Here is a 57,671-nt window from a genome sequence, read left to right on the forward strand (position 1 = left end):
GAGAACTGGCGCAACTCCACAGAAAGAGAGATGCGAGAAGCAGGGTCAGAATCGTCTTCAGCGCGTTTCGGATTCTTTTTGGAGAACCTCGTTCCATTTTTGTTTCAGCTTGTTGTATTTATCGTAATAGGGCTGGGCCTTTTCCTTGTCACCCATCAATTCATAGGTGAAACCCAGACTGTAGATCGCATCGACATAGGTAGGGTCGATCTTCAATGCGATTTTAAATTCCTGCTCGGCTTCCGGCAAGCGGTTCATCAGATTGTATATCCCACCCAGACTGTAATGCGCCTTCGGGTTGCCCGGTTCCTTGGCGACCGCCTGCTGAAACGCATCCAGGGCCCGCAGGTATTGCCGATCCTCGGTGAATTTTATTCCATCGGCCAGATTTTCCTCAACGCTCTTGTCAGCGCATTGCGTTACAATCATAGACAACAGGATAAAAAACAAACAACGACTGAATTGGGATAAGGAAGGCATGGAAGCTTTCAAAAGACAGTTTGAATAACGACTCTAGTATCATGCGCCTGAGCGCGCTATAACTCAAGAATCAAATCGCGTATGAATGAAATATTCGTCCTGTTGCTGACGGGAGCCGGAGGCTTTCTTGCCCTCTTCGCAGGTCTTGCCGGAGCGACGCTCTGGTGGACCCGACGCGCGGGCGCGGGAGAACTGAAAGCTCTGATCGCTCGTCGAGACGCCTCGCACAGCGACGCCGACCGACGCGCCCTGCAAATCGTGATCGATCGCGCGCAAACCATTCAACGCAAGTTCATACTCGACGCTGAAGACCTCGACGCGCCCGCTGGCGCTTTGCGGCTGGCGCATGAAATCGCGGCGGTCTACCGCCCCAAATCCCGCGCCCCTGAAGATGAAGTCAAACTCGGCCGACTGCTCGACGCCCTGATCGACTTGAACAAGCAGACCTTGTCGTGGAAACAAACTCCGGGAGCGCGTTTTCTTTTCGATATGCGACTGCGTCGCTTGACCGCCATTTCATCCGCCTGGGAAAAAAAGAAACAATGGGATCGCACGCCCGTCGGAATTGCCGTCTACAAATACAAACTGCCTTCGGTCCTCAGCTGGGCCTACACCCTGGCGCGCTGTCTCGATCTGGGATTCTGGATCATCAAAATGTCCCTGCATCTGGCCCGCGGTCTGGCCCTCAAGCAATTTCTGGTGCGTTGGACCTTGCTGGTGGGGAAAAAAGCCGTTCAACTCTACCGCGAATCAGAAGACGACCCTTCCCTTCAATACGAGGAGGAGACCTGGCGTCAGTTCGCGACGCCGCCGCCAGAACCCGCATTGCCCGCAGATTTTCCGGCGCCTCTCAAAGCCCAGGTGGAGCGTTCGCGAAAAGAATTACTGTTTGAACCGCGCGCTCTGGAAAAATCCAAAGCGCTTGAAGTCTATCGCCAATTGATCGACGTGATCGCCCGCTACCATCACCCCGACTCCAAAGACCCGGTTCAGGAAGCGCGACTGGGCGACCTGCTGGTTTCCGTCGGAAGTTTTCTGGATCGAATCGCGTCGCTGCGCGAACGCTCCGTGATGGGACGATTGTTCGATCTGCGCGCCTCGCATGTTCTCATGGCCAAGAACGTCGCCGATCAATGGAACAGTAGCGAGTTCAAAAGCTGGATCGACCGTTACCATCTGCAAAAAGCCGTCAAGATTTCTTCGCTGGTGTACAAGACGCTGAAACGACGCCACCCCGGCGCCTTGATCCAGGAAACCGCGCTCGCCATGTTCAAGGAAGGCGGCAAGCGCTGGTTTTATATCTACATTCACGGCAAACTCGCGGAAGAAAGTCACCGGCTCTATCGGGCTTCGTCCAGCCTGCCGCCGGACGCTCCCCTTCTGAACGCCGAGTCAGCCGCGAAGTCGTAAGCGGTAGGCCACGCGCATTCCGCTGGCGTAAACATCCGCCCAATGCGACGCGCGCTTCTGTTCGGGACTTTCCAGATCGCTAAAATGACAGGGGCGCAGGATATGATCCGACCAGTCCAGTCGCTCCCAGTCCAGCTCCAGCGCTTCGAACCAAAGTTCCAGCAAGGCGCAGGTGGGGAATGAAGTGACGCTCAATTCGCGCTGATCCTGAACAAAGGTTTCGGGCAGACGGTAATCCTTTTTTTGCGGACGCGTCAGCGCGTACAGCATGAGCGGTTGTTCCAAGGCCGCATCGCTGATCGAATCGTAGAGTCGCCCCGCTTCTTTTCCCTGCACCATCGCATAGGACGCCGTGAAGGTGTCGAGCAGAATGGTCTCGCGCACAGCGCGTTTGAGCGCCTTCAAGATCGCAAAGGGTTCGCTCACATAATAGAGAACGCCAAAACACAGAGCCGTGTCGAAACTCTTTTCCGAAACCCTCTCCAGCCAGTCCGCCAGATTCGCCGCCTCAAAGCGATAACGCCAGGATTCCACGCCCACTTCGGAAAATAATTTCAAACCGCGCTCCACCGTCGCCTCCTCCACATCCACCGCATGAACGAAGCGCGCGCCTTTTTGCAGGGCCGCATAGGCCATCGTCCCCATATGCGCGCCCGCGTCCAGAACCGTCTTGTCTGAAAGCGCATCGTCGTTGCGCCCCAGTAAAATTTCTGCGCGGGCGTTGAGGCATTCATGATCGTAGGGAATCGCCCAGCGCGTCTTGCGCGTTTCTTCTCTGAGAAACGGCGAGTCCTCAGCAAACAACTCTTTCATCTATCGCCTTTCTTAAAATTTGGCCCTAAATTCGGCCAACTCAACCTGTAAAACCGGCTCCAGAAGACTGAACATTTCAATCGCCTCGAACACCTTAGATACGGCTAGATAGAGCCTTTTTGTCATCCAGATTATAGAAAATATAAGTTAATTGGTTGATTTTATTGAAGAATTTTTAAATAAAATTGTATATAATTGTTTTTATTAGGCTTATGCAATTCCAGCGTTTGAGGGTTAAAAAAGAATGCCCGTAAAGCTCAAGAAATCATCGTTTTATATCGAAACTAATTGAACAACCGTTTTTTGGAGAGTCCTTATGTTTGCGCTCAGCCCCGTAGCGTCTCCCGAGTCGGAAGAGCTGGAAAAACAACGTCAAACCCTGTCCACTCTGGAGCAGGAGTTGATGGAGAAAGAACTCGAAATCACCACCTCGCGTCGCGACCTGAAATTTTTCGAAAAACGCTACCAGAAAGTCGTGGGAGTTAAATACGCCGAACTCGACGCCTTGAAAGCCGAGGTTCTCGACTTCGCCTCCAAGTTATATCCCAAATCAGATTCTTTCAAGGAAGAAGCGGAGTCCGCGCGCGAATCTTCCCAGCAGGCGGAGGACGACGCCGAACTGATGGAAGAAGACGCTCTCTCTGAAAGCGCCTTCCGTCCCTCGGACGATCTCAAAAAATTATTTCGTCAAGTCGCAAAAAAAATTCACCCCGACCTCGCCTCCGACGGAGAGGAACGCAAGCGACGCCACGAATTGATGGCCCGACTGAATCGCGCTTACGACCGACTCGACGACGAAGGCATCCGCGCCATCCTGATTGAATGGGAAGCCGGCGATCACTCCAGCGAACTCAGCCCCGGCGCGCGTCTGGCGCGCACCATGCGGCAGGTGGCGCAAGTGCGCAAACGCATTCACGCCATCAACGACGAACTCGATGCGCTCTTCAACTCCGCCATGCACAAATTGAAGGAAAAAGTTGAATTTGGCGACCGCCTCGGCAAGGACCTTCTGCAGGAAATGGCAGGCAATGTCGACGAGAAAATCTCCCGCATCAAGGCGCGCGTCCGCGATCTGGCGGACGATTTGATCTAGAAAATCTCATCGACAAAATAAACGCCTCTTGAACATGGAAACTTCATGCGACCTGACGAATTGAATCGACCCGCAACCAGGGAACTCGAACATCGAACCGAAAAGGCTTCGCTCGCCTTGCCGGCGAAGCTGACGCGTCGCAGTCTGGAATTCCTCGCAGACAGCGCTCCCGGCCCCGCGCAGTCTTTACATTACAAGCGTAGCGACGGCGCGCGTCGTTCGCTCAGTCTCAAGGAAGTCGCGCGCTGGGCGCGTGAAGCCGAGCGCGGCAAAGCCTTCGCGCAATACAACCTCGGCGTCATGTACTTCAAAGGCGTGGGCGTCGAACAAAATCCCGAAGAAGCCTTCAAATGGTTCAAGCAAGCGGCCCTGCAAGGCTCCCCCAAAGCGCAGGGGTTCCTCGGCGTGTTTTACGAAAACGGTCTGGGCGTTGCCAAAGACATCGAAGAGGCGGCGCGCTGGTACAAGGACGCCGCCGAACAGGGCAACCCGGAAGCGCAATACAACCTCGGTCGTTTGTATTATCAGGGAAACGGCGTTTCAGCGGACTGTTCTCTCGCCGCTCAATGGTTCGAGAAGGTCGCCCGGCAAGGCAATCCCCAAGCGCAGAATCACCTGGGCCTGTTATTCGAAAACGGAGAGGGCGTCGATCGCGATTATGAAAAAGCTCACGAATGGTATCTGAAATCCGCCAAGCAGGGGGACCCCGAAGCACTGTACAATCTCGCCACTCTCTACGAATGGGGCAAGGGCGTACCGCAACATCTCGAAGCCGCTTTCGATCTGTACCAACGCGCCGCAGACAAGGGACTGGCGAAAGCTCAGTTTAAGATCGCGACCTTTCACTATGTTGGCGACGCCGTCCCGCAATCGTCGAAAGACGCCGTGCAATGGCTCTGCAAGGCGGCGGAGCAAGACGATGAACCTGCGCAGTTTTTTCTCGAAACGACGGGCAATAATTTCGTGCCGAACGGCGACGAACTTTTTGCCAAGGCGAATTATTTCTTTCAGCGACGCGAAACCGACGACGCCTTTCAGTGGTACCGCAAGGCCGCGCAACTCCTTCATATTGAATCGCAATACCGCACCGGAGCATTTCTTGATAACGGGCGCTGGATGGAACCGCAATCAGCCGAAGCCGTGCGCTGGTATCAAAAGGCCGGAGAAAGCGGACACGACCGCGCGCGCTTCCAACTCGGCCTTCTGTATTTACTCGGAGAAGGCGTCAGGCAAAACGGCGAACGCGCCTTTTTCTGGATCAGTCAGGCCGCGCAAAACAATACGGCGGAAGCCCAACTCTTTCTCGGCGTTCTCTACGAGCAGGGACAAGGCGTCGAAGCGGATGAAGGGCAGGCGCTGGAATGGTATCGCAAAGCCGCAGAACACGGAGACAGTTTCGCGCAATACCATGTCGCGCGTATGCATTATCACGGCAAGGGCGGGCTGATTAAAAATTTCAAGGAAGCGCTGAGATGGTACCGCAAGGCCGCCGAACAAGGTCTGGATCTGGCGCAATACAATCTCGGGCGCATGCACCTGAACGGAGAAGGCGTGGAACCCGACCGCTCGACCGCCGCCGACTTCTTCCAGCAAGCCGCCGAGCAGGGTCACGATTACGCGCAATACGCCCTGGCAAAAACGCTCTATCACGCCTCCACAAACCCGGAACGATTCGCCCTCGCCCGACTCTGGGCCGAACGCGCCGCGCAACAGGGCAACGCGCTTGCGCAAAACCTGCTCGGCGTTTTATATGAAAATTCCGAGTGTGAATTTCATGACTATCAGGAAGCCGCGCGCTGGTATCGCAAAGCCGCAGACCAGGGATGCGCCCAGGCTCAGAACAATCTCGGCATCCTGTATTTCACCGGCAAGGGCGTGCAACAAAATTATGAGACCGCCGCTGACTGGTATCGTCGCGCCGGAAAATCCCGCAGACAGGAAGAGGACTCGACTTCTACGCCACAACGTCTCGCCTGGCTGATTCAGGCCGCGGGGGACGGTTCCGTCCGCGCGCAATGGCAACTCGCAAAACATTTCGAGCAACAAGCGCCCGGTTCGGCGAAAAGTCGACTCTGGCATCGCCGCGCCGCAGAACAGGGGCAGGATGAAGCGCAATTTGTTCTGGCGCAATGGATCCGCAACGAACAAGGAGCGGATGCCCCTCAGGCCCTGCACTGGCTCAACCTGTCCGCGCAACAAGGCAACGCCGACGCGCAAAGAGAACTGGGTCTGTTTCACGCCTCCAAAATTTCTTCGCAATGCGACGTTGCTCAAGCGCAGAACTACTTGCGCCTTTCAGCCGAACAGGGAGACCCGATCGCCCAGCTCGAACTGGGCAAGCTGTATCTGTACGGTCAAACCGGATCACGTCAAACCGAAGAAGCCCTGCGCTGGTTTCGCCGCTCGGCGGAACAAAACTGCCTGACCTCCTGGGTCTATCTGAACAAACTGACCCGCCCCGCTTCCTTTTAACCCCGCTCCAACTTTCATTAGCTTCCGTCAAATCTGGTCGACTGACTATCCGGTTGATTTTCGTTTTATTTTCGCCTATCCTTAATGCAATACGCAAGCGACCGGAGACGCGGCATGCATTTGACCAAACGACAGCGGGAGATCTACGAATTCCTCAAGGAACATATTCGCGCGCAGGGCTACGCGCCGAGCATCGCCGAGATCGGCAAACGCTTCCAACTCAATTCCCCCGCCACCGTCCACAAACACATTGCGCATTTATGCGACAAGGGATTGATCCGCAAACACGACAACCTCAGTCGCGCCATAGAGATCATGGAAATCGAAGACGAAGCGCCGTCCCGTCTTCCCAGCTATCCCCTGCTCGGCTCTATCGCCGCAGGCAAGCCCATCGAAACCTTTGAGACCCGCGATATGGCCGCGCTGTTTCCCGACCCTATGGACCGAAACATCTATCTCCTGCAGGTGAAGGGAGATTCCATGATCGACGATCACATTCAGGACGGCGACTACGTCATCGTCGAAAAAAAAGAGAGCGCAGAAAACGGCGAGACGGTGGTCGCTTTGCTGGACAACGAACGCGCCACGCTCAAACGCTTCTATCGGGAAAAGGGAAGGATTCGACTGCAACCCGCCAACGAAACCATGGAACCGATCTTTGTTGATGAAGGCGAGTTCAAAATTCAGGGCGTCGTCGTCGGCGTGATGCGCAAATTCAAGTAGGCAATCATGATGCCACAACAGGGCGCTCGCGAGCGCATCATACTTCATATCGACATGGACGCCTTTTTCGTTTCCGTGGAAGAGGCGCTCGACCCCTCCCTGCGCGGCAAGCCGGTGGTGGTCGGCGGCGATCCCGACGGGCGCGGCGTGGTCGCGGCGGCGTCTTACGAGGCTCGCGCCTTTGGCATCCATTCCGCCATGCCCATCGCGCGAGCGCGTCGATTGTGCCCGGAAACCATTTTCCTGCGCGGCTCCTACTCGCAATACTCCGAGTTTTCGCAACGTATCTTTGCCATTCTCAAACGCTATTCGCCCAGCGTCGAGCCGATGTCTCTCGACGAAGCCTACGTTGACTTGACGGGATGCCAGAAACTCTTCGGCCCCCTGCTCCCGATGGCCGAAGGCATCCGCAAGGAAATCTGGGACGAGGTCGGCGTTCCCGCGTCCCTCGGCATCGCTTCCAACAAACTGATCGCCAAGATTGCATCGGCCTTTTGCAAACCGCGCGGCATGTTGTGGATCGCCCCCGGAATGGAGGGACGTTTCATTCAGGCCATGCCGGTGCGACGCATCCCCGGCGTGGGCGCCAAGGGCGAAGCGGAACTGCGACATCTGGGCGTCCGCACCGTGAACGATCTGCGCCGACTTTCCGAATCAGTTCTTGAAAATCATTTCGGCAAATGGGGACTCTCCCTATACCGCAAGTCGCGTGGGATCTGCGAACGACCCGTGCAGAACGAATCGACCCTCGCGCGTTCGATCAGCCGGGAAACCACTTTCGACGTCGACTCCAACGACCTTGAGTTCCTGCGCTCGCAACTCAGTTACCTGACGGAAAAAGTCGCGTCTCAATTGCGCGCCGCCGGACTGTTTGCGGCTTGCGTCAGCGTCAAACTGCGCGACTCAAAATTCAAAACGGAAAGCCGAAGCAAAACCCTTGCGGAAGCGACCAGCGAAGACCGCATCCTGTTCCGCACTGCCAGCGACCTGCTCAAAAAACTTTTCAATGATCGACCGCTCCGGGCGCGCCTCATCGGCGTTGCCCTGTCTTCGCTGACGGAGCATCGCGATCAGCAATTCAATTTATTTGAAACCGCAGCACCGGGGCAGAACGACCGGCTCTATGAGGGCCTCGACCGTATCCGGCAGAAATACGGCTTTCGCTCGATCCTGCGCGGCGAAAGCTCCCGGGATTAAATGACGCGCACAAACCAAAGGAGATTGATACCCTTATGCTGAACACCACCGACTCCCATGCGCGTTTTCCCGTCACGCGCAACCGGATTTTTTTTGATCACGCGCGCGTCGCGCCCTTGCCGCAATGCGTGCGCGACGCCATTCATGAATTCACGCAGGACGCCTGCGAACACGGCAACGCGCATTATCTGGACTGGATGGCGGGCGTGGCGCAGACCCGCAACCGATTCGCAAAACTGATAAACGCCAGACTGGATGAAGTGGCTTTCGTGAAAAACACGTCTGAAGGCATCTCTATCGTCGCCAATGGACTGGACTGGAAGCCGGGCGATAACGTAGTCATCCCAGACATCGAATTCCCCGCCAACGTCTATCCCTGGCAGAATCTGAAACGCCACGGCGTCGAAACCCGTTTCGTGCGCGCTGTCGAAGGCAGGGTGCTGTTCGACGACATCGTCGCGCAAACCGATTCGCGCACCCGCATCATTTCCATCAGTTCAGTCGAATGCAATTCCGGTTTTCGCAACGACCTGCATCGTATCGGCATGTTCTGCAAGGAAAGCGGCATCCTCTTCTGCGTCGACGCAATCCAGAGCCTCGGCATCCTTCCCATGGACGTGAAGCGCGACGGCATCGATTTTCTTTCGGCAGACGGACACAAATGGCTGTTGGGTCTTGAAGGGCTCGGCGGATTTTATATTTCCAAAGAGGCGCTTGAACGGGTGTATCCCGTGACGGTGGGATGGGGTAGCGTCGTCGATTCGCAAAATTTCATGCACTATGATTTTACCTTCCGACCCGACGCGCAACGTTTCGAGGAGGGCAGCGCCAACACGCTGAGCATTCACGCGCTGGGCGCGGCTCTGGAACTGTTTGAACAGGAGGGAATCGAAAGAATTGAAAAGCGGATTATGGAACTTGGCGATATCGCGATTCGGCACCTGCAAAAACGCGACATCAAAATCGCCAGCTCCACAATTCCCGAAGAACGTTCAGGGATTATCTCTTTCGTTCCCGACGTCGATTTGAATCCATTGCTGAAATTCATGATGAGTCATTCCGTGTCGATGACCGCGCGCGACGGGCTGGCGCGCATCTCTCCGCATTTTTACAACTCAGAGGATGAGATCGATCATTTCTTCGACCTGCTCGACCGATTCAAAGCCTAGCCCCGCTTAGAGAATGGATTCACTCAGCGAAACTTCGCGTCATGTTGTCGATTCGGTCCTGGATCGCCCGCGCTTCTTCCTCCCTGCCGCTTTTTTTATAAAGCGCCTCGAGGCTCACCAGGGACGGCATGTATCGGGGAACGATCTCCAGCGCTTTCAGATAGGATTCCTCCGCCTTTTGCAAATCGCCAGTCGCCTCATAGACCATGCCCAGATCGTTGTAAGCGGCGAAATACAAGTTACTCAGGGACAGCGCTTTTTTAATGGACTTTTTAGCCTCGTCAAAGCGCTGTCTCTTCAGGAAAACCCGACCCATCGCATTGAAGGCTCGATAGGCCAAAGGATCAATTTCAATAGCCCGATTGAGGAATTCTTCCGCCTCGTCCAGACGGTCAAGGTTCATATACAGTTCGCCCAGATTGCCCATAGCCAGAGTGAACTCAGGCTGAAACTTGATGGCCTGCAAATAATTTTGTTCCGCTTCTGCCATCCGCCCCCAATTGGAATACAAGCGGCCCAGCGCATTATAAGCCGATGAAAAGCCGCCGTCGTGTACCAGCGCCTGTTTGTATGCCGACTCGGCCTGAGGATATTCCCCTTTCAAAGTCATAGCCGTTCCCAGATTGAGGTAGAGAATTTTATTATTTGAATAGATTCGCAAGGCAAAGCGTATCTTTTCGATCGCCTCGTCAACCTTGCCGCTCACCAGCAGAGCCGAGGACTGTCCCACCATGGCGCGCGCGTCTTGATGCGGATAATGCTTCACCACCTCCGACCATAAGCTCAACGAGCCGCCCCAGACCTCGATCTGGCGAACCGTTAAAATGCTGAACATCGCCAATCCCAGGCAGAGCAAAGTTTTTGCAATCGAGAACAGGCGCATTCGAAATAGCGAATAGCTCGAGTCAGCCAAAAGGTATAAACCTGAAGCGACCAGAACGCTGAAAGCCAGAGACGGGAAATAGGTGTAGCGGTCCGCCGCCGCCTGGGAACCGACCTGCACGATGCCGATCACCGGAGACAGGGTGATGATGTAATAAAGCCAGGCCATTGCGAAGATCATCCAGCCGCGTCGCCAGGCGCGATAGCATGCGATAGAAACCCCCACAAAGATCAGCGCTGGCAATAGAAACAAGTCCCAGACCAGTCTCAAATCCTGCATCAAAGGGTAAAGCGGAGTCAGGCCCACGGGGAGCAGGGTCTTTCCCAGATAGACCAGGCACAAGCTGTTCAGAGCATTGGCGATGCGCAACTGCACGGGGAATTGCTCCAGCGTCGTGATGGCTCCGATATGTTTTTGAGCAAGAACTGTGATGGCGGCGCTAGCCAGAGATAAAACAAAGAACCATTTTTTTTCGAACAGCAAAGCAAAAAAATCGCGCCGCGTTTTCCATCGTCCCAAGGGAAAATAATCCAGCAGGAGCAGGATCACAGGCAGAGTCAGGGGCATCGGCTTGGCGGTCAGAGAAAGAAAAAATAAAATCAGCGCGGTTGCGAACCAGAATTTCTTTTTCCCTTCCTCTTTCGCCGCAACATATTTGAAATAGGCGAGGTAAACGGGAAAGGCGAAAAAGGCGCTCAATACGTCTTTTCGTTCCGACACCCAGGCCACCGATTCGACGCGCAGGGGATGAAGCCCGAACACCAGCGCTCCCAGCATCGCCGACCACCAGAGCGCGCGCCGGTCCAACCTTCTGCCAAACCCCAACCGCAACAATTCCCTCACCAGCAGAAACACCCAGAAGCTGTTCATGCAATGCAGTAACACGCTGGTCAAATGATGCCCCATGGGATTCAAACCAAAAAAATGATAATCAATCGCGTGAGAGAACCAGGACAGCGGCTGCCAGTTGGAATAATGAAAAGCCGTTGCCATGATTTTTATGTTTTCCCAACTTAGCGAGGTGATGAAGGGATTCATATAGATGAAACCCGTGTCGTCCCACATGAGAAATTCATTGTCCAGAGAATTGATGAAAACAAACAAGGTGAGGAGAAACAAAAACAGAAAGGTCAGGGCCAGCGAAGGATCATGCCCTTCACCGGCAGGCTTTCCGGTCTTTTCTACGGAATGTTGCGTCAATGGCTTCATGGACGACCGAGGGCCTCCGCCCTGTAAATTTCCAGCGCATGGCGCGCGTCCGGCTTGGCAAAGGACATCGTTTTTTTAAACTCAGGATTCTTCTTTACGAACGATTCTGCCGGGTAGCTGATATAGGGATACACAAAAAATATCGGCGCATCGCTGTGCAGACGTTTCAAAGCAAACGGCTCCTTCTGGTATTTATGCGCGTGGTCGGGCGCCTCCCCTTTCGGAATCAAGCGTTCATGCAGGGGCCACCAGGGAACATGCAGGATTTCTATATTGGCCTGCTTTCTCAAATAAATCAAAACGCCGTCTGTCGGATTTCCCGGCTTGCTGGAAACCGCCAGCACGATCGGCCCCCGGTTCGCCTGATCCTGTAAATAGGCCACCGCTTCCTTGACGCCATAACCCGAGTTCATGCCTTCGAGAAACATCGTTCTATCGAGAGAGGACAAAGGCGCCTTCAAAGGATCGTCTGCGAGTTTCTGGGCAAAAAAAAAGCGTCCTGCAAGCTGACCAGCATGAGCGCGGCAAGGATCGCCGGTTGCGCCCACATTCGCCGGGCGCCATCGGGCGATCTTCGCTCCAAAGCATCCTGAACGAATTGGCTGATGCGAAGCAGAGCCATCGAAACGAGCAGAATCAGGGGAGGCACAAACATCAAAAGATAGCGGGAATAAAAGCCTTTGGACACGAGGACGATGAGCAGAGGCGGCGCGAACGCCCAAACCAGCAGGGCCAGCTCAAACTTCCGCTTCTCCTTGAGGACAAGGACGACAGACAAAATAAGAATCAAACACAGCGGCAGGGTCAGGTAAGAAATATAAAATCCGCACATCGCCAGAAAATTTTCTTTCCACTGTTCCAAAGGAACGCTTGCGATCTCCTCCAGCGTTAAAAAAACTTCCGGCCAGCGCAGAGCCGCCCCGGCATGGTAAAAACTGATCTCCTTGCCCCATAGATACAGGGGAAGCGTCCACAGTAAAACGCCCGCCGCGATGAGGGATCCCCAGCGGAGAAATTCGTGCAAGGTCGGTCTGTTCATCAAGAACAAGAAAACAAGAGGGACAGGAAAGAACAGAATCGCATTGCCTTTGGTGAAAAAAGCCGCGCCCAATAGCAAACCGATTCCAAAGGAACGCGCAGTCGCTCTGCCGGGATCATCCGCAAGCGACAGCGCAAGGACGACGCTCCAGACCGCCAGAGCGCACATGAGGCTGTCCACCATGGCGAGCCGGTCATGAAACAGAAAGAACGGGCACAGGATAACGAGGAGCGCGCAGACCCAAGCCTCTTTTGGGGAAAACTCGCGCCGGGCGATCTGATACATTCCGACAAGGGTCGCGAATCCGGCGAGGATTGAAACCGCCCGCCCCGCCAGCAGAGGATCGTTAAAAAAATTTAAAGCGAGTACGACGAACCACATATACAGAGGGTGCTTGCCCTCCATGCGGAACAGCGCCATGTCGAATCCATTTTCGGAAACGATCTGGGCGATATTGATATAAATTGCTTCGTCGGAGAACACGGGAAATGAGTCCAGCCCCCAGTAACGCGAGACCACATAGGTTAGAGTTAAAACAAGGAAGGGAAACAATACTTGAGGAAAGCTGAGAAATCGCGATTGAGGCATCGAGTCGGGGAGCAAAATCCTCCCCGCCGCCACCAAAAATGAAGGGCGAAACCTTGTGCATGCGGAAGGGGGATGAGAGAATTTACAGCCTCTGGCGCTATAAGAGCGCCAGAGGCTGATTTAATCCTGTATATCAGGTACAGCCCGTTCCAGTTGCCGATCCCACAGAGCCTGCGCCTGCGGTACCGGTAACTTCCGTATAAGACCAGGTGCAGGTCGTGCTACTACCCACATCCGCTGTAAATCCGGAAGCATCCGTTCCAAGCGAAACGTCGGTGCCGTCCACCTGAGCAAGCACGCTAGCAATGTCGTAGGTGCTGGCCGAATTCAAAATGTATTGCGCATGTAACATGGTGACCGCTCCCTTGAGAGCGCCCGTCACGCCAGAAGCCACCGAACCCGTAGCGTTTGATTTCAAATCGATAAACCTGGGAATCGCCACTGCGGCAAGGATGCCGAGGATCACGATAACCATGATCAGTTCAATCAGCGTAAAACCTTTTTCACTTCCTAATATTTTTTTCTTCATACCCGCTCCTTCGGTTAATTTCTGGCATCAATGCTACACATAAGCTATTGAAAAGTCAAACCTTATATAATTCCCAACGAGCTTCTATCTATAATTAAAGCAATATATGCGCCAAACTATCATCAACAAAACTATTAAAATGACATAGGGGAATAAAACACGATTTTAGAACAGATTTACACTTCATAAAATATGGCTCTTTCGGCAAAAAGGCAAGCCCTCGAATTCAAAAAACCTAAAAAAGGTGCAAGGGATTACCCAATTTGTTACCCGAATTGCAGACTAGCCTCTTTTTTCCGCTTCTAAATGGTTCAGCAAGGCGTCCAGATTGGGAAGAATGGCGTCCGCTTCTGGAAAATGGATTTCCTGATTGAGCGGGTTGCGGATGATGACGCAGGGCATTTGAGCGCCCTTCGCCGCCGTCAGTCCCTTGAGCGCATCTTCGATGACGATGCATTTCTGCGGTGGGCAATCCAGCGCGCGCGCCGCTTCGAGAAAAATATCAGGGTGCGGTTTTTCACGCAAAGCCTCGCCCTTCCCTAAAATTACGGGAAACAAGGTTCTGGCGTCGGCATTGTCCAGAATCGCTTCGATATCGTGTTTCCAGGAACCGGATGCGATGGCGAGCTTGCGTTTTTCTCCCAGCAAGCGAACCAGTTGTTTCGCGCTGGGGAAGAGCTTGATGTCGCCGCTCTGGCAATACACGGAGTAGAGTTTGAATTTTTCCAGTCGAAGCGCTTTAGGGTCGACGTCCAGGTCCAGCTGATGACGCTCGATCTCACCCTGAATGCCTTTTCCCTTAGAGGTCCACTCTACCCAGTACTCGTCCGGGTCCAATGTATGCCCGTAGCGTTCGAAGACCTCGTTGTAGGCGCGGTAATGGTAAGGCTCGGAGTCGGCCAGCAAACCGTCGAAGTCAAAGATCACCGCTTCGCAATCATTGAGGATGGGCGCCAACGAGGATGTGTCTTTCATTTTGGAATCATTCATATGCTCAATCGATGGATTTGCCGAATCGGTCGAAGCGCACCCAGCCGTCGAAGAAGCCCGCTTCTTTCGCGGTGGCGTCCCAGGACCAATAGATGATCTGAGCGCGGCCTTTCACTTTGGCGACGTCGAGCAATCCCCAGAAACGGCTGTCCTGACTGTTTTCGCGATTGTCGCCCATCATGAAGAGATGACCCGGCGGCACCAGAATGGGCGCCAGGTTGTCCCGCCTCGGATCGGTTGAAATCATACCGTCGGGGTCCTGGTGCCATACGTAAGGCTCGTCCAGTAATTTGTTATTGATATAAACCTGCTGGTCGCGTATTTCCAGCAAATCCCCCGGCACGCCGACCACGCGCTTGATGAAATCCTTGCTTTCGTTTTTGGGGAATTTGAAGACGATCACGTCGCCGCGTTCCGGCGTATCCGAAAACAACACGATATCGTCAAACAGTTTGATGTCGAGAAACGGGATTTCGTTGGGAATGTGAATCCCGTAGGAAAATTTTGAAACCAGAATATGATCTCCGATGAGCAGGGTGTTCATCATCGAGCCTGAAGGAATTTTAAAGGCCTGCACAATGAAAGTGCGGATGAACAGAGCGAGCAGGAGAGCGATGAAAATCGCCTCGGCAGTTTCTCTCGCTACGCTTTTCGGTTTTGCATTCGTCGTGTCGTCCGCTGAGCGGTCGTTCTTCGCCTTATTTGCCATCGGTCCTCAAAACGGCGAGGAAGGCTTCCTGTGGAATTTCGACGCTTCCAATTTGTTTCATTTTTTTCTTTCCAGCCTTTTGCTTTTCAAGCAATTTTCTTTTACGGGTGATGTCGCCGCCGTAACACTTGGCCAAAACGTTTTTCCTGAGCGCTTTCACGGTTTCCCGCGCCACCACCTTACTGCCAATGGTCGCCTGGATGATGACCTCGAACATCTGGCGGGGAATTTGCTCCTTGAGTTTTTTAGCCAGATCGCGCCCCTGAAAATAGGATTTATCCTTGTGGACGATCAGCGACAACGCGTCGACAAGCTCTCCATTCAACAGGATGTCCAATTTTACCAGATTGGAAGGCCTGAAATCCAAAAATTCATAATCAAAGGACGCATAGCCGCGCGTGCTGGATTTCAAACGATCGTAAAAATCCAGAACGATTTCATTGAAGGGCAGGTCGTATTCCAGCAAAACCGTTTGCGTGTTGAGGTATTCCATTTTTGTCTGCATGCCGCGTCGATCGCGCACCAGAGTCATGATCGCTCCAATGTATTCCTCCGGCGCCACGATGGTGCCTTTCACGAAAGGTTCCTCAAGATGCTCGATGCTGGAAAATTCCCTCAGCTTCGCCGGGTTGTCGATCAATTCCACCTGTCCGTCGGTGGTGATGATCTTGTAGACAACGGTGGGCGCGGTGGTCAGCAACTCCACATTGTATTCGCGCTCCAGACGCTCGCGAATGATTTCCATATGCAATAAACCCAGAAACCCGCAACGAAAACCAAAGCCCAGCGCCGTGGAGGTTTCCGCCTCGTAGGTGAAGGACGCGTCGTTCAGTTTCAATTTTTTGAGCGAATCGCGCAACATCTCGTATTGCTCGCCGCTGATGGGATACAAACCGCTGAACACCATCGGGTTGACTTCCTTGTAACCCGGCAGGGGCTTGGCGGCGGGGCTTTTCAAATGCGTTACGGTATCGCCAATCGCGATCTGGTCCAGTTCCTTGACTCCGGCGACGACATAGCCGACTTCGCCCGCGCGCAACTCCTCTTTCTTCACAGACGCCGGGGTGAAGACTCCCAGCTCCTCCACCTCGCAGGATTTTCCGGCCGCCATCATCAGAATCTTGTCGCCAACGCGCAAGGTTCCGTCCACCACTTTCACCAGGGTGACGACGCCGCGATAAGAATCGTACCAGGCGTCGAACAAAAGAGCCTTCAGACGCTCGTCGGGATTGCCCTGCGGCGCAGGAATCTTTTTGGAGACCGCATCCAGCAGTTCGTCGATACCGATCCCTTCCTTGGCGCTGGTGAGCACCGCGCCCGCGGATTCGATCTGCAAGACGTCCTCCAACTGTTCCATGACCGCTTCCGGGTTGGCGCTGGGCAGATCGATCTTGTTGATGACGGGAATGATCTCCAAGTTGTTCTTCATCGCCAGATTCAGATTGGCGATGGTTTGCGCCTGAATTCCCTGGGTCGCGTCGATGATGAGGAGCGCGCCCTCGCAAGCCGCCAGAGAGCGCGACACTTCGTAAGTGAAATCCACATGGCCCGGCGTGTCGATCATGTTGAAAATAAACTCCTGACCATCGGGTCTTTTATAGAGCAGACGCACCGTTTGCGCCTTGATCGTGATGCCGCGCTCGCGTTCGAGGTCCATGTTGTCGAGGACCTGGTTTTTCATTTCGCGCATCTGCAAGGCCCCGGTCGAGATGATCAGCTTGTCGGCGAGCGTGGACTTGCCGTGATCGATATGGGCGATGATTGAAAAATTTCTAATGTTCTTTTGATCCATTAAGGAACCTTGTATTTACCTGTTGATAACCAGAGCAGACCTGCGACACAGCGAACCGCCTCGCGCAAACCGCCTGGAAAATGTCGGTTGAGTCGTCAAAAACCCGCGCTATGAATTAATCGGAGCCGGGCGCAGAACCGGGCTGGAAAGCTGGTCGCGCCATTCATCGAAGCGCGCGATCATGGCTTCATAATCCTTATGATTGTCAATGTCAAGCGCGGCGCCGGGATAGGGAACTTCCATTGAGGTGAAACGGGTTTTCAAAATCGTGGAAATGCATCCTTCCAGTTCTTTTTTCGGAATCCATTTGCGAAAATAATTCACCATCGAGTCCATGTGCAAGGCCGAGAAAAAAAGGCACAATTCCAACCCGATATAATAGGGGTAATGCTGAAATTTGTCTTTGCCAAACAGCGACAATCCAAACAAAATAAAATTTTTGAAATTTCTTTGGTAACGGTACTGGTACATTTTCTGGATATAGGCCCGGTTAGCGATCCGCAAGGGTTTCACAAGATGCAGGTTGTTGATTCGGTAGCTCTTTTCCTTGAGATGCAAATACGCCATCTTGATGCCGGGCTTGCCCTCCTGAGGATAAAAGGGCTGTAGAGCTTCTTCGGGAGTCAAGCCCAGTATATGATCGAAGTTGTCCACGTCGGCCCGACTGATAAAATGCTCCACCTCGTGAGGCGTCAACAAGGGAGAATCGCAAGGCACGATCAAAACCGCCTTGTCCTTGATTTCGGGCTGTTCCAGTTCTTCCGGCGATCCTCCATTCGGGAGAGTCTGCAAAAAAGTGCTCCAGATATTTTCGTACAGGTTGCGCTTTTGTTCCACCACCCGGACGGTCTTCGGGTAATTGAGATCGATCTCGTCCTTTTCGAAGGTTCCGCTCAAGCGCGTTTTCGAACCCACGACAAAAATATCCTGGACCGATTCCACCTGTTGCAAAGACTCCACCACATAGCTGATGATGCTCTTAGCTTGTATTGGGAGAAAGGCCTTGTGCTGGCGGTAAATCTTGTAGCTGGATTCACCCTCCCCAGCAACCAGAACGACGTCGTATTTATTCCCGTCCATTTTTACTTTCATATCCATATGCTTAAACAGCTTGATTTTAAAATGTTATAACATAAAACGCATACAAATCGCGGCTTAACTGAAAGCGCGCCCCGCTTTTCAAACTTGCGCTTTTAGATGAAATTGGTTATACAGGCATATTGTCCAACGGCTCCCTGAAACGATGACACCCGAATCTGATTCCTCTTTAAAAATAACGCCTCTGCACGAAATCCACAAGGAACTGGGCGCAAAACTTGTCCCCTTCGCCGGCTGGCATATGCCGATTCAGTATGCAGGCGTTATGGAAGAACATTTATGCGTCCGCCAAGCGGTTGGCGTTTTTGACGTCAGCCATATGGGAGAAATTGACGTTAAAGGGCCGGAAGCAAAAGCCTTTCTGCAATACCTGACGACCAATGACCTGAACAAGATGTCGGACGGCTCGGTTCTTTATGCCCTCATGTGCTATGAAAATGGCGGCGTCGTGGACGATTTGTTAATCTATCGTTACTCGAACGAGCATTATTTTTTGTGCGTGAATGCGTCGAATACGGAAAAAGATTTCCGCTGGATCAGCGAACAAGCCGGACAATTCAAGGTCGAAATTGCCGATATCAGCGCCGCTACGGCGCAGTTGGCGGTTCAGGGTCGAAACGCCGAAGCCCTGCTACAAACGTTGAGCGATATCTCCCTGAGTCAAATCGAATATTATCATTTTAAAAAAGGGAAAATCCATAACATTGAGTGTATAATTTCCCGGACCGGCTACACAGGAGAAGATGGCTTTGAATTATACATGGATTCCGATTCCGCCGCCGGTCTATTTAAGAAAATTCTTGCAGACGGAGCCGCTCAGGGTTTACAACCGATCGGCCTGGGCGCGCGCGATACGCTGAGACTGGAAATGGCTTATTCGCTGTACGGTAATGAAATCGACGCAGACTGCAACCCCTTCGAAGCAGGTCTTGGCTGGGTGATTCGCCTGGACAAAGAAGAAGATTTCATCGGTAAAAAGACGTTGAATGAATTAAAGGTCAATGGGCCAAAGCGGCGAATCGTCGGTTTGAAACTGCAGACCCGGGGCGTCCCGCGATCCCATTATAAGGTATTGAACCAGGGCGAAACGGCAGGCGAGGTGACCAGCGGGGGATTTTCACCCTCGTTAAACGCCGGCATCGCGCTGGCTTATGTTGATCCTTCGCAGGCCAAAGTTGGGAACACGCTGGACATAGAGATCAGGAACCGCCCTTTTCCCGCCCAGATCGTCAAAATGCCGTTCGTGCCTTCATCGGTAAAAAAATAAACAGGTCCTGCCACAAGGTCGGCGCCTGATAACATTAAACATTTGCAACTGGAGGTACTATGGAGACTCCTCAGGATCTTTTATACACCATTGAACATGAATGGATTCGCGTCAACGGAAACAAGGGCGTGATTGGCATTTCCGCATTTGCACAGGATCAATTGGGAGACGTCGTTTTCGTTGAAATGCCTGCGGTCGGCGCCGAATTGACGCAAGGAGAAACGTTCGGTGTCGTCGAGTCGGTTAAAACCGTGTCCGACCTGTACGCGCCCGTCAACGGCAAAGTCACCGCTGTCAACAAAGCGCTGGAAGAAAATCCAGAGTTGGTGAATTCCAGTCCCTATGGAGACGGCTGGATTCTGGAGATCGAACTCTTTGTGCCGGAAAAAACCGACCACCTGTTAAAACCCGCGCAATACGAAGAACAATGCGGCAAAGAAGGCGCCTGATTCGGCCGCTACACAATTTTTAAAATGCCATACATTCCACATACAGAAAACGATATCAGGGAAATGCTTGCGGCCGTCGGCGTGCAAACCGTCGATGAACTGTTCGACTGCATTCCAGAACCATTGCGCCTCGAAGACGGCGCCTTGGAACTGCCCACCGGAATGGCGGAGAGCGACCTGACCGGTCATTTTCGCGAGTTGGGAAAACGGAACCGCAACGCGTCTGTTTTCCTCGGCGCCGGAGCCTATCGTCATTATGTGCCCGCAATCGTCGGGGCGCTGGCTTTGCGCGGAGAATTTTCGACCAGCTACACGCCGTATCAACCCGAAGTCAGCCAGGGAACCCTGCAGGCCATTTTCGAGTTCCAGACCATGGTGTCCATGTTAACGGGAATGGAGATCGCCAACGCATCCGTCTACGACGGCGCGTCGAGCATGGCGGAAGCGGTTCTCATGGCCAACCGCATCAATCGAAAAAACAAGGTTCTGATTTCGCGCGCAGTTCACCCCGAATACCGCGAAGTCGCCAGAACGTATTGTCGAGGCGGACAGGTCGAGTTTCAGGAAATACCTTACGATGAGGAAACCGGGCAGACCGACCTTGAAAAACTCTACGAGGCGCTCAGCCCCGAAGTCAGCCCCGAAGTCAGCGCCGTGGTCATTCAAACTCCCAATTTTTTTGGCGTTGTCGAAGAATTCAAAGACTTGAGAGAACGGCTCGATGAAATCGACGCCCTCCTGATCGTAAATGTCACCGAAGCCTTGTCGATGGCGCTGTTGAAATCGCCCGGCGAGCGCGGCGCAGATATCGTTTCAGCGGAAGGTCAATCCTTTGGTCTCCCCGTTTCGTTCGGCGGCCCTTACGTCGGCTTGTTTTCAACCCGCGAAAAATTTCTCCGCCAGATGCCCGGTCGCTTGTGCGGTGAAACCGTGGACCGACGAGGTCGACGCTCCTACGCGCTGACCCTCTCCACCCGCGAACAACATATCCGTCGTGAAAAAGCCACATCCAACATCTGTACCAACCAGGGCCTGTGCGCTTTGTCGGCGACCATCTACCTCGCCTACATGGGCAAACAAGGCCTGAGAGATCTGGCAATCCTCAATTTAAAAAAAGCAGACTACCTGAAAAACAAACTCGCTAAAGTGAGCGGTTTTGAAATTGCGTTTTCGTCTGACACCTTCAATGAATTTGTTTTGCGATGCCCTCGTCCCGCCATAGAGATTCGCGACAATTTACTCCAGGAAAAAATCATCGCAGGATTTCCTCTGGCAGAAGACTATCCTGAACTGAAAAACTCTCTTCTCCTTTGCGCCACCGAGGCCAACTCCCGCGAGGAAATGGATCGACTGGTCGACAAGCTTGCCAGCATGCGCTGATCTGTTATTATCAACGTGCATGCGGGTTGCGATCAATGACAAGTTCGCTCGCTATCCAAAATTCCCAGAAGCATTCAATCCTATAGACGTCTCATGCCCTTAACTTCGTTGTCTGACGCACACTTATTCAGGATGAAAGAATATGAATGAGACCAATCTGATTCTGGATCGAATCATCATGGGAAGTTTGTTTGGTTTTGTAGCATTTTCCCTGTTTTCGATCAGCTTGACTCAGATAGCCTGCGGACTGGGAGGTCTGGCATGGATAACCAAAGTCATCATCAATCACTCCCACAAAGAGCTTCATCTTCCTTTAAAATATCCATTGCTTGCGTTTAGTCTCGCCTGTATTTTAGCCGTCGCAACCGCCATCGACCCGGAGAACAGCTTCCCCTCTCTCAAACGACTGCTCGAAATCCTTATTTTCTTCTGGGCGGTCAATACAATAGGCAACGAAACGCTACGAAATCGACTGATACTGGTTTTGATCCTTGCAGGAGCCTTGTCCACGTTCAGCGGTTTTTATCAAGTCTCGCAATTGGGCTTTGGCACCAATTCCCGTGCGGAAGGTTCCATGAGTGTTTACATGACTTTCGCAGGGCTGTTGATGATGGTTGGATTGCTTGCATTGAGCCGCCTGTTATTCATCGAACCCGTCAACAAATGGGTGGCGCTTGGTTTTTTTCTCATTACCCTTTGCCTGGTTCTGACTTACGCACGGCAAGCCTGGCTCGGTTTTTTAGCCGGGACGATTCTTTTAGTCTGGTTTCGTAAAAAAATACTATTGGCGGCGATTCCCGTTTTAATAGGTCTGATATTTGTGCTATCGCCTTGGGAGCTTCAAGATCGCTACAAAAGTATGCTTGATCTAAAAGATCGTAACCTGACCATCCGACTGGCTCTATGGGATAGCGGCTTGCGAGCCTTTGCCGATTACCCTGTGACCGGGTGTGGATTCAAGTGTATGGACAAAATATACTCAAGGTACCCGGACCCCACCGGTTTTTTAGAAAGAATGAGAGGATTGCACAATAACTTCATTCAGCTTGCTGTTGATACAGGCATCCTCGGCGTCGGATCGTGGATCGCCATATGGGTCGCATACTTCATGGCCCTGTATAAAAAAATAAGCGCATCTAATCGGGATCAACCTGAGTACGCTGTGGCCATGGGCAGTCTCGCCGCAATGTCGGGATTTCTCGTGGGCGGAATTTTTGAGGTAAATTTTTATGATTCCGAGGTGAGCATGTTGATGTATTTCATCATGGCGTTACCCTTTGCATCAGAACCAAACAAAATGAAAGAAACCATCAAGCGCTAATTCTATCCGGCTTTATCTGCCTTTTCGCAAGCTCTCCATCATTGGGTTATCCGTAACGATTTCAGGCAATACATTATTCCTTAAAACCTTTCTAAGCGAGGTGTAGCCCCCTGCAAGCGGCGGCGTTTCAGACAACGAAAACCATTCCTTAAATCTCCAGATCAGATATTCTTTCGTTAAACCCAACGAAACGTTCAAAGGATACTTACGAAAACCGTTTAAAATAAATAAGACGACCATAAAGCGGCGAACTCGCCAGAAAATAATCGGATAAAACATCGCTATATGACCAATTTTCGCGCGTTTCTTTATAAGGGAGAAAAAGGAAGGCAAATGCCGCCTCAACTCCGCCAAGGATTCCTCCTGGCCTTCCGTTTCTAAAAGATTTGCAGAATCCATGTACATATTCTGCTCTTTAGCTCTGGCAGGGTCGGCAAAATAGCCGGAATCTTCCGAAACCTTCCCTGTTTTTTGTTGAATCAAATACTTCAGACGCGTGGAATCCATCAGCTTTTTGTAATACGCTTTCATTCCCCATTTTTTGATATAAGTCACAACCGTGGCATTTTGAATTTCAAAGCGCCACTTTTCCAGCATGATCTTTGGATAGTCCGTGTAATTGATATAAGCCTCGCCATCTCTGGCGTCACGGTCAGAAATTTGCAAAAGATATTTTTCCTCATCGTCAAAGGACTGCCCGATAAAGCCCTTCCGCCGACCAACCTCATACAAGGGCGTTCCCGGCAAAGCCTGAGCAAAATTGATGCTCAAGTCGTTCGGGTCCGTCTCTCTAGCCAGCTCTGCCGCGTAGGAAGTGAACGCTGCGGTCTCCTTGACAGTTTCGGGCGACTCGCCAGGCATACCTAAAACCATTTGCATGGTTGTGTGCAAGTTGTTCTCAGCCATCAAACGAACGGCCCTCATATTTTCCTCGACCGTCGTTTTTTTCTCCATGACGTCCAATATGCGCTGGCTTCCGCTTTCCATGCCATATTGAATCTCAACACAACCGGCTTCCTTCATATCCCCAATCCATTTTGAGGTGATGTCATGCACCCTCATCCCACCCACTTTCCACAATAAATCCCGTTTTTTCATTTCTTTGATAAATTCGCTTAAATACCTTTTGTTGGTACCGAAGTTTTCATCGGCGACGTTAATGAAACCGGTATTATATTTTTCGATGAAATAATCAATTCGCTCCATTAACGTGGCTAAGGGAATATAACGAATCGCTCTATCCCATCGATGACAGAAAGTGCATCGCGCTACACACCCCTTTGAAACCGGAATTGTCAAAATGGTTTTTCCGTATCTATGCGGTTCGTAGACCCTGGCATCATGCCCAAAAGCGGTTCCAGACAGCATCTCCGGAGTCGTGACTGGAACAAAAATCTCCATTTGCCCCAAATCTTCCAGAATCGACCAGTCTATTTCATACATTCTTTCAGGTTCAATCGGGTCTGAAAAAGGAGTGACAACAAAGTTTGATTCGTCATCAAGATAGGAAACCCCTTTAACGTCGGCAAAATCACCTTTACCTTTTGCCTGAACCCAGCAGTTAACAAAATCCACCGCCATCTGTTCCCCTTCCCCCGTGCACACAAAATCAACCCCTGTTTTTTTTAATAAAATTTCAGCAGAGGCCCCCATGTTCCCGCCCAATAAAATTGTCGTGTCGGGAAACATCTTCTTAACGTCTAGTGTCAGTTTTTTTGTGTAATCATAAGCTGTGGAGACAACCGCGCTGACGCCTAGAATGTCAGGCTGTTCCTTCTTTATAAATTCTAAAACCTCTGAATAGGACGGGCGAAGCCGGTCAATATTATAAAAGATAGTATTTTCATATCCCGCTTGATGCAATGCCGTAAGCACCGACAAACTGCCTATTGGAGGGAAATTGGTCGGTACCGGTCTTATCGGCGTTGTCACCATCAGTATTTTAGGATTACTTTTGTCGGACATCCTTTATCTCCGCAAAGGAAAAAACTATTTTCCTATTTAATATTAATAAGATAGGGCTATCTTCTCACATTGGAAAAAATACGAAAAGAAAAATCAATTCAGTATCTGCCCGGAACATAATCGACTGTAAAGGCCTGAACCTTGGCTCAAACTCTCATGACGCCCCTCCTCGACCACTTTCCCCTGGTCTAGCACATAGATATGGTCGGCGTTGAATACCGCAGATAACCGATGCGCAATCACAATGATCGTGCGTTTTCCATGAAGGTTATTGATTGATTCCTGGATCTTTTTTTCAGACAAGGTATCGAGCGAACTCGTCGCCTCGTCAAATATCAAAATAGGCGGGTTCAGATAAAGCGCCCTGGCAATCGCAAGCCGTTGCCTTTGTCCGCCGGATAATTTCATCCCGCGCTCACCCACCCGGGTATTGTAGCCTTCGGGCAATTGCATAATAAATTCATCAGCGTATGCGGTGCGAGCGGCTTCATACATAAGCTCCTTATTCCGGCCCAACTCATCAACGCCAAAGCATATGTTATCTGCGACAGATCCGCTGAAAATAAACGTGTCCTGACTGATAACCCCTAGCATTGATAACCACGAACGGCTATTCAATGTCTTGAGATCTACGCCGTCTACGGTCACCTGCCCCGATTGTGGATAATAAAATCCGCTTAAAAGGTCCACAATGGTTGATTTTCCGCTTCCCGAAGCGCCAACAATTCCATAAAATTGGTTGGGTTGAAATCGCATGGTCACGCCGCTTAAAACCGGAGACTTGCCATAGGAAAATGAAATGTTGTTCAGAACCAGCTCTTTCTCAAAATTCTCGACAGACTTCGATGGGATATCTGGCTCCTCTTGCGACAACAAATCTACCACAAGATTTGCCGCAGGCATCATACCTGCCACATTCATCGCCTGATTGCTTGCGCCGGAAAATAATGGCAACATCCGATACAGTGCGGCTGCAAAAACAGCAAGAACGGGAACAATTTCTTTGGTATATTTCTCTTCGTTCATGAAAAAAAAAGCGCCAAAAAGCCCCATCACCACCACTATGGATTCCAGAGAGGGGCGCGGCAATGACGACAGAACTGATGTGTGAACGTGGTGTCGCGCAAACTCATCCCAGAGTTTTTTCAGATAACTTGAAAAATACTTTTCGGCGCTGAATATTTTTACCTGGCGAATACCTGTGAGAACTTCTGTCGTTAGAGAAAAACCCTGGCGTTGGATTTCTACGATCCTCTCTCCTTTTCTAAAAATGGGTCCCCTGGAAATCATAGACGTGAAATAATAAACCGGAATGATTACAAGCGTCAGAATTAACGTGGCCTCGAAAGCCACGATCAACATCACAATATAAAGCGCTATGATCGTGGTCAAACTCCCCAGAAGACGTATCAATTCCCTCAAAACTGCCGCCGCTTTTTCAGTCTGCATCAATTGCTTTTGGACAAGGTCTCCTGTCTTATGCTCAACAAAAAATTGATACGGCTGTTTCAGGTAATAATCAAATATCCGGTTGATCCAGTCGCAATGCAAACCGGCAATTACCTTGGAAGTTCCATAACCAGCTAATACCAAAAACAGATTCTTAAACACAAAGAGAAAACCAATGAGGACTAAAGCGAAAGGGAGAAAGTTTGAACCCGATGCAATTGACTCCAGAAAGGGGAAATAGTAAAGGAGTTGGCTTTCATAAAAAGCTAATTTTTTAACGTCCTGAAAACTATCTATGATTGGATACAATGAGGCGATTCCAAAAGATTCTAAAATGGTACACATGAGAGCAACGCAGTACAAAACCAGCAACACTGCTCGTTTTCCTTCAATTAGAACCCACAGTCGAGACAAGTTACTCTTCATCAAAAAATCCATTGGGATAGTATTCCGCTAAAGCATTTTCAATCATCGGGTTTAATTATTCATAATCTTTAAATTAATTGCAAACGATTGCCTTGCTCCAATATTCTCGAAGTCCACCCTAAAAGCGAAAAAGCACATGGATTTTTCAAAGACGTTTTTCACGAAAACGATTCGTCACTGCTTGACCAGATAACAAAAAACATTTTACCCAAGTAATAAGCGTCAGTCGTTTATTTGCCCTCGAGGCAATATTCTTCGCAATGCTAGCGTGTAGGATAAAAAATTCGGAGGCGCGCGCCATCTAATAAGTGTTTTTGTGGGCCGCTCTTCTGCACCCAAAATACTCAGGATTCAAATTATGACCCAACCTGGAAAGCGCGGCTGACTATACGCCAGATCGGCTCTACAATTCAATGGTCTGAAAGTCCAAATCAGGGCCCATGAACCATTCTACCGGGCCGACTCAACAACATAGTCTGCAGACCCAATGATTCGAAATATGCGGCTTGCTTTTGTAATTGAAAAACCTGTACCGGGCTAAATAGGTTCAACTGGTTTCAGTGAATGAATCATGCCGGGAAAGGAGATCCTCCAATGCATGCCCAGCCTATTTAGAAAAGTCGGATTATTGCGATGTTGACCCTAGGACCCAATTGGAGTTTTTCATAATAATTGAGAAATCCGATCCAGCCCGTCACTCCTAACGCAGAGCCTTACAGATTATTGCTTGATCGAGATGAATAATAATTGATCAGCTCACAATACTCTTCAACTTCCACTCCCCATTCACTCTCTCCCAAACATTGGACTGGCTACGATAAAAATCCATCACCTGCCAGAAAAATTCTTCTGTTAATTGCAGGTAATCCAGCATCCATCGGAAATGTTTCCGGGGAAATTCATGGTCGTAGCGATTCACCAATATCACACCTTCTTCTCGGGTAATATGGTGCCTGCGGATATCCTGCTGAGCGTCTCTCGAAGCTCGTCCCAAGCCAAATTTCATATATCCCAAATAAAAATGAAAACCGTCGAGCTTGTCGTCAAGACTGGAGTATTTTGTATAAGTACTTTCAGTCCGCCCTTCATCATTTAACTGAAAACCAGTGTGTTTCACCGCGTAGTAAAAATTCTCCTGAGGAGTCCATTTTTCATAATAAGAAAACCAATGCATTTCCAAGCCCAAATCCTCGATCACTTCCGGGGCAGGCGCCTTATACCATTTCAAATCGGGGGAAATGGACTCTTCTTTGCTAAGAATTCCTTTATCCAACCCCACCCTTACGAGGTCGTCGACATGGCTTCCTTTATAATATTGTCGGAGCCAGTCTTCCGGTCGTTCTTTTGGGGCGTCTTTGTATTGAGTGGACCCTCCATATTCCAATTCGCCGTTCTCGCCGTAGAATATCAGCTTGATTCCAAAAGCCTGGGCCATATGATAGGCCCATGCTTTTTGTCCATAAGCGAAAGGTTCCCAGGCATCGCCCTTCACCTCGAAAGCAAGTCTCGCCAGCTTCCGATGCAATATCCCATTGGGGTGTCCCACGATATTAAAAAACCCGGATTTGATAAAATTGGTGAGATTGGTCCATCCAATGTTCGTCCATTCAAAGGGAGCCCAAGTGACACAGAGTGGATTCATCTTGAATCGATGTTTTAACTGGTGGGCGACAAAAGCGCTATCCTTGCCTCCGCTTCCGGGAACGATCACATCGTAGCTTCCATCTTTACTTCTAAAGCGATCGCACAGCTCCTTCAATTCTTTTTGTCGAAGCTCCCAGTCAACCACATGATCCTTTTCCCAAGCCCACTGGCAAGCCGAACAAACTCCTTCTGCGTTAAAAATAGTTCTCGGTCGTTGATTGGAAACCACGCAATTGGCGCAGAATTGAACTTCTTGAGGCAACTCATCAAATTGTTTGTCTAATGTGAAAAAAGTTGACTTTTTATCGTTCACAAATTTCCCTGAAAAAAAACTCATTGTTATCCGTTAACAAAATTATTCAAAATCTGCAGTCCCTGCTCTCCGCTCCGTTCCGGGTGAAATTGGCAACCCGCTACATTATCTTTTTGAACGACGGATGCAAAGTGATCAACGCCGTAAGATGTTTTCGCCAGCAAATCATTGTTCCCTGTAATCTCCACATAGTATGAATGCGCAAAATACATAAAGGCGCCCCCTGGAATACCCGACAGTACACTGCGACTCCATGTGTCTTCAGCCTCGTCAGGACGTTGGATCGAATTCCAGCAAATATGGGGTATTTTGTACCTTTCATCGGGATTGATGCAGGGCGTAAACCGAACCACTCTTCCGGTGAGAAAATCCAAACCCGAGTGCAATCCATTCTCTTCCGACTCGCTCATCAAAAGCTGCATCCCCAGACAAATACCAAGAATTGGTTTTCCCATCACTTTAACCGCAATCAAGGCTTCCATGAGTCCGTTTTTTCGGAGGCGACACATACCCTCCTCAAACGCTCCCACGCCAGGCAAAACGATTTTGTCTGCCGCGGTCAGTTCTTCCGGTTTTTCAGTAATACAAGAGTTCGCGCCGAGTGAATCAAAGGCGCGTTGAATACTAAACAAATTACCTAATCCATAATCGACTATAGCTACATTAACAATGGCCATTATCTACTATCAGCTCCGGATATTTACAGAATTCGCTTTCAAATGCGACTTCACATTCATGATATCGCAAGGGTCTACGGTAATACTTCTGATCCCTCCATAACCGTAATTTAAAAAATCGATATTGCCGGAATCAATATGTTCTCCCATACGTAATCGGTCTCCCTGGAATTGCATGGTCTTCTGACCTACCTTGGGAAGAGCATAATGGTAATGAAAAATGGAAGCGGCAGAAACAGCATCGGCCCCCGCTTTAAGGGTCGCATCTACAAAATGATCCAGCTTGCCGGCGCCGCCGCAAGCAATGACTGGAATGCTGGCTCGAGAAGAAATTTTCTCTATCAATTCCAAGTCGTAGCCTACACCCATTCCGTCGTTATTGATCGAAGTTAATAAAATTTCCCCAACACCCAGGTCTTCCACCTGCGCCGCCCAATCGATCGCGTTCAGGTTCGTTCTTTCTCTGCCATAATCGACCCAAACCTCATACTTACCATTATCCAGACGAAACGCTTCAATAGAGCTAACAATGCATTGCGAACCAAATAATCTGGCCGCTTCAGAAAGTAAATTTGGATTTTCAGTCGCCGCGGTATTAATGGCCACCTTGTCGGCGCCTGCCCTGAGCATTTGTCTTATGTCATTGCAACTACGAATACCACCCGCTACCGTTAATGGAATAAAAATATCACGGGCTGTTTTGCTTACGATTTCCAGCAAACTGTTCCGACGATATAAACTGGCTACCGTATCCTGATAAATTAATTCATCAGCGCCATACTGATAATAAATTTTTGCAAATTCTTCCGCAGTTCCAAGCACACGATGACCATCCAATTGAATTCCCTTAACCAGATTGGGGCCTTTGATATCAAGACGCGGAATCACTCTAATCGTTTTAGGCATAAGTCTCAGAAACGCACTTCAATAACATTAACTATCGTATATGCTTATAAAGCGCCTTTCATTCTCAAGGCGCCGTTCTTCAGAATCAATTCATGCGATGCTTCCACGCTCTTTGGGTGAAATCCTATTCGAGAGCGATTAAACCGTCGACGTTCTCACAACAAACGCTTGATTTCCGAATCAATGTCCAGAAACAGATTGCGTTGTAATTTGCAAGAATTCACCCTGATTTCACCCGACCGCACATTTTTCCGAAATTTGTACGCCATGAATTTCGATTAACAACCCCCGTTCAATAAAGTGGGAACGGCTGGGTTTAAACCTGAAAACAAAAACGCAACCATGGCTTCCAGATAACGGATCAGAAATGATTAAACATAAGGAGATATGAACGTGGAGCACTGCAATTTCAGCAAAAAATTATAACTTAAACACTCCGTTTATGCCAGCCAAATTCCAAGACCCCGACTTTATCACTCACGCTTTCAAGAGATTGCATCCCAGGCGCTCCGACTTGCACGAGGGTTTTGAAGGCAAACTATCTAAATCATTGCTCCTCCTCAGCAAATTCGCTGGACCTAAGGAACAGTCATTCCACATTTTCAACTCTTATCTAGTAGTCCTTTGTTTTGATTCTTCATTCATTTTTGATTATCTTATTTCTGGGGATTTCAGCACAGGAACAATATCCCCCTTCAACCTCTTGTTAGACTCGTTGGAGGAAACGACTAGGCTGAATTGCCCAAATTTCGAGTTTACAAGACCCTGCAGAAGAAATAAGATCCTGAAAGGGTAGTCACAAAGCCGCTTCCGGCGCCAATAAGCACAGTTAAAATCATTTTATTATTTACGATTTATTTCGGCAATTGCCGCCTGATGCCTTGAAAGATCCATTCGAAACCATTAAAACGATACCTATTTGTTTCCAGATTGCCATCGGGCACTGTGGAAACGACTGGCTCCACAGTCTATTTGATTCTCATAAACAGATACTCACCATTCCCCTGTTTAATTTCCATGATGTCTGGCGGCTAAACCATTGTCATCAATTTATAGAACCTGAAGAAATGTTTTCTTCATGGAAAAATTATTTTGAAGGCCAACCGGATCGCCACGCCATTCGAAAGAAATTTCTCAAATCAGAATCAGAAAAAGAAACATTTTATAGGCGCTTTTATGAGCTTTTGAAACTTCACGGCGTCTCTCCGAACGCTGTCTATTGGGCTATACACAGCGCGTACGCACATGCCAAAAATATTGACCTCCAAAGGATACGGCTCATTTTTTCCCAAGAACATTTTCCCTTCGAAGTCGAACAAATAATGGAGAGCTTCCCAGACTCATTTTTTCTTACACTTGTTCGAGATCCGAGAGCGGCTCTCGCGGGCGGATTCAAGGCGGCCAAAAATCAACACGGGCACCTTCCTGACTATCATTTCAATGCAAACATTGAGCGCTGGATGTTTGTGTGGAACTTTCATCAACGTTTTCGCGACCGACTGAGAGACCGGTATATCATCGCTCAAAATGAGAGTTTGAACTCGGACTTGAAAACCGGAATGGAGCGCATTGCCAGTGCGCTCAATATAGATTTCTCAGAGTCCCTGCTAATGCCCTCTTTGTTGGGGGAACCCTGGGGCATGGAAGGAGAGAGCGCATACGTCAAAGCGGAGAGCAACCCTATAAAGGAACAAAAAGATTTTTATTCTCCCCGGAAAGCCCAGCTACGCTGGAAGGCCAATTTGCGACTAAATGAAGTTGCTATGATTGAATTTCTATTCTCTGATTTTATGAACCATTTTCAATACAAGCGAACCACAGGCAAGGGAATCTTCTGGACGACATTGGGCTTTTTTACTTTCTTATTACCCAGCAAAACTCTACTTAAACATTGGATGAATACATACCCCGAAGTTCAAGAGTTTAAAACAGTCTCGAAAAAACTGACCTCCTCCACACGGATCGTTTGGAGGACGATGCCAAACCCGATCAAATTTATCTGCATTCTTCTCCACTCCATGGGAGTGAGACTCCGCTATTATTTTATTCCTAAATATTTGGGAATTCGATATGATTAATCTTTAGCCACGATCTGCAACCTTCGCTTTTGATGCATGAATAATTCATCTACTATAGGCGCCGTATACTGGTTCACAGGCTTGTCCGGCGCAGGAAAAACCACCCTTGGGGAAAGTTTTTTTAAAGAATTAAAAAAACAGGGAGCGCATGTGATTTTTCTTGATGGAGACGCCATAAGAGACATCCTTGGAAATCCCTGGGGGCATTCGATCGAGGATCGTAAAAAATATGCTCGTTCTTATGGAAAACTCTGCCAGTTCTTTTCTAATCAAGGGGTGGATGTGGTCTGCGCAACCATTTCCATGTTTCATGAAATTCGTCACTGGAACCGCAACAACATCGCCCGCTACCAGGAAATCTACGTCAAAGTTCCCCTGGATATCCTCAAACAAAGAGATTCTAAGGGCATCTACTCTAAAGCCCGCGAAGGAGAAATCAATCAGGTCATGGGAATGGATCTGGAATTTGAGGAACCACTAACTCCAGATTGCGTCATTGTAAACGACGGAACCAGGAGCATTGACGACATTACGCATTCACTCATCGAGTCACTTGGATAATATGGCAACCGCGCGTGTTACTTTTGGAACAAAAGCCGAAACGCTGGATAAACTGGCTCCCATCGTTAAAAATGCACTGGTGTTGCCACAACTTCGCTTCACCACACAACAATGGCTTTCCGATCCCGACTACTGGACGCGCAAAATAAAGCTCGCCTTCTGTGACACCGCTCACTTTCTCATCATCCGATCATCGGCATTAGCGGAAGATACTTATGGAGCCTCCAATGCCGGACACTTTGAAAGCATAGGAAAAGTTCCCTGCAATGACAGCGAAGCAATCGGGACCACAATCCGGAAAGTCATTCACTCGTTTGGCTCCGACGCCTCGCCAGACAATCAAGTATTCGTCCAACCCTATCTGAAAAATACTCAGATCAGCGGCGTGGCGTTCACTCGAGATATGGAAACGCTTGCGCCTTATTACATTATCAATTTTGACGAGCATCCTTCGCAGACCGATGCTGTCACATCGGGAGTTTCTAACGATTCAAAAACGCACATCCAGTTTAAAGGCCATCCTGTAGTTGATAAAAAATTTGAAAAACTATTCAAACTAATGAATGAGCTGGAAAACCTTTTCAAATGCGATTCTCTTGATATAGAATTTTCGGTTTCTGAAACCGGAGAATTGTATTTATTTCAGGTGCGCCCCTTGGCGCGATCAGGGCAAACGCCCAAGTCGACGGAAGATATGGAAAGCTATTTGACAAAAATTCATAAGAAGTTGACTAAATTGAACAAGCCCCACCCTTATTTATACGGCGACAAAACCGTTTTTGGAGTCATGCCCGACTGGAATCCCGCAGAGATGATAGGACTCAGGCCGCGACCGCTGTCGCTTTCTTTATACAAGGATCTGATAACAGACAGAACCTGGGCATATCAAAGAGACAATTATGGTTACCAAAACCTGCGCTCTTTTCCACTGATGATCTCCCTGATGGGCCTTCCCTACATAGACGTTCGCATCAGCCTGAACTCTTTTATTCCAAAATCTGTCAACGCAGCGCTGGCCGAGAAACTTTGCAATTATTACATAGATCGTTTGATTCAAACTCCCAGTCACCACGATAAAATTGAATTCGAGATTGTTTTCTCCTGCTTCAATTTCAGTTGCGATCAAAAATTCCAATCACTCCTGTCTACGGGCTTCACGCAAGATGAGATTGATTCCTTGAAAGCATCTCTCCTCGAACTGACGAACGATATTTTTTCGAATGAGACCTCTGTGTTCAGGAAGGATCTGGAAAAAATTCCTCGGCTCAAGGAAAGACAAAACAGAATTGACGATTCGAAACTCACCGACCTGGAAAAAATCTATTGGTTCATGGAGGATTGCCGACGCTACGGAACCTTGCCTTTTGCAGGGCTAGCCAGGGCCGCTTTCATCGCCACGCAAATGCTACAATCCTTGCTCGACGTCGACTTGTTGACCCAACGCGAGCATGAAGAATTTATGTCCTCATTGCACACAATCTCCTTCGAAATGTACCGCGACCGAAGCGCGATCTCCGGCGCTGAGTTTAAGAATAAATACGGTCATCTGCGTCCAGGGACCTACGACATACTTTCTCCGCGTTACGACGAGGCGTACGAATTATATTTTAACAACCCGCCTGGAAGCGCGAACCATCAAGACGCGCCGTTGCAGACATTCCAGTTGATCCGCGAAAGATATGACCGAATTTCCTCTGCCATGACGCATGCGGGACTTTCAGGAAACGCTGAAAGTTTGTTTGCATTTTGCAGAGACGCTATAAGAGGACGAGAACAAGCCAAGTTTGATTTTTCACGAAGCGTGAGCGACGTTCTGAATCTTGTTAGACGAATTGGAGAGAAGTACGATATCAGCAGAGAGGATATGTCTTTCATCAACATCCAGACGCTTCTCAATCTTTACGCAACCTTGGACCACAGAGACCTCGAACACATTCTTAAAGAAGATATCAAACGAAACAAATACTACTATGAATACACTTGCATGATGCGTTTTCCAGCCCTGATCAGTCACCCGGACGATATTTACTCTTTCGAACTGATGGCCGGCGCGCCCACCTTCATCACATTCAAACGAGTTCAGGCAACCGTGATCAAAGAAAGCGATTTAACATGCGAGAACCCAGAGGGTAAAATTGTCTGCATTTCCAGCGCAGACCCAGGTTATGACTGGATTTTCACAAAAAATATCAGAGGATTGATCACAAAGTTTGGCGGGACCAATTCTCACATGAGCATTCGAACCGCAGAACTTGGCATTCCCGCTGTCATTGGCGCCGGGGAGAAAAATTATCAAACATGGTCTGGCGCGCAAATCCTTTCAATTGATTGCGCCAATCAACAAGTCAAAATAATACAATGAGAAAAGTGCTGGTTAGCCAGCGACTGGATACGATAGAAGCCTATGGCGAAGTGCGCGAATCGCTGGATATTCGCTGGGGTGAACTGTTGCCTGCCTGCGGAGTGATTCCCGTGCCCTGCCCCTCAAAATTTCCGCCAGAACAATTCTTTCGCGCGATCAACCCCCAAGGTCTGCTACTGACGGGAGGAAACGACACGCTCCAATTTGCTCCAGACGACTCCCTGTCGCGCCTTCGCCAAATGCACGAGTTCGCATTGCTTGAACTGGCGCTAAGCCGTAAGCTGCCCATTATGGGCGTGTGCCACGGCATGCAAATCATCGCAGAGTATTTCAATTTCACAATGCAACGAATTGACAAGCACGTAGCGATCGATCACCCCATCAGTATAGAGGCGTCATCTTTTTTGAGTCGATTTCTCGGAAAGGAGTCCGTCGTCAATTCATTTCATAATAATGGGATAGTGGCTTTAAATCCTCAATTCACAGCCTCGGCGCGCCACACGGGAGACCAGACCATTGAAGCTTTTGAATCGCTTGAACATAATATCATCGGCATCATGTGGCACCCGGAGAGGAATAAAGCCTACCGGGAATCCGACATAAAACTGATCCATAATTTTTTCACAAACGTTTCTGACAAATGGGAGCTTTCCACACCATGAAAGCCATTATACTGGCCGCAGGAGAAGGAAAACGTTTGCGCCCCTTAACAGACCATCAGCCAAAATGCATGGTTCCCTTATGGGGCAAACCCATACTCGTTCATTTGTTTGACGCCATGAATCAGATTGACTTGTCCAGAATCGTGCTTGTAACGGGATACAAAAAAGATATCCTAGAGGAAAACTTCAATTTTGAAAACGTTGTTTTTCACCACAATCCAGCGTATGACTCGACCAATATGGTCGCTTCGTTATTTTGCGCAGAATCCGAATTCGACGATGACCTTATCATTTCTTATTCGGACATTGCATACCATGCGAACGTTCTCAAACAAATCACTCAATCGCCTCATGATTTATCTATCGTCATCGACCGGCGATGGCGTTCGCTTTGGGAGCTTCGCATGGAAAACCCGCTGAATGATGCTGAAACTTTGAAACTTGGCGAGGGAGGAACAATCATCGAGTTGGGTCAAAAACCTCTATCCTATGACGACATACAGGGCCAATATATTGGATTGATTAAAATCTCTAAAAACGCTTTGTCCACCGTCTCAAACATGTACCACCACCTGGATCGAAATATGATATTCGACAAACAAAACTTTGCCAATATGTACATGACCAGTTTTCTACAGTTACTGATTAATAGTGGAGTACCCGCTCATGCTGTTTTTATCGATGGGGGCTGGGTGGAAGTGGATTCGCAGGCTGATCTGGAAATGTATGCAAACCATCCACAGCTACTAAACGGCATATTCTGACAACGGCGGCTTGCCCATTTCCGAGTGTAACTTTTCAAAATCCCGCCTTATTGATCTGACCGCGCTCCCGCTTCATTTGAAGCGTTTGATTCTATTTGAAAAAATCTGCCAGGTATTTAAATTTTCGGAGCCGCTCTTTTTAACATAGCTGTTCATATACTCCTCATACATCGGATAATTCACCTGAAGTTCAGCCTCCCAGTCTATCGAAAGGGGAGAATCTATATTCACGGCAGCTTTTCCCAGGGAACGAGCAGACTCCGCAATTTCCACCGAAAATTTAATATCCTTTTCGGCTTCATTTGTAGTGATAAAAACAACTGGCTTGCGGTAAATCACGGCATAGCCAATGGCTGTGCTGGCATGCGTGATTAGAAACCTACAATCTCGGACCATTTGAAAAGTTTGATTTTTAAAAACCGGGCGACCCCCAAAATAGGCAGGGCGGTCGCCGTGGTCGCTTTTGGGGTGGGCCGCGATACAAACCTGACCGCCCAGTTTCTCTTCAATCTGGCTAAAAAACTGACAAAGCGCAGGATAATAATTCTCTACGCTCCCCCACAGCTTCATATCGGGTAACAACAAATCTCCGGGAAACATGGGCGCGCCGTTATCCAAAAAGACAATTGCGTTTTCGGGAATCAACCTTTCGGGAGAGGCATTTTCCAGATACGCGTCATAATCCAGAGTATGCGCCCAAATGATTTCAGTCTCTTCGCTCAACAAGGCAATTTCACGATACATGGAAATGGAACTTTCACCCCCCACCACGCAAATATCAGGCGATCGAATTTTTCTCAAAAAAGCCCATCGGGGTCGGTAGAAAAAATTTTTCAGCTTGTGCAGATTAACCTGTCGAAGATTCTTCCAAACCCGTTTATAATAGGGGTCGCCCAGTACCGCGCATGCGGGAATTGCATTTGTTATTAATGCCCCATATGGAATGCCCGAATCCGACAGGGCTTTATACAATTTGTGAGTCGCCCTGGAATAACTCCCCATCCACATCACAAAACAGTCGTCGCCCAATGCCCTTATCGCTGAAACGGCTTCGACATTGGTCGAGAAACACCTGACCTGCTCGTAATCGGACATTTCCTGAAAACTCACGCCTGAACTCAAACGCGGATATATAATTTTTGAAAAATCGTAATACCAGACGTCAAACCCGTTTGAGACTAATACCTCCCTCCCCAAACGTTTTTCGTTCCTTTTGGTCAGCGGTAAAGAGCAAAAAAAGACAATTTTTTGTATCATTATTCAGCCCACACACCCTTCTTTCATTCATCTACAATATCTTTAACAAACGATTTGATTCCCGGCAAAACGTTTACTTCTTCCCGTCAGTATAAACTTTCACATAAATCAAACATATCAAACCCCGACTATTTTGCGACCTGGGATATCTCACCCTCGCCCCGACCTGCCACTGAACAGCAAGGAATTAATTTTCCATGGTATAATAGAATTTCAAGAGTATCACAAATACAGTCGCATTTTATTAGGCCGGAATCAGATGGCTTTTATCGGGCAACCGCAAAACACCGGGGCAATAAAACGCTTTATCACTTGATTCGTAAGATGCCTCCAGAAAATACTTGGCGTTAAAACTCTCAATGGGCTATTCTTCCAACCGGGAATCAGGCTGGAGGCCTTTGACGACCTGCAATCCCAACCATCCGATCAACCGCCCCCTTTCAAACAACGGCAATAGAGTTGAAACCAGAGAAACTTGGAAGGTCGGAGTTTAGCCCCAATAGAAATCAATTATCCAATTTTATTTCGCTTACATTCCGAGAGATCCACATTGAGCATACATCGCACAGAACTACTGAAAGCTCTGCTTATTACAGAAGATGAGTCCATCAAATCCGCAATGCAAAAACTCATTGATACCGCCGAGAGGATTTTATTTATCACCGATTCCAAAGGCTTTCTGGTGGGAACCTTGACCGATGGGGATATTCGTCGAGGCATTATAGGCGGCATGAAACTTTCTGAGTCCGTTCGTAAAATCATGAGTCTGAAATTTGTTTCCCTATCTTCGACAGCCGATGATTTGAGAAACAAAGCCCGCCAACTCATGCTCAAACACCGTATTGAACACATCCCGGTGGTAGATAATCAAGGGGTTTTGGTTGATTTAATTTTAGGCGCAGACTTTTTAGAAAACGAAGAAAACACACCCATTTCACCGCAGAAGAAAAAAGAAAATGAAGTTGTTATCATGGCGGGCGGAATGGGCACTCGGCTGGACCCGTTCACAAAAATTCTTCCCAAACCCCTGCTGCCCTTAAAAGGCATCCCTGTAATAGAACATATTTTAGCCGGATTTCACAAATTCGGGTTTTCTAAATTCAAACTCATATTGAACTACAAAAAAGAGATGATCAAACTCTTTCTCTCTGACAACCAATATGATTTCGATATTGACTTCGTCTATGAAGGTGAATTTCTGGGGACTGCCGGCGGCTTGCATTTACTGAAGGACAAAATAGACAAAACTTTTGTATTGACCAATTGCGATACAATTCTGAAAGGCGACCCGCAACAGATTATTGACTGGCATCATCAGAAAGACAATTTATTGACAATCGTCGGCTCTCACAAAGAAATCCCGGTTCCATATGGCGTCCTGCAATTTAATGGAGGCAAGTTTGACCAGATTGATGAAAAACCGAAGCTGGACCTTTTTATAAATACAGGTACTTACATACTTTCCCCGGAAGTGTTCAACCACATCAAAGCCGATGAATTCCTAAACATGGACAGTCTGATCAGAATTTTAATGCAGACCCGAACCGACAGCGTTGGCGTCTTTCCCCATTGGGACGGTTGGTTCGATATGGGACAATGGGATGAATACAGGCAAAGTGTTGAAAAAATCGATAATTCGCTGTCGGGTTTTCAACCTTGAATCGCCATGAAGTAAATATCCCTCTTTATAATCCGTCTAGAAACTTTCTCTCCCGCAGCTCTTTAGCTACCTCGCGAAAATAGTTTTCATTCGGATGATCATAACTGGAAAAGAACTGGCGCTCTCTGAATTTTTTTCGATGATCAATCACATTTGCTTCAGGCACCATCTCCAGACTCGCAGAAAAAATATCGTCGACCACGCTTGGACGATCCGTTTCATAGACAGGGGGAATCAAAAAAACCAGTTTTCTTTTTGAATCCTCAACAAGATCGATCAACTCATTCATCAGTCTCGCAATTTCCACCTCATCTCCATTTTTAATATCCCGGGCGCTCGGAGTCAACGCATTGCTATTAATTGTCAATCCACGACCTTCTCCGGAGTTCGAACTTCCATCGAACCGATAGCTCAATGTGCGTTCACGATCACAAAAACTTTGGATCAACTTCTTTTCACCCTCCGACCGAGACATTCTGATCTGTTTCAAATGTCCCTTCAACCCCATATTTTTATCTTGCGCCCCTTCCGGGAATCCGCTGGAGTTTTCCTCCCAGAGTCTTTTCTCCGTCTGACACACCCCGTAATCCATCAACAGATACCGCGGACTTCCTCTCGACAATAGGTCGTAGAGTCCAGAAATAAACGCCTTCCAATCTTTATTGAATTTAAAGATCATCCAGTAATTCATGAACTTCAACTCAATACGTTTCAGGAAATTTTTTTCATTTTTAATCTGATAGATGCGCGCTATATCCTTTGGGAGCTCCTCTCCATAATTAATGATATATCTTCCGTTATCGTTGTTTGGCGTCGTGATGGCGACTATCACCAGCTCCGTAGGTAATTTCTTCAGATCTTTCAAGCGCTGAAGATAATCGCGAGTCTCCGGTAAAGCCAAATCAGCGTACCAATAATTAAAAAACAGATGTTCAGGCACGCTCTCATCAAGCGCCATGGTATTAAAATACTGAATCTGGTGATTACCCATCAAACCGATCTTAGGCGGAATATGGGTTTCGACATAACCCAATTTTATCGACGCTCTGCCCAGGCGGGATAAGGCTGGCCCCGTGACAACGACCGTCTCTTTACCATGACTCAACAGATTAGCCGAATCCTTGCGCACATCATGAGTTCGAAAAGAAACCAGCAACTCAAAGCTCATCAACAGACAAAATGTTCCCAGGAATAGATAAAAACGGCTATAGGATCGTTCCATTACGCCAGAACCTGATCATTTCGATTAAAAAACAAAATATATAAACGTGCGTCCATATGAAAAAAACAATACAGCTATAAAAGCGAGCGCCGCCCACAAATAGGGGCTGTCAAAAAACCAATGTTTTTCATGGTTGAACAGCCAGCGATTTTCTCTCATTGAAAAAGTCCAAAGTGCAATCATTCCAAGCAACCCCCACTTACTCGCATTCACAATTGCGGGAGCATCCAGATTCCAATCCAGTAAATTCCCCATCAAGCTGAAATAGCCCATTATATCAAGATAAAACAGTGGCCAGCCAAAACTGACGATAACAAATGTAATGGCAATTTGCAGGGGCTTCCACATTGCATCCCAGGCCGGACGCGTCAAATGATAAACAATCACCCAAAGCGAATGATAGATACCCCAGGCCATAAAATTTAATCCAGCTCCATGCCACACGCCCACCGCAAAAAAAACGATCAAGATATTACGAATATAGCAACGATTCCCACCCAGCCGCAGATAAACATAATCCCGAAGCCAAAACGAAAGCGTCGTATGCCAGCGACGCCAGAATTCTTTAGGGCTCGTCGATAAATAAGGCTCATGAAAATTACGGGGAAGGTTGATAGACATGAACTGTCCCAAACCGATCGCAATTAAGGAATAGGCCCAGAAATCATAATAAATAACAAAAGAATAACTGAAAATACTGAACAAGTTGTCCTGAAGATGGATAGCCTGCTCCGCCTTAACCACCTTTTGCTGGATGGTGAGTAAAATGTCGGCAAAGAAAATTTTGGCAAAAAGACCATATGATATAAACTTGGCTCCTGAAGAAAAATCGGCAGGAATCTTACCTTTTTGATCCAACCGTTCCAGTTGGCTACAAATCTGGTCGTATCTTAAAATGGGGCCCGCTATCAATTGTGGGAAAAATGAAATGAACGCGCAGAATTGCAACAGGTTCTTTTCTGGCTTGAGTCTCCCGTCATAAACATCGATTAAATACCCAATAATTTGAAAAGTGTAAAAACTGATTCCGGCGGGCATGCTGATCGACAAAATAAAATACAAGCTGCTCCGAACGTCCTCAGCGCCGGTTAATGTCAACGAAAAATCCAGATATTTAAATAAATAAAGCGCCGCCAAGGGAGGAACGACGGCAAACCAAGCCACCCATTTTCGTTTTTGTATCTGAGGGGCTATGAAATAGGCCCAGACAGAACTCGCAACCAATAACAACAACGGCAACATCCCTGATGCGCCATAAAACAACAACGAAAAACCTAAAACAACAACGATACGGAGCCTTGGTGCAACCAGAAAAAATATACAAACACAGGACGGAAGAAACAAGAAAATGAAAATATCCGAACTAAAATTCATCTGTATTTTAGCCAGTTAGATTGCGAAATGGGTTAGGAGGGAAACTAACTGCATTAGGAGAAATTCAGACAAATTTAGCGGCTTCCATTTCAAAAACCTATACCATTACTCCTGCGCGAAGTCAAGAAACGCGTATTATAGAAGACACGCTGAACGCAATACATTCCACAACAGATCCCCAAACAAAGCCAACTAACCCAACTCCTAAATTTTGCCCGCAAATACAGGGTAGCTTTACTATACACATTTATATATGCTATTATTTTAAGCTGAAATTTTACATTAACGATCTTCCGTATCGCCACAAATGGCAAAGCCTACTCAAACCACCGCCCATTTAACAAACCACCGCCGTTCTGTAAACCCTGAAGAAAGAGAACAAGCGAATGGTCACAGAGGCGTTATAGTCTGGTTCACCGGTTTTTCCAACTCAGGAAAATCCACCCTAGCCAACAAGATTGACCAAATTTTGTTCCAACAGGGCTGCAAGTCCATTGTGCTAGACGGGGACAACGTTCGCTACGGGATTAATTCGGATCTTGGATTTTCCCGGAAAGACCGAAAGGAAAATATACGCCGAGTTGGCGAAGTCGCAAAGTTGTTCGTATCTTCCGGCATGATCACCTTGACCGCCTGCATTTCACCCTACCAGGACGACCGTGAAAAGGTAAGGCGTCTGGTTCAGGAAGATCAATTTTTCGAAATTTACTGCAAGTGTCCAATCGAAAAGTGTGAAGAAAGAGATTCCAAAGGCATTTACAAAAAAGCGCGGGCTGGCCTTATCAAAAATTTTACCGGAATTTCAGCCCCCTATGAACCTCCAGTCAACCCCGACCTGATATTGGAAACCAACCATGATTCTCTGGAAGTTTGTACGCATAAAACGCTACGACTTTTGGAGACGGGAAATGTATTTCTTGAATCAAATAAAATCCCTCGCCATAAAAATACTATTTAGCGCGGCAATTAAACGCCGCAAACCCCTCTAATAATTTGCTTTTGCAATAATAGGTTATTGAAAGATTCTTCGAACTTAAGATATTCTTAGGTGCAAATTTTGATTCCTGCCCATCCTTAAAGAAAAGTGAACATCGTCCTCAATGAAAATAGATTTTCTACAAGTTGGCTTTCACAAATGCGGAACTTCTTTTATAAATACTAATATTTATGATATTCACCCTGAAATTCACTGCGTGCATGCCAATGAAAATTTAGAATTAGAACGTTTGTTGCTCATGAAATTTATTTTACAGGATGGTCTGGAATACAACTCCGCGCGTTTTGAAAAGGCATTTAATGTGATAGGCGCCAATTTACTCAGTGAGCAGGCTCATGCTATTAATGGCCTGAATTTTGGTCCCTTACTATTCATGTACCGACGACGGTTTGACCGTAAAGTAATTATTGAACGGATTCGCAATTTTTTCGGAGAGGTTAAAGTAATTACCTGCATCAGAAACCAGTCCACCTGGTTGACGGGCCATTATTCTCATTACCTTAAAAGCGGCGGGTTATTGGCCTTCGATGATTTTCTCGAGTCTTTTTTTCACAACCCTTATCTATATAAACACGAAATCAATTGGTTGCCGTCCGTTGCCCTGTTACACGAACTCTTTGGCAAAGATCGTGTTTTAGTCTGCCTCTATGAAGAGTTAAATGATGCTCCGCAACGATTCACCGATAAGATAACGGGGTTTCTTGAAACTCAGCCTCTCGCCGTCAACCCCGAAAAAGTAAATCCATCGATGACTCGATTTGGAATGTTTTTAAAAAGAATGTCGAACCATCTTGTGAGATACGACGAAGGCGAGTCTGATTATGCTTTCAAGAGGGATTTATATGAAGCGAACCCATCCTATCTGGCTAGGGCCAAACAAAAATTTATCTACAGTTTTTACAAAAATGCCACTATTAGATTAAGTCAAAAAGGAGGGGAATTGTTTGGAGGAAATATAAAAATTAAATTGAAAGCTTCTCAACTGAAAAAGATAAAAATGGAGTATGGCAAGGACAATATGGAATTGTCAAAATTGCTGGATATCGACCTGGGAAAATACGGTTATTATTAGCTCTTGAATGATCATATCCACAAAATTTAATCTGAACCAATCTGAATCTGTCCGGGCCAGAACGAAAGGCCAGACGATATTCGCCCCTGAGCATCAAACAATCAAACAGGCAACGTCTCCAAAATTTTTGAAATCGCTTCCGAGTCCAGCCAATGAGAATTTTCAACGCTTGAATACGAAAAGTTTTCCACAACCTTCCCTCCCTTCAATTGCCACTCGTTCAACTGATACCATTCATAATCCGGAAGAATCACAAAAAAATCATCGTATTCATATGTGTGGCGGGAATCAAATTCGCTTATCAAGGTTTCATGTAGTTTCTCCCCAGGACGGATTCCAACGACTTCCAGCCGACATTCAGGGGCAATCGCTTTCGCAAGATCCACCACCCTCATACTCGGCAGTTTGGGAACAAAGACTTCGCCGCCCAACATTCGATCCATAGACCTCAATATAAATTGAACGCTTTGACGAAGAGAAATCCAGAATCGCGTCATCCGCTCATCTGTGACCGGCAAGGTTCCCGTTTTTCGTTTCTCAAGGAAAATGGGAACCACGCTACCCCGGCTTCCAACCACATTGCCATAGCGCACAATACTGAACTGGGTTTTCCCTTCAGAGTAGGCGTTCCCAGCCAGAAAAATCTTGTCGGCGCACAGTTTCGTCGCCCCATACAAATTGACCGGGTTGACCGCCTTATCCGTGCTCAGAGCCACCACTTTCTGGACTCCCGCTTCCACGGCACAATCAATCACATTCTGTGCTCCCAGAATATTGGTCTTTACAGCTTCGAATGGATTGTACTCCGCCGAACTCACGTGCTTGATCGCCGCCGCATGGATGATGTAATCCACATTAGCGCAGGCGCGCTTCAAACTGTCTTTATCGCGAACATCTCCCAAAATAAACTGAACATTTTTCTGAGAAAATAGTTTAGCCATATCAAACTGTTTCATTTCATCCCGGCTGAAAATAATCAACTTTTGGGGAGGAAAATTGCTTTGAAGGTACTCTGTAAGCTCATGGCCCAAAGAACCGCTTCCACCTGTGACCAAAATGGTTTTATCTGAAAAATTAGATGCCATAAGCCGTTCGCCTCGATGTCAATTGAAAGGAAGCAAGGTTAAAGTCCTCGAACCACCCTACTCTGACCCCACCTATCCGCATATTTAACATTCGCCTCCTTTATAGCCGCTTCTTTATTCATACCCTCGTCTCTTGCCTCAAGGTACCATTGAAGATAGGAACCGACCCGTTGGCTGGCCATTCCATCACGATAAGGATCAAACCGCTCTATAACCGGCGATGCGTCGCCAAGCTCAGGGTGAGCTTCCGGCTCCTCCATGAACGCTTCGATTGCGGCCTTCAACGAAGCGTGATCTCCAAAAATGCACCGACCCGGGCCAAGGGAATGCAAGGTTGTGTATGCCTGTAACGGTCCCTGTTCCAATCGTTCGTAATCCAGGTAAATGATCCTCGCTCCTTTCAACGCCGCCGTAACCACCGCCGAATACGAACCCAAGCCAATTGAAAAATCCGCCGAATGCGCCGCATCTCCTGGGGACGCCGTTCCATCGATCATATGAACGCGCCCAGTGACTTGAGCCTCCTGCAGGAGATCATCCAGATTTTGCGCTTTAGCTCGCGTAAAGATTCTCCCTCCTTTACTTTTAATCAACAAACCTATGGAGGAATCCTCTTTAACCCAATTCAGAAAAAATTTGTAAAATTCCGGCGTCGGCGTTGACGTATCGAATAAAGCCAGAATACATTTTACGCCATTCTTCTTCATTTCAATAGCCGCGCTTGACGCCTTTTCTCGAGCCTCCAAATTTGAGTGATCGTTGATAAAACATCCCGAAAGCAATAAATTTGGGGACGCCGCTTGCGAATCCAGATAAATCTGCGCGTCATGATCGCCCCAGATGAAAAAGACTTCATGAGCCGGCGATAAATCGCACACTCCATTAACGCTCGACCAGTGTATTCCAAGCCGGATCGCGTCTATTCTATTCGCCGCCAAAGAAAGAAAGTCGATCCCGACTTCCTGGTGATGAAAGACGGCTTTGACGTTCAACTCCTTCAAATACTGAGCGGCCTCGAAAGACATGATCTCTTGCGCGCTGAGAATCGAATAGATGGATTGCGAAATCTTTTCTGTGCATAGAGAACGCAATAACATCTTGATTGCAAAACAAACATTTCGAAAATACGCCGACAACGGCCATTGCCCTCTTGGTTGCATCATAATTTCAGGATGGTCGCCCAAATATTCAGCATTCATCGCTCGGGACGAAATACCGAGTTCAGAGGTAACTTGATATCGTTCCCGCGTGGGTTGAATATCAGCGCGGTCATAAAGATAGACGACTCGTTCGGGGGGAACCGAACTGTTTCTCCACCAGAACAGATCATCCAACATCATCGCCGTCATGCCTTTGATATCCCACGCCGCGCCAGTCGCTATACAGCCGGGAGACTCTCGCCTTTTCATCTCACCGCCCAGCAAACAAAATAGCGTCTCCTGAAACAAGCGCTTCAAACTCAAAAAAAGCGCCCCCCATATATACATAGTCGATTTATTGAAAGCCTGCTGTTCGTAAAGCGGAACATCCAGACCAGGACAACCAGCGACATCAACCATTTCAACCAAGGAAGCGTAGGGAGACAGAATGACAATCATTTCCTTTGGAACACCTTCTTCCACAACATGGATTTCAGCCGCTTTTCTGAGATACATGAGCTTTGCCAGCCACAGCGTCCATGCTTTCGTAACGTTAGAAGTCAGCGCCTCTTGTCGGTAACGATCGACCATCGGGAAAATCTTTTTCACTTTCCGCTGGATAAGCCCCCATTGCTTCCGGCAGGCTTGCGAGACAAGGAATAAAATCTCCCACTGCTTTCCATAAGGAGAGTCTACAAAATTAACATCGGTCATCTTCGCCGGGGGTTCCGCAAACACGCCAACGCGAGCGAGAAGACGCGCGCTCTTCAACCCCAGAGAGGAACTACTCAGATAACGAATCTTTAAAGGTCCCTTTGAAACACGCAAGCACACAAGAGGCCACAAAGACGATATCTTCAACTCTTGAGTCAAAACCAGCGTGAAGCGCGTGTTTTGTGATTGTTCAGAGGTGATCAAGATAACGTCTTTCAAAACCCGCGCGTTAGGATTAAACCAATTTCGGGACGGGATTTATTAAAATAAGAGGAATAAAATTACTTTAGAAAAGCGCGAATGATTCTCAAGCCGACGGGGCCGCTTTTTTCCGGGTGAAACTGACAGCCAACAAGGTTTCCCTTGAAGATCGCCGCAGAAATCCTCTCCCCGTTATAATCAATGTCGGCCAGTCGGTTCGCTTCGAACTGAGGAATCGCCTGATATGAATGAACAAAATACATATCATCTCCCGGTTCATTGTCGCATAAAACCGTTTGAGTCCAATCGGGAGACAATTGAGGTAAGCGCAAAGAACTCCAACCAATATGAGGGATTTTCGCAACTTGACCATCGGAATTTAATTTTGGGATCGCAACTACGGCGCCGGGGATCAAACCCAGACCTTCACGGCGTTCGAACTCACTACTGAAATCCAGCATCAATTGCATCCCCAGGCAAATCCCAAGAAAAGGGCGATCTTTGTTAGCATATTCCAGAATTGGCTCGACCAACTCTTTACGAATCAAGCCGTCCATACCCTCGCCAAAGGCCCCCACGCCCGGAAGAACCAGCCTGTCAGCGTCGAGGATTTGCCGAGGGTGATCGACCAGTTCAACCTCCGCGTCGAATTTCTCAAAGGCGCGGCAAACGCTCAACAAATTCCCCAAGCCAAAATCAATGACGGAAACTCGCTTCATATCCGGTTCACAACCGATCTTACGCCAAGGCCCTGCTTTGACGCATAGCATCGAACATCCGAAACCGACAATTTGCCATAATGTAAAACATGAGCCATCGCAACCGCATCGGCTCCACCCCCACAAACCACATCCCGCAAATCCTCCAGACGCCCCATTCCTCCGCTCGCAATCACAGGAACCGAGACGGCGCGGGAGACCGCCTTGACCAGATCAACGTCGAATCCTTTACAAGTCCCTTCCCGGTCCACCGAGGTCAAAAGAATTTCACCCGCCCCCAGTTCGACGCCCTTCACCGCCCACTGAACCGCATCCAGTCCAGTATGCTCGCGACCGTTTTCGCAATAAGCCTCCCAGGAATCCCCGGCGTTCATCTTTGCCTGAATCGACAAAACGATGCACTGAGAACCAAACTTTCTTGAGGCTTCGGCAATCAATCCCGGCTCTTGAATAGCCGCGGTATTGATCGCTACCTTATCTGCTCCAGAGCGCAGGGCCGTTTCAACATCCTGCAAATTCCGCAACCCACCCCCGACCGTCATCGGCACAAATATATCCCGAGTGGCTTGCCGAATGATATCAAACAAACTGTTCCGGCCGTACAAACTGGCGACATTGTCCGTGTATAAAATTTCATCAATACCACTATCGTAATATTTTTTTGCAAACACATTGGGGTCGCCGATTTTACGCACCCCTTCCAACTGAACGCCCTTGATCAAATGGGAACCTTTGATGTCAAGGCGGGCTATTAATCTGAGATCTGCCATCAAAAAGGAATCAATCTAGGCGGATACAGGCCTTCAGCCTAAAAAAAGCCTGTACGATTAGAATTAAGTGTATATCGCATGACCACGCATCGGTACGCTTTTCCAGGAAGGCGCACCCTACAGTAGAAGCGACAATCGATTTTTACATACATGCAAGGGGAGGATCAATTAAAAACATCCTGAGGCTTCCAGTTTTCAAGTCAGCCTTGTTGATTTTACGACGACAAGCAATGAGCGTTTGCTTCAACTCGCCTTTCATCCTTTTTATTCCTGCTCCAATGACCTTGAGTTTGATATAATTTGCCCTTGTTCGCGTACCTATCTGCTGAATACGGTTGACGTGGATTCTATAAAAAAAAACTGGAACCGCCTTCTCGCGAACGAAACCGTCTCCGCCTGTTGTATTAAAGTAACAAGGAAGCGATCCTTGCTCTACGCCGATCTAAAAATCAGCAACAATCTTCCGCCATGTTATTTAATTCATTCGAATATATATTCGCTTTCCTTCCTCTGACATTTTTCGCATATTTTTATTTTGCAGGCCGAATCAACTTTCCCGCCGCGAAATGCACGCTGGTTTTTGCATCTTTATTTTTCTATAGCTGGTGGAATATCGCCTATCTCCCACTTTTACTTTTTTCGGTATTATTCAACTTTGGCGTCAGTGTTTACTTATCAAGTTCAAGCGACAAACTCTTTCGCAAGCTATCTCTCATCATTGGGATTTCAGGGAATCTCACTCTGCTCGGATACTTCAAATACGCCGATTTTTTCCTTCAGACCGGGAATCTGATATTCCAAACCCGATTTGCTGAGTTGAATCTGTTGCTCCCTTTAGCGATCAGTTTTTTCACATTTCAACAAATCGCTTTCCTTGTGGACTGCTACCGAAATGAAACGATCACGGGAAATTTTCTCGATTATTGCCTGTTTGTCACTTTCTTCCCTCAGCTCATTGCTGGACCCATCGTTCACCACAAAGAAATGATGCCGCAGTTCGCCGCTCTCGAAAACAGAGGGCCTCACTATAAGAATATTGCGACCGGAATTTTTGTCTTCGTTTTAGGCTTGTTTAAAAAAGTGGTGATTGCAGACACCTTTGCGACCTGGGCGACGCCGGGATTCGATCAATCCTCCACCCTGACCTTCCTCGAAGGCTGGGCGACTTCGCTCTCCTACACATTCCAGCTTTACTTTGATTTTAGCGGATACACAGACATGGCGCTGGGCGCGGCGCTGTTATTCAACATCCGTCTGCCCATCAATTTCAATTCACCCTATAAGGCGTTGGATATCGCCGACTTTTGGCGACGATGGCATATGACGCTGGGCCGATTTTTCAAAGATTATGTTTACATACCTCTGGGAGGCAACCGACACAGCGCGCCAATCACCCTGCGTAACCTGCTCATCACTTTTTTTCTTGTCGGCTTGTGGCACGGACAGGAATGGATGTTTGTTTTTTGGGGACTGCTCCATGGAGCGGCGATGGTCGTTCACCGGATGTGGAAAAAGCTGAACTCCCCTCTTCCCGGTTTTCTCGCCTGGTTTATCACCTTCAACTTCATCAATATCTCCTGGGTATTTTTTCGAGCCACCTCATGGCCAGACGCTATGAAAGTTCTGAAAGCGATGTTTGGATTCAATGGAATCGATTTCTCTCATTTTGAATATTTCCCGGAAATCGGCGTCGCAGTTTATGGAGTCCTTCTTCTTTCAATTTTCTACACAGTGACGTTGACAAAGAACTCAAATTCTTTTTATGAAAACTTTTCTTACACTCCAAAAATGCTATTGATATTTTTCGCACTGTTTTCCATTTCCTACATCAATATCAGCCAGACTTCTGAATTTTTATATTTTAGGTTCTGATTATGAACGAAAAAAAATTCACTCTCTGGATTCTTGGAATCATTTTGATCACGCCGTTAATCCTTTTCAGTTTTAACCGCTTTGTCGTTTCCTGGCTGGACCCCTTGCCCAAGGGAATTCGAGACGTCGACGTTCCGCTTTACAGTAATATGTACCTGACGCCAAACTACAACGGAGTGTCATACCGTTTCAATATTCACAGAGGCGCAAAACATATTCACTTTTCCAGCAATTCGCTGGGCCTGAGAAGTCCCGAACTCACCGAAGACAAAGACCTTATTTTATTCAGCGGCGACTCAACCCTCTTTGGCTCCAATCTCAATGATGAAGAGACGGTCCCACAACTACTGCAAAATTTATTCAATCATAAGTACGAGTTCATAAACGCAGGAATCCCTGGCAAAGCGATCCCCCACAATTTACTCACATTAAAAGATTTCGTGAAAAAAACTCAGGGCGATCCCAAAATAAAAATACGCTATTTTGTCAACTGGATTAAAGAAGGCGACTTTGAATTTCCACGCGATCTGCAGGATGTGCAAATGAGAGCAGAGAAGAATAACTTGTCGTTCAAACGAAAGATGATGGTTCGCTTTCCAATGCTGACCTCGCTGGCCACGACTCTCATCAATCCGGACCGGTTGTTTCCGATTCGCCATTCGTTTAAAAATTTTTTCGTGGACAAAAAGAATTTCCGCTTTCAATCAACTGAAAACGAAACGATACAACAACTGCAAGTGGATAGTATCTTCGAAAGGAATCTGGAGTATTTCAGGGAGATGACTCAAATTTGCAACGATCATCACATTCGAATGATAAACGTGATCGCAACCAGCGGCTACCAGGATATCGTTTATCCAGACAGTTACTCCGACCAGCTTGAATCTGTTTTAATAAACGCAGGGGTTACGAAAATAATCAAACTCAAAGATATCTACAACTCCAACCCGGAGCTACTCCCGTCCATCGCCTACTGGGACAACGATTTCGACCATTTCACGCTTCCCGCCGCCCGTGAAATCGCCAGACATCTTTATAATTTTTTCAAGCAGGACGGTCTTAAGGAGTGAGCAACCCCGGCGCGCCCAAAATGAGGGTGCGTTGCAATCGAAAATAATTCTGAGGAAAGTTTTGTCGCTTCGATTCTAAAAGCCCGGTTCTACCAAAAGGATGAGCTATTTCTGTTCCCAAATAGACAAACGCAATCGCCATTGGCCATCCTCATATTTCCAGAGGTGAGGCGACCGGAACTGATTCGTCAACGCTTCAAAATAAGCGCGATCCACCAAAGGCGATTCAAACATTTTAGAGGGAATTGGAAAATCTTTTTCAGGCAAACTCAGATACTCAAAAATCTCTTCGGCGAATCTTTCCGGGTACTCACCATCGTAACGACGAATCAAAGCAATGGCCTCGTCCCTTTCGATATCGCCCATACGAACTTCCTGACTGGCGTCATAGGTGGCGCGACCAATACCAAACTTGACATGCAGGGTATAGAAATTGAAATCGTCAATCTTATCGTCGATTCCCGCGTACTTGCTATAGGTCCCCGGAGTGCGCTCGGGAGCGGCCTTGAAACCGCTGTTCTCCACCGCAAAATAATAATTCGACTGGGGGTGCCACTTCAAATAATAGCCCAAATGATGCACTTCGATTTTTTTCTCCAGCAACTCGTCCAGATTCGGCGGCATGTAAGGGGCAATATCTCCCGATGTCATACCAAAATCCTTTTTCAAATCGCTGATCGATACGCCTCCTAAATACACTTGAGACGGATCTTCTGTGGAAAGGTACTTCCAGCTTTTCAATGCCGTGCTGTTTTCATCCAATGAATTTCCGTACTCCGCCGCATTCTCTCCATAGAACAACAACTGGATATTGAATTTCATCGCCATTTTGACAGGGAAGTAGAACTGCCCCAGAATGAATGGCTGAAATGGATGAAACAAATTTTCCGTCGCCAGGCGGGTGAGCAAACGATGCACCTTTCCATTCGGATTGAACAAATAATTGTCAAAACCGGAATGAATCCACGCGCGCAGATTGTCCCAGCCCCAATCGGTATAAATGTGGGGCGCCCAGGTCACCGTCAACGGATGCATCCCGAACTTGTATTTCAATTCATAGGCTGTGTAAAAACTATCCTTACCTCCCGACCCGGGAACCAAACAATCGTAACTTCCATCTTTGCTTCGGTAACGATCGCACACTTCCCACAACATTTTTTCGCGCTCATCCCAATTGATGGACTGGTGTTTACTCGCATTGTGAACGCAGGCGATACAAACGCCTTCCTCATTGAAAGGAAGCGTCTCTTTTTTTATATCGCGGGTGTGTTTGTATTCCTGCGCCGAATTCGGTTTCTGATTGATGTAGCCGCATTTCTTGCAATACTTGATTTCCTGCGGCAATCCCCACATCGTACGGGGATTGCTATTGTCCGGTGCAAATTCAGAAAAATCGACCGGTTGCGGCTTTTTAATGATCTCCATCAAAGAATCCTCATTTTCAAATTAGAAATAATTACCATGCGCTCAGTCCGCCATCAATCATAATATTCTCCCCGGTAATATAACTCGAAGCGTCTGAAGCAAGAAATATCAAGGCCCCCACCATCTCGTTGGATCTTGCCATGCGGCCCATCGGTATCCGGGCGCCGTAACGGGATTTGAAGGTTTCATTCTGACCACTCTCCACTCCGCCCGGACTGATCGAGTTGACGCGAATCCCTTTATCGCCCCAATAAGCCGCCAAATATTGCGTCAGGCCCAGAACGGCCGCTTTCGAAACGCTGTAACAAGCGGGTGAACTGATTTGCCGCCCCATGTACTCGGAACCTTCGTAGATTCGTTGATCCGGCCCCATCACTCCGTAAATTGAGCTGGTCTGTATCACGCTTCCGCCGTTTTCATTCTTCAACATTTCCTTGCCCACAGCCTGGGCAACCAGAAACATCGCGTCAATATTGACCGCCATCACCTGACGCCATATCTTGTAGTCGTATTCCTCAAAGGGAGCGTAAAAACCGTCCAGATCATCCGATTTCCAGGCCGCGTTGTTATGCAGTATATCAATAGAACCAAACTCGCCAATCACCCCATCGACCATGGATCGAATGGAATCGGGATCCGTTAAATCGGCAACGACCGGAAGGCACTTGCAGGAATAATCCTTGCGCAAAATTTCCGCCGTCGCTTCAACGCCTTCGGCATTGACGTCCACAATCGCCACCTGCGCTCCAAACTCCGCCAATCCCCGGCAAAATTCTTTCCCCAGGATTCCCGCTCCGCCCGTCACCACCGCAGTCTTTCCCGTTAAATCAAAAGCCGCCTTCATTTTTCCAGCGCTCATATTTTAATTTCCTCCAACAAGACGGTTCGCTTTTCCTCCTGCGCTCGAATGCCCGCAATCAACAACCTCATGGAATCATTTGTGTCCTGCATCGGCACCGTATTCGTTCCCGTTCTGATTTGCTGAACAAAACCCTCCAGCAATCGTTTGAATGCAGAAAAATTATCATGCAAGTCAAAAGAACCGTTTTTCGTCGCTCCAAAAATATCAAACCTAAATGTTTTGCAGGTTTCGCCCAAATTATCGACCTGGAATATAGACCCGTTATCCAATTGAATCAGCCGAGACTCAAAGCCCTGCACCGGCGCCATGGAAACATTGATCGGTCGCAAGGATGTTAAACCAAGCAACGCGTCTATCATGTGAACGCCGTATTTCCTCCAGTCGTTCAAAACCGTCGCCCGTATCAACTTGACCTTTCCAAAACTCGCCCAATCATTTCTGATTTCGTCCAGCTCCCTGGCGAAACGCATCCCGGAACAAGACATCAACTGAGCATTTTCAAGATAAGGAGAAAAGTAAATCATATCGTCGACATTCAAAGACAAGGGCTTGTCAACAAATACAAACTTCCCTCTCTTCAGGAACGGTTCAGCCAATTCGCGATGCAACATATAATCATCGCGAGCGATCAGCGCGCCGTCCACAGCGTCGACCATCTCATCCAGATTCCTGCACACAGTTGCCACGTTCGACGCCCTTGAAAGCCGCGCGCTTTCATCATAATCCTGAGTCCACACATGGGACACTCGAACGCCTTCAATGCCAAACTCTTCAGACTTGCGGCGTCGCAAGTAATCATGAATACCGCCCCATCCCGCCGCATCCATCGCCGCGCCATTATAACCGTTGATGATGGCAGAAAAAGAATACGGATGCCCGTTGCCGGGGCTCATCCCCAAGACTCCCAGATTAATCATCCTTAATATCCTGAATTTTCCTCAGCTTCTCATTGCCGACGCCGCCTAACCAATCCACCCCTTCCAGGTCAGGAAACAAGGGGACCTCGTAACCCAACCAGAAAAATTGTCCCGTCGGCCCGTCCTCTGGTAGCGAGAGCAAGTAATCCACCGTGGGAAAACAGATAGAGGGTTGTAGCGTCGCGTTGGGAGCCATTTCCGATTGAACAGGCCCCGGACTCATCAAATTGACTTTGATATTGGACGAGACCAGCTCCTTGCCCAGCGTGATTGTAAGCGAATTCAAGATACTCTTCGAGGCGCTATAAGCCCCATACTCAGGCGAACAGTTCAAGGGCGCGCCGGAGGTAATATTAATAATCCTGCCAAAATTTTGTTTTTTCATCGCAGGCAAAAGCGTTTTCAACACCATCATCGGGGCGAGACCATTCACATGAATGGATTGGAGCATCTGCTCCATTTTCAGCGCTTCAATCGAGCCGGGTTGCATCACGCCAGCATTATTGATCACGTAAAATATATCGCCTTCCACGCGAATGATTTCTTCCAGCGCTCCTCCGATTCGGTTCACATCGTTCAAGTCCAGAAAATACGGTCTAACATTTGGAAAATCTTTGAACTCGCTACGCAGTTTATCGATTCTCCTGGCAACGGCGATCACTTTGTACTGAGCGCTTAGACGTTTTGCCAAAAACAATCCAACCCCGCTACTAGCTCCAGTTATGAGAATGTTATTCGACTTCATTGATCCAGGGAATCTTTCGCGATTGAGTTCATCTTTAGAACCGCTTCAGCTATGAGAAAATCAATCTCATTATCGAGGTCGATAGAACGCTTGATCGGCATCTCAACCGCCCCGCTTTTTCCAAACAACAAGCTCACGCCATCCACAGGCAGGACGTCTATCGAAAACGCATACACGCCGCCATTGAGTTGCCATGCCGAAGGAAGTTCCTGGCGAGGCAACCAGGGCACGGCGCCTTCGATAAAAGGCTCTGCCGTCCCATCCTTGATCGCCCAGGCCCTGTGTGGATTCAAAGAAGCCTCCACAAACGTGGCGACAGAATCATATTTGCCCGACTCCAACGCGTCGAGACAAGCGCGAATATCGCGTGGACGACGAAATGGGGATGTCGCTTCCAACAACACCATGTACTTTGCAGTCTCCCCCTCCTCGCGCAGTTGTCTGCACAAATCCCGCAGGCTGTCGATGATCAAGGCGGAATCCGAAGCCAGATGGTCGGGCCTTTTAAAAATTTCGGCGCCATATTCGTGCCCGACTTCCGCGATCGCGTCGCCGTCGGTGGATACAATTGTGCGATCCACCTCCTCGCAACGCAGGCTCGTCTCGATGGACCATGCAATGAGCGGTTTGCCGGCCAGTGATTTTATATTTTTTCCGGGAACCGTTTTGCTTCCCATACGTGCGGGAATCACGGCGACCACCCTGCTTCCATTAATCATCTAGATTCCTTATCCTCAGCCCGAGAACGAAGCTAAAAAAACTCTGCAAATTTGCCCCTTCTCCAATGTATTCTTCAGAGCGTCTGTGGCAAAGCCGCTAAACGTCTCCATTTTTAATTTCCGCCGAATTATCTCTCTTGTACAAAAACTCAACAAATTCAAAATCAAGCGCGGAGTCGATATCCATTGACCGTTCCTCCGGCATCACATACAAACGTGTATCCCGGTTAAAAATGGAATCATTTTTCAGCAGCGCTTCCCTTTGCCAAACATAAATAGAAGCATTCATATCGTAGCATTTTGGAGAATCCTGCCGACGTGTCACGGAGTTTTTGAGAGGCTTGGAAAGCCTCACAAAACCATCCTCTCCCAGCTCAACCAGATTAAAATAAGGGGAGCGACGCGCAGGGCATCCCGATATGACGTTGGAAACATTTTCCTCTTCCAGAATTTGAACCATATTCTCGATGTCCAGCGGAACCCGCAAAGGCGAGGTTGCATCGAGGTCGACCACCACATCAAACCGAGCATTCGCAAGTTTTTCCGATGCCAGCAATGCATGCTGAATTGCCGGTAATTTCGGCGCGTTATCTGTCGCCAGATTTTCAGGCCGAATAATAGCATAATCTGCGCCATACACCGTCGCCGCCCTGAGAATCGCCTCCGAATCGCTACTGACGACGATACAATCAAACAATTTCGATTGTTGCGCCTGCTTGATGCTGTGGGCAAAAAGTGGAAGTCCGCCCAGTTCGCGCATATTTTTGTTTTTGAGTCCTTTCGAGCCTCCGCGAACGCAAATCGAGCACAAGCGTTTCATTTAATGATCCAGGTTTGCTTTTGCGCCGATAGCTCAATGGCGTCAATCATCTTAATGATCTCCATCCCTTCTTCGAGCGAACATAATTTATCTTCATCCCGATCCAGAACCGCCTGATGCAACTTCCGAAAGGTGCTGTTTCTCGGCACGTCGTACTGAAACTCATCACTGTTGATCTGGCCCGTTCCCTTCACCAAATCTATTTTGACCGTCGCCTGATCCAGATTGATCAACAATTCTCTTCTCGAAGCCCGATCCAGGTAGTTCAAATGGATCTGCACCATCGGACATCTCTCCGTCGCCATCAATATTGAAAATGCATCATCGCTTTCGATTTCGATGGAACTGTAACGCCCACCCAATGCGGTCAAGGATTTCCAGCCTCCAAATAGCCAATTCACATAATCCAGTTCATGACTCAAATCCCTCAGAACGCCGCCGCCGTTCTCTCGCCGCGACGAATAGGTCTGGCGATAATCCCTTTCCGGTCTCCACAATGGCAAGTATTGTCCAGCATAAATCTGAGCGGATACCAACTGCTGACCCGCCAATATCTCCTTCAGTCGTAGAATCAAGGGATGAAAACGTAAATTATAACCCACGTGAACAGCCG

The 57,671-nt window shown here is 48.2% G+C and carries 50 protein-coding genes (2 of these 50 only partly in view); 20 read left to right on the forward strand and 30 right to left on the reverse strand.

Features of this window, described 5'->3' with window-relative positions; all coding sequences use genetic code 11:
• Both G3M78_00875 and G3M78_00880 read right to left on the reverse strand, forming a co-directional pair.
• Positions 1-97, reverse strand: the start of a protein-coding gene (locus G3M78_00875) for a formylglycine-generating enzyme family protein (GenBank protein QPJ64032.1). The gene continues 839 nt to the left of window position 1, outside the view; 97 of the gene's 936 nt are visible here — the first part of the coding sequence; the start codon lies at positions 95-97; the stop codon falls past the left edge of the window.
• Complete coding sequence (locus G3M78_00880; protein QPJ64033.1) at positions 58-480, reverse strand: tetratricopeptide repeat protein; 423 nt, start codon at positions 478-480, stop codon at positions 58-60. The genes G3M78_00875 and G3M78_00880 overlap by 40 nt, the downstream gene beginning before the upstream one ends.
• An 81-nt stretch (positions 481-561) precedes the next feature.
• Between G3M78_00880 and G3M78_00885 the strand changes: the two genes are divergently transcribed.
• The gene (locus tag G3M78_00885; protein ID QPJ64034.1) at positions 562-1,890 is read left to right on the forward strand and encodes a hypothetical protein; all 1,329 of its coding nucleotides are present in this window, start codon (positions 562-564) and stop codon (positions 1,888-1,890) included.
• Here the strand turns inward: G3M78_00885 and G3M78_00890 are convergent.
• Positions 1,873-2,703: a class I SAM-dependent methyltransferase gene (locus G3M78_00890; protein QPJ64035.1), complete on the reverse strand. Its 831-nt coding sequence runs from the start codon at positions 2,701-2,703 to the stop codon at positions 1,873-1,875. The genes G3M78_00885 and G3M78_00890 overlap by 18 nt on opposite strands.
• Before the next feature lie 316 nt (positions 2,704-3,019).
• Here G3M78_00890 and G3M78_00895 point away from each other — a divergent pair, with 316 nt between their 5' ends.
• From G3M78_00895 to G3M78_00915, 5 genes are all read left to right on the forward strand, one after another.
• Complete coding sequence (locus G3M78_00895; GenBank protein QPJ64036.1) at positions 3,020-3,796, forward strand: hypothetical protein; 777 nt, start codon at positions 3,020-3,022, stop codon at positions 3,794-3,796.
• Positions 3,797-3,841: 45 nt separating this feature from the next.
• Complete coding sequence (locus G3M78_00900) at positions 3,842-6,268, forward strand: sel1 repeat family protein (protein QPJ64037.1); 2,427 nt, start codon at positions 3,842-3,844, stop codon at positions 6,266-6,268.
• Positions 6,269-6,382: 114 nt separating this feature from the next.
• Positions 6,383-6,991 carry a transcriptional repressor LexA gene (gene lexA, locus G3M78_00905; GenBank protein ID QPJ64038.1) on the forward strand — a complete coding sequence of 203 codons (609 nt, stop codon included), beginning with the start codon at positions 6,383-6,385 and terminating at the stop codon, positions 6,989-6,991.
• Between the two features lie 6 nt (positions 6,992-6,997).
• Positions 6,998-8,188 carry a DNA polymerase IV gene (gene dinB, locus G3M78_00910; protein ID QPJ64039.1) on the forward strand — a complete coding sequence of 397 codons (1,191 nt, stop codon included), beginning with the start codon at positions 6,998-7,000 and terminating at the stop codon, positions 8,186-8,188.
• 35 nt (positions 8,189-8,223) lie between these two features.
• Positions 8,224-9,357: an aminotransferase class V-fold PLP-dependent enzyme gene (locus G3M78_00915; GenBank protein QPJ64040.1), complete on the forward strand. Its 1,134-nt coding sequence runs from the start codon at positions 8,224-8,226 to the stop codon at positions 9,355-9,357.
• A 19-nt stretch (positions 9,358-9,376) separates the two neighbouring features.
• Here G3M78_00915 and G3M78_00920 read toward each other — a convergent pair whose 3' ends face one another.
• The 8 genes from G3M78_00920 to G3M78_00955 form a co-directional block, all read right to left on the reverse strand.
• Positions 9,377-11,449: a tetratricopeptide repeat protein gene (locus G3M78_00920; GenBank protein QPJ64041.1), complete on the reverse strand. Its 2,073-nt coding sequence runs from the start codon at positions 11,447-11,449 to the stop codon at positions 9,377-9,379.
• Positions 11,446-11,898: a hypothetical protein gene (locus G3M78_00925; GenBank protein QPJ64042.1), complete on the reverse strand. Its 453-nt coding sequence runs from the start codon at positions 11,896-11,898 to the stop codon at positions 11,446-11,448. Before G3M78_00925 ends, G3M78_00920 begins: the two co-directional genes overlap by 4 nt.
• Before the next feature lie 8 nt (positions 11,899-11,906).
• A complete protein-coding gene (locus G3M78_00930; GenBank protein ID QPJ64043.1) occupies positions 11,907-13,076 on the reverse strand; it encodes a hypothetical protein in 1,170 nt (389 codons plus the stop codon).
• Between the two features lie 133 nt (positions 13,077-13,209).
• Positions 13,210-13,593 (reverse strand): prepilin-type N-terminal cleavage/methylation domain-containing protein, encoded by a 384-nt coding sequence (locus G3M78_00935; GenBank protein ID QPJ66725.1) that lies wholly within the window; start codon positions 13,591-13,593, stop codon positions 13,210-13,212.
• Positions 13,594-13,887: 294 nt separating this feature from the next.
• The gene (locus G3M78_00940) at positions 13,888-14,580 is read right to left on the reverse strand and encodes an HAD family phosphatase (protein ID QPJ64044.1); all 693 of its coding nucleotides are present in this window, start codon (positions 14,578-14,580) and stop codon (positions 13,888-13,890) included.
• Positions 14,581-14,599: 19 nt separating this feature from the next.
• Complete coding sequence (gene lepB, locus G3M78_00945) at positions 14,600-15,304, reverse strand: signal peptidase I (protein ID QPJ64045.1); 705 nt, start codon at positions 15,302-15,304, stop codon at positions 14,600-14,602.
• Positions 15,294-17,096, reverse strand: a complete 1,803-nt coding sequence (gene lepA / locus G3M78_00950) for an elongation factor 4 (protein ID QPJ64046.1) — start codon at positions 17,094-17,096, stop codon at positions 15,294-15,296. The genes lepB and lepA overlap by 11 nt, the downstream gene beginning before the upstream one ends.
• A gap of 108 nt (positions 17,097-17,204) precedes the next feature.
• Entirely contained in the window at positions 17,205-18,194 is a 990-nt protein-coding gene (locus tag G3M78_00955) for an NTP transferase domain-containing protein (protein QPJ64047.1), read from the reverse strand.
• 145 nt (positions 18,195-18,339) lie between these two features.
• On the opposite strand from G3M78_00955, the gene gcvT reads away from it, so the two are divergent.
• From gcvT to G3M78_00975, 4 genes are all read left to right on the forward strand, one after another.
• A complete protein-coding gene (gene gcvT / locus G3M78_00960) occupies positions 18,340-19,461 on the forward strand; it encodes a glycine cleavage system aminomethyltransferase GcvT (GenBank protein ID QPJ64048.1) in 1,122 nt (373 codons plus the stop codon).
• 59 nt (positions 19,462-19,520) lie between these two features.
• Positions 19,521-19,910, forward strand: a complete 390-nt coding sequence (gcvH, locus tag G3M78_00965; GenBank protein ID QPJ64049.1) for a glycine cleavage system protein GcvH — start codon at positions 19,521-19,523, stop codon at positions 19,908-19,910.
• 24 nt (positions 19,911-19,934) lie between these two features.
• On the forward strand, positions 19,935-21,290 hold the full coding sequence (locus G3M78_00970; protein ID QPJ64050.1) for an aminomethyl-transferring glycine dehydrogenase subunit GcvPA: 1,356 nt from the start codon (positions 19,935-19,937) through the stop codon (positions 21,288-21,290).
• Positions 21,291-21,432: 142 nt separating this feature from the next.
• Positions 21,433-22,611 carry a hypothetical protein gene (locus tag G3M78_00975; protein ID QPJ64051.1) on the forward strand — a complete coding sequence of 393 codons (1,179 nt, stop codon included), beginning with the start codon at positions 21,433-21,435 and terminating at the stop codon, positions 22,609-22,611.
• 12 nt (positions 22,612-22,623) lie between these two features.
• Here G3M78_00975 and G3M78_00980 read toward each other — a convergent pair whose 3' ends face one another.
• From G3M78_00980 to hisF (G3M78_01000), 5 genes are all read right to left on the reverse strand, one after another.
• A complete protein-coding gene (locus G3M78_00980) occupies positions 22,624-24,576 on the reverse strand; it encodes a radical SAM protein (protein ID QPJ64052.1) in 1,953 nt (650 codons plus the stop codon).
• A 93-nt stretch (positions 24,577-24,669) separates the two neighbouring features.
• On the reverse strand, positions 24,670-26,463 hold the full coding sequence (locus tag G3M78_00985; protein ID QPJ64053.1) for an ABC transporter ATP-binding protein: 1,794 nt from the start codon (positions 26,461-26,463) through the stop codon (positions 24,670-24,672).
• 739 nt (positions 26,464-27,202) lie between these two features.
• Entirely contained in the window at positions 27,203-28,432 is a 1,230-nt protein-coding gene (locus G3M78_00990; GenBank protein QPJ64054.1) for an N-acetyl sugar amidotransferase, read from the reverse strand.
• 2 nt (positions 28,433-28,434) lie between these two features.
• Entirely contained in the window at positions 28,435-29,079 is a 645-nt protein-coding gene (gene hisH / locus G3M78_00995) for an imidazole glycerol phosphate synthase subunit HisH (GenBank protein QPJ66726.1), read from the reverse strand.
• A 15-nt stretch (positions 29,080-29,094) separates the two neighbouring features.
• Positions 29,095-29,991, reverse strand: coding sequence for an imidazole glycerol phosphate synthase subunit HisF (gene hisF / locus G3M78_01000; protein QPJ64055.1), 897 nt, complete (start codon positions 29,989-29,991; stop codon positions 29,095-29,097).
• Between the two features lie 881 nt (positions 29,992-30,872).
• Between hisF (G3M78_01000) and G3M78_01005 the strand changes: the two genes are divergently transcribed.
• Genes G3M78_01005 through G3M78_01025 form a run of 5 tightly spaced genes read left to right on the forward strand, consistent with a single transcriptional unit; the run spans position 30,873 to position 36,418 of the window.
• Positions 30,873-32,069 carry a sulfotransferase gene (locus tag G3M78_01005; protein ID QPJ64056.1) on the forward strand — a complete coding sequence of 399 codons (1,197 nt, stop codon included), beginning with the start codon at positions 30,873-30,875 and terminating at the stop codon, positions 32,067-32,069.
• A gap of 54 nt (positions 32,070-32,123) precedes the next feature.
• On the forward strand, positions 32,124-32,630 hold the full coding sequence (gene cysC, locus G3M78_01010; GenBank protein QPJ66727.1) for an adenylyl-sulfate kinase: 507 nt from the start codon (positions 32,124-32,126) through the stop codon (positions 32,628-32,630).
• A gap of 1 nt (position 32,631) precedes the next feature.
• A complete protein-coding gene (locus tag G3M78_01015; GenBank protein ID QPJ64057.1) occupies positions 32,632-34,992 on the forward strand; it encodes a phosphoenolpyruvate synthase in 2,361 nt (786 codons plus the stop codon).
• Positions 34,989-35,654 carry a hypothetical protein gene (locus tag G3M78_01020; GenBank protein ID QPJ64058.1) on the forward strand — a complete coding sequence of 222 codons (666 nt, stop codon included), beginning with the start codon at positions 34,989-34,991 and terminating at the stop codon, positions 35,652-35,654. The genes G3M78_01015 and G3M78_01020 overlap by 4 nt, the downstream gene beginning before the upstream one ends.
• On the forward strand, positions 35,651-36,418 hold the full coding sequence (locus tag G3M78_01025) for a phosphocholine cytidylyltransferase family protein (protein QPJ64059.1): 768 nt from the start codon (positions 35,651-35,653) through the stop codon (positions 36,416-36,418). Before G3M78_01020 ends, G3M78_01025 begins: the two co-directional genes overlap by 4 nt.
• Before the next feature lie 72 nt (positions 36,419-36,490).
• Here the strand turns inward: G3M78_01025 and G3M78_01030 are convergent, their stop codons facing one another.
• Positions 36,491-37,018 (reverse strand): hypothetical protein, encoded by a 528-nt coding sequence (locus tag G3M78_01030; protein QPJ64060.1) that lies wholly within the window; start codon positions 37,016-37,018, stop codon positions 36,491-36,493.
• 1,207 nt (positions 37,019-38,225) lie between these two features.
• Between G3M78_01030 and G3M78_01035 the strand changes: the two genes are divergently transcribed.
• Positions 38,226-39,335 carry a CBS domain-containing protein gene (locus G3M78_01035; GenBank protein ID QPJ64061.1) on the forward strand — a complete coding sequence of 370 codons (1,110 nt, stop codon included), beginning with the start codon at positions 38,226-38,228 and terminating at the stop codon, positions 39,333-39,335.
• A gap of 25 nt (positions 39,336-39,360) precedes the next feature.
• Here G3M78_01035 and G3M78_01040 read toward each other — a convergent pair whose 3' ends face one another.
• Positions 39,361-40,368, reverse strand: coding sequence for a hypothetical protein (locus G3M78_01040; GenBank protein ID QPJ64062.1), 1,008 nt, complete (start codon positions 40,366-40,368; stop codon positions 39,361-39,363).
• Between the two features lie 213 nt (positions 40,369-40,581).
• Positions 40,582-41,931, reverse strand: coding sequence for an MBOAT family protein (locus G3M78_01045; protein QPJ64063.1), 1,350 nt, complete (start codon positions 41,929-41,931; stop codon positions 40,582-40,584).
• Between the two features lie 307 nt (positions 41,932-42,238).
• Between G3M78_01045 and cysC (G3M78_01050) the strand changes: the two genes are divergently transcribed.
• Complete coding sequence (gene cysC / locus G3M78_01050; protein ID QPJ64064.1) at positions 42,239-42,889, forward strand: adenylyl-sulfate kinase; 651 nt, start codon at positions 42,239-42,241, stop codon at positions 42,887-42,889.
• A 142-nt stretch (positions 42,890-43,031) separates the two neighbouring features.
• Positions 43,032-44,000 carry a hypothetical protein gene (locus G3M78_01055; GenBank protein ID QPJ64065.1) on the forward strand — a complete coding sequence of 323 codons (969 nt, stop codon included), beginning with the start codon at positions 43,032-43,034 and terminating at the stop codon, positions 43,998-44,000.
• Positions 44,001-44,101: 101 nt separating this feature from the next.
• Here the strand turns inward: G3M78_01055 and pseB are convergent, their stop codons facing one another.
• The 4 genes from pseB to hisF (G3M78_01075) form a co-directional block, all read right to left on the reverse strand.
• A complete protein-coding gene (pseB, locus tag G3M78_01060) occupies positions 44,102-45,085 on the reverse strand; it encodes a UDP-N-acetylglucosamine 4,6-dehydratase (inverting) (GenBank protein ID QPJ64066.1) in 984 nt (327 codons plus the stop codon).
• A 38-nt stretch (positions 45,086-45,123) separates the two neighbouring features.
• Positions 45,124-47,157 carry a hypothetical protein gene (locus G3M78_01065; protein QPJ64067.1) on the reverse strand — a complete coding sequence of 678 codons (2,034 nt, stop codon included), beginning with the start codon at positions 47,155-47,157 and terminating at the stop codon, positions 45,124-45,126.
• A 62-nt stretch (positions 47,158-47,219) separates the two neighbouring features.
• Positions 47,220-47,858 (reverse strand): imidazole glycerol phosphate synthase subunit HisH, encoded by a 639-nt coding sequence (gene hisH / locus G3M78_01070; protein QPJ64068.1) that lies wholly within the window; start codon positions 47,856-47,858, stop codon positions 47,220-47,222.
• Entirely contained in the window at positions 47,855-48,628 is a 774-nt protein-coding gene (hisF, locus tag G3M78_01075) for an imidazole glycerol phosphate synthase subunit HisF (GenBank protein ID QPJ64069.1), read from the reverse strand. The genes hisH (G3M78_01070) and hisF (G3M78_01075) overlap by 4 nt, the downstream gene beginning before the upstream one ends.
• A 468-nt stretch (positions 48,629-49,096) precedes the next feature.
• Between hisF (G3M78_01075) and G3M78_01080 the strand changes: the two genes are divergently transcribed.
• On the forward strand, positions 49,097-50,500 hold the full coding sequence (locus G3M78_01080) for an MBOAT family protein (GenBank protein QPJ64070.1): 1,404 nt from the start codon (positions 49,097-49,099) through the stop codon (positions 50,498-50,500).
• A 2-nt stretch (positions 50,501-50,502) separates the two neighbouring features.
• The gene (locus G3M78_01085; protein QPJ64071.1) at positions 50,503-51,570 is read left to right on the forward strand and encodes a hypothetical protein; all 1,068 of its coding nucleotides are present in this window, start codon (positions 50,503-50,505) and stop codon (positions 51,568-51,570) included.
• Between the two features lie 105 nt (positions 51,571-51,675).
• Here G3M78_01085 and G3M78_01090 read toward each other — a convergent pair whose 3' ends face one another.
• The 7 genes from G3M78_01090 to G3M78_01120 all read right to left on the reverse strand — a co-directional run.
• Positions 51,676-52,995, reverse strand: a complete 1,320-nt coding sequence (locus tag G3M78_01090) for an N-acetyl sugar amidotransferase (protein QPJ64072.1) — start codon at positions 52,993-52,995, stop codon at positions 51,676-51,678.
• Between the two features lie 31 nt (positions 52,996-53,026).
• A complete protein-coding gene (locus G3M78_01095) occupies positions 53,027-53,854 on the reverse strand; it encodes an SDR family oxidoreductase (protein QPJ64073.1) in 828 nt (275 codons plus the stop codon).
• Positions 53,851-54,774 (reverse strand): Gfo/Idh/MocA family oxidoreductase, encoded by a 924-nt coding sequence (locus G3M78_01100; protein ID QPJ64074.1) that lies wholly within the window; start codon positions 54,772-54,774, stop codon positions 53,851-53,853. The genes G3M78_01095 and G3M78_01100 overlap by 4 nt, the downstream gene beginning before the upstream one ends.
• Positions 54,767-55,471 (reverse strand): SDR family NAD(P)-dependent oxidoreductase, encoded by a 705-nt coding sequence (locus tag G3M78_01105; GenBank protein QPJ64075.1) that lies wholly within the window; start codon positions 55,469-55,471, stop codon positions 54,767-54,769. Before G3M78_01105 ends, G3M78_01100 begins: the two co-directional genes overlap by 8 nt.
• A 44-nt stretch (positions 55,472-55,515) precedes the next feature.
• Positions 55,516-56,238, reverse strand: a complete 723-nt coding sequence (locus tag G3M78_01110; GenBank protein ID QPJ64076.1) for an acylneuraminate cytidylyltransferase family protein — start codon at positions 56,236-56,238, stop codon at positions 55,516-55,518.
• 97 nt (positions 56,239-56,335) lie between these two features.
• The gene (locus tag G3M78_01115) at positions 56,336-57,058 is read right to left on the reverse strand and encodes an acylneuraminate cytidylyltransferase family protein (protein ID QPJ64077.1); all 723 of its coding nucleotides are present in this window, start codon (positions 57,056-57,058) and stop codon (positions 56,336-56,338) included.
• Positions 57,055-57,671 carry the 3' portion of a Gfo/Idh/MocA family oxidoreductase gene (locus tag G3M78_01120; protein ID QPJ64078.1) on the reverse strand. It continues 295 nt past the right edge of the window, so only the last 617 of its 912 coding nucleotides appear in the window; its start codon lies off the right edge, out of view — the gene reads right to left on this strand; it ends in the stop codon at positions 57,055-57,057. Before G3M78_01120 ends, G3M78_01115 begins: the two co-directional genes overlap by 4 nt.

It is taken from the genome of Candidatus Nitrohelix vancouverensis (genome assembly GCA_015698305.1).
In the GTDB taxonomy this organism is placed as follows: domain Bacteria; phylum Nitrospinota; class Nitrospinia; order Nitrospinales; family VA-1; genus Nitrohelix; species Nitrohelix vancouverensis.

Excerpts from the sequence above, each read along its gene's own strand:
- G3M78_00880 (QPJ64033.1), bottom strand. The coding sequence starts at position 480 with ATGCCTTCCTTATCCCAATTCAGTCGTTGTTTGTTTTTTATCCTGTTG.
- G3M78_00885 (QPJ64034.1), top strand. The coding sequence starts at position 562 with ATGAATGAAATATTCGTCCTGTTGCTGACGGGAGCCGGAGGCTTTCTT.
- G3M78_00890 (QPJ64035.1), bottom strand. The coding sequence starts at position 2,703 with ATGAAAGAGTTGTTTGCTGAGGACTCGCCGTTTCTCAGAGAAGAAACG.
- G3M78_00895 (QPJ64036.1), top strand. The coding sequence starts at position 3,020 with ATGTTTGCGCTCAGCCCCGTAGCGTCTCCCGAGTCGGAAGAGCTGGAA.
- G3M78_00900 (QPJ64037.1), top strand. The coding sequence starts at position 3,842 with ATGCGACCTGACGAATTGAATCGACCCGCAACCAGGGAACTCGAACAT.
- lexA (QPJ64038.1), top strand. The coding sequence starts at position 6,383 with ATGCATTTGACCAAACGACAGCGGGAGATCTACGAATTCCTCAAGGAA.
- dinB (QPJ64039.1), top strand. The coding sequence starts at position 6,998 with ATGATGCCACAACAGGGCGCTCGCGAGCGCATCATACTTCATATCGAC.
- G3M78_00915 (QPJ64040.1), top strand. The coding sequence starts at position 8,224 with ATGCTGAACACCACCGACTCCCATGCGCGTTTTCCCGTCACGCGCAAC.
- G3M78_00920 (QPJ64041.1), bottom strand. The coding sequence starts at position 11,449 with ATGAAGCCATTGACGCAACATTCCGTAGAAAAGACCGGAAAGCCTGCC.
- G3M78_00930 (QPJ64043.1), bottom strand. The coding sequence starts at position 13,076 with ATGCCTCAATCGCGATTTCTCAGCTTTCCTCAAGTATTGTTTCCCTTC.
- G3M78_00940 (QPJ64044.1), bottom strand. The coding sequence starts at position 14,580 with ATGAAAGACACATCCTCGTTGGCGCCCATCCTCAATGATTGCGAAGCG.
- lepB (QPJ64045.1), bottom strand. The coding sequence starts at position 15,304 with ATGGCAAATAAGGCGAAGAACGACCGCTCAGCGGACGACACGACGAAT.
- lepA (QPJ64046.1), bottom strand. The coding sequence starts at position 17,096 with ATGGATCAAAAGAACATTAGAAATTTTTCAATCATCGCCCATATCGAT.
- G3M78_00955 (QPJ64047.1), bottom strand. The coding sequence starts at position 18,194 with ATGGATATGAAAGTAAAAATGGACGGGAATAAATACGACGTCGTTCTG.
- gcvT (QPJ64048.1), top strand. The coding sequence starts at position 18,340 with ATGACACCCGAATCTGATTCCTCTTTAAAAATAACGCCTCTGCACGAA.
- gcvH (QPJ64049.1), top strand. The coding sequence starts at position 19,521 with ATGGAGACTCCTCAGGATCTTTTATACACCATTGAACATGAATGGATT.
- G3M78_00970 (QPJ64050.1), top strand. The coding sequence starts at position 19,935 with ATGCCATACATTCCACATACAGAAAACGATATCAGGGAAATGCTTGCG.
- G3M78_00975 (QPJ64051.1), top strand. The coding sequence starts at position 21,433 with ATGAATGAGACCAATCTGATTCTGGATCGAATCATCATGGGAAGTTTG.
- G3M78_00980 (QPJ64052.1), bottom strand. The coding sequence starts at position 24,576 with ATGTCCGACAAAAGTAATCCTAAAATACTGATGGTGACAACGCCGATA.
- G3M78_00985 (QPJ64053.1), bottom strand. The coding sequence starts at position 26,463 with ATGGATTTTTTGATGAAGAGTAACTTGTCTCGACTGTGGGTTCTAATT.
- G3M78_00990 (QPJ64054.1), bottom strand. The coding sequence starts at position 28,432 with ATGAGTTTTTTTTCAGGGAAATTTGTGAACGATAAAAAGTCAACTTTT.
- hisF (QPJ64055.1), bottom strand. The coding sequence starts at position 29,991 with ATGCCTAAAACGATTAGAGTGATTCCGCGTCTTGATATCAAAGGCCCC.
- G3M78_01015 (QPJ64057.1), top strand. The coding sequence starts at position 32,632 with ATGGCAACCGCGCGTGTTACTTTTGGAACAAAAGCCGAAACGCTGGAT.
- G3M78_01020 (QPJ64058.1), top strand. The coding sequence starts at position 34,989 with ATGAGAAAAGTGCTGGTTAGCCAGCGACTGGATACGATAGAAGCCTAT.
- G3M78_01025 (QPJ64059.1), top strand. The coding sequence starts at position 35,651 with ATGAAAGCCATTATACTGGCCGCAGGAGAAGGAAAACGTTTGCGCCCC.
- G3M78_01030 (QPJ64060.1), bottom strand. The coding sequence starts at position 37,018 with ATGTTTCCCGGAGATTTGTTGTTACCCGATATGAAGCTGTGGGGGAGC.
- G3M78_01045 (QPJ64063.1), bottom strand. The coding sequence starts at position 41,931 with ATGAATTTTAGTTCGGATATTTTCATTTTCTTGTTTCTTCCGTCCTGT.
- cysC (QPJ64064.1), top strand. The coding sequence starts at position 42,239 with ATGGCAAAGCCTACTCAAACCACCGCCCATTTAACAAACCACCGCCGT.
- G3M78_01055 (QPJ64065.1), top strand. The coding sequence starts at position 43,032 with ATGAAAATAGATTTTCTACAAGTTGGCTTTCACAAATGCGGAACTTCT.
- pseB (QPJ64066.1), bottom strand. The coding sequence starts at position 45,085 with ATGGCATCTAATTTTTCAGATAAAACCATTTTGGTCACAGGTGGAAGC.
- hisH (QPJ64068.1), bottom strand. The coding sequence starts at position 47,858 with ATGAAGCGAGTTTCCGTCATTGATTTTGGCTTGGGGAATTTGTTGAGC.
- hisF (QPJ64069.1), bottom strand. The coding sequence starts at position 48,628 with ATGGCAGATCTCAGATTAATAGCCCGCCTTGACATCAAAGGTTCCCAT.
- G3M78_01080 (QPJ64070.1), top strand. The coding sequence starts at position 49,097 with ATGTTATTTAATTCATTCGAATATATATTCGCTTTCCTTCCTCTGACA.
- G3M78_01085 (QPJ64071.1), top strand. The coding sequence starts at position 50,503 with ATGAACGAAAAAAAATTCACTCTCTGGATTCTTGGAATCATTTTGATC.
- G3M78_01090 (QPJ64072.1), bottom strand. The coding sequence starts at position 52,995 with ATGGAGATCATTAAAAAGCCGCAACCGGTCGATTTTTCTGAATTTGCA.
- G3M78_01095 (QPJ64073.1), bottom strand. The coding sequence starts at position 53,854 with ATGAGCGCTGGAAAAATGAAGGCGGCTTTTGATTTAACGGGAAAGACT.
- G3M78_01100 (QPJ64074.1), bottom strand. The coding sequence starts at position 54,774 with ATGATTAATCTGGGAGTCTTGGGGATGAGCCCCGGCAACGGGCATCCG.
- G3M78_01110 (QPJ64076.1), bottom strand. The coding sequence starts at position 56,238 with ATGATTAATGGAAGCAGGGTGGTCGCCGTGATTCCCGCACGTATGGGA.
- G3M78_01115 (QPJ64077.1), bottom strand. The coding sequence starts at position 57,058 with ATGAAACGCTTGTGCTCGATTTGCGTTCGCGGAGGCTCGAAAGGACTC.